Annotated in this window: 46 protein-coding genes (2 of these 46 cut by a window edge); 33 read left to right on the plus strand and 13 right to left on the minus strand. The window is 75.0% G+C overall.

Annotation, left to right across the window (positions count from 1 at the left end):
• The 4 genes from ACZ7JZ_RS21935 to ACZ7JZ_RS21950 form a co-directional block, all read right to left on the minus strand.
• Positions 1–331: the 5' portion of a DinB family protein gene (locus ACZ7JZ_RS21935; RefSeq protein WP_470941673.1), read on the minus strand. 206 nt of this gene lie to the left of the window's left edge; 331 of the gene's 537 nt are visible here — the first part of the coding sequence; its start codon is at positions 329–331; its stop codon lies off the left edge, out of view.
• Between the two features lie 135 nt (positions 332–466).
• On the minus strand, positions 467–1,117 hold the full coding sequence (locus tag ACZ7JZ_RS21940; RefSeq protein WP_470941675.1) for a DUF4360 domain-containing protein: 651 nt from the start codon (positions 1,115–1,117) through the stop codon (positions 467–469).
• A gap of 342 nt (positions 1,118–1,459) precedes the next feature.
• Positions 1,460–2,686 carry a serpin family protein gene (locus ACZ7JZ_RS21945; protein WP_470941677.1) on the minus strand — a complete coding sequence of 409 codons (1,227 nt, stop codon included), beginning with the start codon at positions 2,684–2,686 and terminating at the stop codon, positions 1,460–1,462.
• A gap of 77 nt (positions 2,687–2,763) precedes the next feature.
• Positions 2,764–3,738 (minus strand): ArsR/SmtB family transcription factor, encoded by a 975-nt coding sequence (locus tag ACZ7JZ_RS21950; protein WP_470941679.1) that lies wholly within the window; start codon positions 3,736–3,738, stop codon positions 2,764–2,766.
• A gap of 100 nt (positions 3,739–3,838) precedes the next feature.
• On the opposite strand from ACZ7JZ_RS21950, the gene ACZ7JZ_RS21955 reads away from it, so the two are divergent.
• From ACZ7JZ_RS21955 to ACZ7JZ_RS21965, 3 genes are all read left to right on the plus strand, one after another.
• Positions 3,839–4,696, plus strand: coding sequence for an alpha/beta fold hydrolase (locus ACZ7JZ_RS21955; RefSeq protein ID WP_470941681.1), 858 nt, complete (start codon positions 3,839–3,841; stop codon positions 4,694–4,696).
• Between the two features lie 155 nt (positions 4,697–4,851).
• A complete protein-coding gene (locus ACZ7JZ_RS21960) occupies positions 4,852–5,574 on the plus strand; it encodes an SDR family oxidoreductase (protein WP_470941683.1) in 723 nt (240 codons plus the stop codon).
• Positions 5,575–5,619: 45 nt separating this feature from the next.
• The gene (locus ACZ7JZ_RS21965) at positions 5,620–6,357 is read left to right on the plus strand and encodes a VOC family protein (protein ID WP_470941685.1); all 738 of its coding nucleotides are present in this window, start codon (positions 5,620–5,622) and stop codon (positions 6,355–6,357) included.
• Between the two features lie 48 nt (positions 6,358–6,405).
• Here the strand turns inward: ACZ7JZ_RS21965 and ACZ7JZ_RS21970 are convergent, their stop codons facing one another.
• A complete protein-coding gene (locus tag ACZ7JZ_RS21970; protein ID WP_470941687.1) occupies positions 6,406–7,599 on the minus strand; it encodes a serine hydrolase domain-containing protein in 1,194 nt (397 codons plus the stop codon).
• A 228-nt stretch (positions 7,600–7,827) separates the two neighbouring features.
• Between ACZ7JZ_RS21970 and ACZ7JZ_RS21975 the strand changes: the two genes are divergently transcribed.
• Entirely contained in the window at positions 7,828–8,190 is a 363-nt protein-coding gene (locus ACZ7JZ_RS21975; RefSeq protein WP_470941689.1) for a DUF1304 domain-containing protein, read from the plus strand.
• Positions 8,191–8,251: 61 nt separating this feature from the next.
• On the opposite strand, the gene ACZ7JZ_RS21980 is transcribed toward ACZ7JZ_RS21975, so the two are convergent.
• Together ACZ7JZ_RS21980 and ACZ7JZ_RS21985 are read right to left on the minus strand one after the other, a co-directional pair.
• On the minus strand, positions 8,252–9,631 hold the full coding sequence (locus ACZ7JZ_RS21980) for an outer membrane protein assembly factor BamB family protein (RefSeq protein ID WP_470941691.1): 1,380 nt from the start codon (positions 9,629–9,631) through the stop codon (positions 8,252–8,254).
• 505 nt (positions 9,632–10,136) lie between these two features.
• On the minus strand, positions 10,137–10,838 hold the full coding sequence (locus tag ACZ7JZ_RS21985; protein ID WP_470941693.1) for a DUF2306 domain-containing protein: 702 nt from the start codon (positions 10,836–10,838) through the stop codon (positions 10,137–10,139).
• 388 nt (positions 10,839–11,226) lie between these two features.
• On the opposite strand from ACZ7JZ_RS21985, the gene ACZ7JZ_RS21990 reads away from it, so the two are divergent.
• From ACZ7JZ_RS21990 to ACZ7JZ_RS22105, 24 genes are all read left to right on the plus strand, one after another.
• A complete protein-coding gene (locus ACZ7JZ_RS21990) occupies positions 11,227–12,546 on the plus strand; it encodes a sensor histidine kinase (protein ID WP_470941695.1) in 1,320 nt (439 codons plus the stop codon).
• Positions 12,543–13,250, plus strand: a complete 708-nt coding sequence (locus tag ACZ7JZ_RS21995; RefSeq protein WP_470941697.1) for a response regulator — start codon at positions 12,543–12,545, stop codon at positions 13,248–13,250. Before ACZ7JZ_RS21990 ends, ACZ7JZ_RS21995 begins: the two co-directional genes overlap by 4 nt.
• A gap of 785 nt (positions 13,251–14,035) precedes the next feature.
• The gene (locus ACZ7JZ_RS22000; protein ID WP_470941699.1) at positions 14,036–17,026 is read left to right on the plus strand and encodes a carbohydrate binding domain-containing protein; all 2,991 of its coding nucleotides are present in this window, start codon (positions 14,036–14,038) and stop codon (positions 17,024–17,026) included.
• Between the two features lie 936 nt (positions 17,027–17,962).
• Positions 17,963–19,444 carry a sugar transferase gene (locus ACZ7JZ_RS22005; RefSeq protein ID WP_470941700.1) on the plus strand — a complete coding sequence of 494 codons (1,482 nt, stop codon included), beginning with the start codon at positions 17,963–17,965 and terminating at the stop codon, positions 19,442–19,444.
• 91 nt (positions 19,445–19,535) lie between these two features.
• Positions 19,536–20,861, plus strand: a complete 1,326-nt coding sequence (locus ACZ7JZ_RS22010) for a nucleotide sugar dehydrogenase (RefSeq protein WP_470941702.1) — start codon at positions 19,536–19,538, stop codon at positions 20,859–20,861.
• The gene (locus tag ACZ7JZ_RS22015; RefSeq protein ID WP_470941704.1) at positions 20,851–22,113 is read left to right on the plus strand and encodes a glycosyltransferase family 4 protein; all 1,263 of its coding nucleotides are present in this window, start codon (positions 20,851–20,853) and stop codon (positions 22,111–22,113) included. The genes ACZ7JZ_RS22010 and ACZ7JZ_RS22015 overlap by 11 nt, the downstream gene beginning before the upstream one ends.
• Positions 22,110–23,522 carry a Wzz/FepE/Etk N-terminal domain-containing protein gene (locus tag ACZ7JZ_RS22020; protein ID WP_470941705.1) on the plus strand — a complete coding sequence of 471 codons (1,413 nt, stop codon included), beginning with the start codon at positions 22,110–22,112 and terminating at the stop codon, positions 23,520–23,522. The genes ACZ7JZ_RS22015 and ACZ7JZ_RS22020 overlap by 4 nt, the downstream gene beginning before the upstream one ends.
• Entirely contained in the window at positions 23,519–25,138 is a 1,620-nt protein-coding gene (locus tag ACZ7JZ_RS22025; protein ID WP_470941707.1) for a Wzz/FepE/Etk N-terminal domain-containing protein, read from the plus strand. The genes ACZ7JZ_RS22020 and ACZ7JZ_RS22025 overlap by 4 nt, the downstream gene beginning before the upstream one ends.
• A 3-nt stretch (positions 25,139–25,141) precedes the next feature.
• On the plus strand, positions 25,142–27,076 hold the full coding sequence (gene asnB / locus ACZ7JZ_RS22030) for an asparagine synthase (glutamine-hydrolyzing) (RefSeq protein ID WP_470941709.1): 1,935 nt from the start codon (positions 25,142–25,144) through the stop codon (positions 27,074–27,076).
• Between the two features lie 19 nt (positions 27,077–27,095).
• Positions 27,096–29,282 (plus strand): bi-domain-containing oxidoreductase, encoded by a 2,187-nt coding sequence (locus ACZ7JZ_RS22035; protein ID WP_470941711.1) that lies wholly within the window; start codon positions 27,096–27,098, stop codon positions 29,280–29,282.
• Entirely contained in the window at positions 29,279–31,231 is a 1,953-nt protein-coding gene (locus ACZ7JZ_RS22040; protein WP_470941712.1) for an alginate lyase family protein, read from the plus strand. The genes ACZ7JZ_RS22035 and ACZ7JZ_RS22040 overlap by 4 nt, the downstream gene beginning before the upstream one ends.
• Before the next feature lie 13 nt (positions 31,232–31,244).
• On the plus strand, positions 31,245–32,810 hold the full coding sequence (locus ACZ7JZ_RS22045) for a right-handed parallel beta-helix repeat-containing protein (protein ID WP_470941714.1): 1,566 nt from the start codon (positions 31,245–31,247) through the stop codon (positions 32,808–32,810).
• The gene (locus ACZ7JZ_RS22050) at positions 32,800–34,086 is read left to right on the plus strand and encodes an O-antigen ligase domain-containing protein (RefSeq protein ID WP_470941716.1); all 1,287 of its coding nucleotides are present in this window, start codon (positions 32,800–32,802) and stop codon (positions 34,084–34,086) included. The genes ACZ7JZ_RS22045 and ACZ7JZ_RS22050 overlap by 11 nt, the downstream gene beginning before the upstream one ends.
• A gap of 2 nt (positions 34,087–34,088) precedes the next feature.
• Entirely contained in the window at positions 34,089–35,369 is a 1,281-nt protein-coding gene (locus tag ACZ7JZ_RS22055; protein WP_470941876.1) for a glycosyltransferase, read from the plus strand.
• Entirely contained in the window at positions 35,369–36,607 is a 1,239-nt protein-coding gene (locus tag ACZ7JZ_RS22060) for a methyltransferase domain-containing protein (RefSeq protein ID WP_470941718.1), read from the plus strand. Before ACZ7JZ_RS22055 ends, ACZ7JZ_RS22060 begins: the two co-directional genes overlap by 1 nt.
• A 13-nt stretch (positions 36,608–36,620) precedes the next feature.
• The gene (locus tag ACZ7JZ_RS22065; RefSeq protein ID WP_470941720.1) at positions 36,621–37,424 is read left to right on the plus strand and encodes a glycosyltransferase family protein; all 804 of its coding nucleotides are present in this window, start codon (positions 36,621–36,623) and stop codon (positions 37,422–37,424) included.
• Positions 37,421–38,068: a PIG-L deacetylase family protein gene (locus ACZ7JZ_RS22070; RefSeq protein WP_470941722.1), complete on the plus strand. Its 648-nt coding sequence runs from the start codon at positions 37,421–37,423 to the stop codon at positions 38,066–38,068. Before ACZ7JZ_RS22065 ends, ACZ7JZ_RS22070 begins: the two co-directional genes overlap by 4 nt.
• Positions 38,069–38,070: 2 nt before the next feature.
• Positions 38,071–39,096, plus strand: a complete 1,026-nt coding sequence (locus tag ACZ7JZ_RS22075) for an NAD-dependent epimerase/dehydratase family protein (RefSeq protein WP_470941877.1) — start codon at positions 38,071–38,073, stop codon at positions 39,094–39,096.
• Positions 39,084–40,364, plus strand: coding sequence for a DUF4910 domain-containing protein (locus ACZ7JZ_RS22080; RefSeq protein ID WP_470941724.1), 1,281 nt, complete (start codon positions 39,084–39,086; stop codon positions 40,362–40,364). Before ACZ7JZ_RS22075 ends, ACZ7JZ_RS22080 begins: the two co-directional genes overlap by 13 nt.
• Before the next feature lie 5 nt (positions 40,365–40,369).
• Positions 40,370–41,722, plus strand: a complete 1,353-nt coding sequence (locus tag ACZ7JZ_RS22085) for a hypothetical protein (protein WP_470941726.1) — start codon at positions 40,370–40,372, stop codon at positions 41,720–41,722.
• Positions 41,723–41,742: 20 nt separating this feature from the next.
• The gene (locus ACZ7JZ_RS22090; protein ID WP_470941728.1) at positions 41,743–42,690 is read left to right on the plus strand and encodes a glycosyltransferase family 2 protein; all 948 of its coding nucleotides are present in this window, start codon (positions 41,743–41,745) and stop codon (positions 42,688–42,690) included.
• Positions 42,687–43,940: a polysaccharide pyruvyl transferase family protein gene (locus ACZ7JZ_RS22095; RefSeq protein ID WP_470941730.1), complete on the plus strand. Its 1,254-nt coding sequence runs from the start codon at positions 42,687–42,689 to the stop codon at positions 43,938–43,940. The genes ACZ7JZ_RS22090 and ACZ7JZ_RS22095 overlap by 4 nt, the downstream gene beginning before the upstream one ends.
• Entirely contained in the window at positions 43,937–44,488 is a 552-nt protein-coding gene (locus tag ACZ7JZ_RS22100) for a dTDP-4-dehydrorhamnose 3,5-epimerase family protein (RefSeq protein ID WP_470941732.1), read from the plus strand. The genes ACZ7JZ_RS22095 and ACZ7JZ_RS22100 overlap by 4 nt, the downstream gene beginning before the upstream one ends.
• A gap of 7 nt (positions 44,489–44,495) precedes the next feature.
• The gene (locus ACZ7JZ_RS22105; RefSeq protein WP_470941734.1) at positions 44,496–45,893 is read left to right on the plus strand and encodes a glutamate-1-semialdehyde 2,1-aminomutase; all 1,398 of its coding nucleotides are present in this window, start codon (positions 44,496–44,498) and stop codon (positions 45,891–45,893) included.
• A gap of 37 nt (positions 45,894–45,930) precedes the next feature.
• Here ACZ7JZ_RS22105 and ACZ7JZ_RS22110 read toward each other — a convergent pair whose 3' ends face one another.
• Both ACZ7JZ_RS22110 and ACZ7JZ_RS22115 read right to left on the minus strand, forming a co-directional pair.
• Positions 45,931–46,671 (minus strand): phosphatase PAP2 family protein, encoded by a 741-nt coding sequence (locus ACZ7JZ_RS22110; protein ID WP_470941736.1) that lies wholly within the window; start codon positions 46,669–46,671, stop codon positions 45,931–45,933.
• A gap of 52 nt (positions 46,672–46,723) precedes the next feature.
• Positions 46,724–48,721: a zinc ribbon domain-containing protein gene (locus ACZ7JZ_RS22115; RefSeq protein ID WP_470941738.1), complete on the minus strand. Its 1,998-nt coding sequence runs from the start codon at positions 48,719–48,721 to the stop codon at positions 46,724–46,726.
• Between the two features lie 87 nt (positions 48,722–48,808).
• On the opposite strand from ACZ7JZ_RS22115, the gene ACZ7JZ_RS22120 reads away from it, so the two are divergent.
• Together ACZ7JZ_RS22120 and ACZ7JZ_RS22125 are read left to right on the plus strand one after the other, a co-directional pair.
• Complete coding sequence (locus ACZ7JZ_RS22120) at positions 48,809–49,003, plus strand: helix-turn-helix transcriptional regulator (RefSeq protein ID WP_470941740.1); 195 nt, start codon at positions 48,809–48,811, stop codon at positions 49,001–49,003.
• An 80-nt stretch (positions 49,004–49,083) separates the two neighbouring features.
• A complete protein-coding gene (locus ACZ7JZ_RS22125; RefSeq protein WP_470941743.1) occupies positions 49,084–49,794 on the plus strand; it encodes a transposase in 711 nt (236 codons plus the stop codon).
• 59 nt (positions 49,795–49,853) lie between these two features.
• On the opposite strand, the gene ACZ7JZ_RS22130 is transcribed toward ACZ7JZ_RS22125, so the two are convergent.
• Positions 49,854–50,252, minus strand: a complete 399-nt coding sequence (locus ACZ7JZ_RS22130) for a hypothetical protein (protein WP_470941745.1) — start codon at positions 50,250–50,252, stop codon at positions 49,854–49,856.
• Between the two features lie 60 nt (positions 50,253–50,312).
• Here ACZ7JZ_RS22130 and ACZ7JZ_RS22135 point away from each other — a divergent pair, with 60 nt between their 5' ends.
• The gene (locus ACZ7JZ_RS22135; protein ID WP_470941747.1) at positions 50,313–51,257 is read left to right on the plus strand and encodes an NAD-dependent protein deacetylase; all 945 of its coding nucleotides are present in this window, start codon (positions 50,313–50,315) and stop codon (positions 51,255–51,257) included.
• Between the two features lie 46 nt (positions 51,258–51,303).
• On the opposite strand, the gene ACZ7JZ_RS22140 is transcribed toward ACZ7JZ_RS22135, so the two are convergent.
• Positions 51,304–52,317, minus strand: coding sequence for a PHP domain-containing protein (locus ACZ7JZ_RS22140; RefSeq protein ID WP_470941749.1), 1,014 nt, complete (start codon positions 52,315–52,317; stop codon positions 51,304–51,306).
• A 495-nt stretch (positions 52,318–52,812) separates the two neighbouring features.
• Here ACZ7JZ_RS22140 and ACZ7JZ_RS22145 point away from each other — a divergent pair, with 495 nt between their 5' ends.
• Together ACZ7JZ_RS22145 and ACZ7JZ_RS22150 are read left to right on the plus strand one after the other, a co-directional pair.
• Positions 52,813–55,164: a M9 family metallopeptidase gene (locus ACZ7JZ_RS22145; protein ID WP_470941752.1), complete on the plus strand. Its 2,352-nt coding sequence runs from the start codon at positions 52,813–52,815 to the stop codon at positions 55,162–55,164.
• 194 nt (positions 55,165–55,358) lie between these two features.
• Complete coding sequence (locus tag ACZ7JZ_RS22150; protein WP_470941754.1) at positions 55,359–56,687, plus strand: DUF5933 domain-containing protein; 1,329 nt, start codon at positions 55,359–55,361, stop codon at positions 56,685–56,687.
• On the opposite strand, the gene ACZ7JZ_RS22155 is transcribed toward ACZ7JZ_RS22150, so the two are convergent.
• A complete protein-coding gene (locus ACZ7JZ_RS22155; protein ID WP_470941880.1) occupies positions 56,684–57,310 on the minus strand; it encodes an HAD family hydrolase in 627 nt (208 codons plus the stop codon). The two genes, ACZ7JZ_RS22150 and ACZ7JZ_RS22155, sit on opposite strands and share 4 nt — an antisense overlap.
• Before the next feature lie 26 nt (positions 57,311–57,336).
• Positions 57,337–57,671 carry the 3' portion of an ABC transporter ATP-binding protein gene (locus ACZ7JZ_RS22160; protein ID WP_470941756.1) on the minus strand. The gene runs 793 nt beyond the window's last position, so 335 of the gene's 1,128 nt are visible here — the last part of the coding sequence; the start codon falls outside the window, past its right edge; its stop codon occupies positions 57,337–57,339.

Here is a 57,671-nt window from a genome sequence, read left to right on the forward strand (position 1 = left end):
CCTCGGTTTCGGCGGCCACTTCCTCCCAGAAGGCGAGGATGGAGGGCACCGTCTCCGGGCCCGTCAGGCGGAAGCCGTCCGCCCAGGTCTCCGGGGTGCGCTGGTGCTCGTTCGGCTGCTGCTGCGCGAGGCGCAGCCACAGCAGCTCGGTCTCGGCCACGTGCTTGAGCAGTCCGGACAGCGAGAGCCCGCTGGCGCTGGGCCGGCTGGCGGCCTGCTCCTCGGTGAGGCCGAGGACCGAGCGGCGGAGCGCGCCGCGCTGCGCCTCGGCGAAGGCCAGGAGTGCTCCGCGCTCGTCGCCGCGGGCCTCTGCAGGAACGTGAGTGACCATGGTCTACCGCCTTCGTCGCGGCCGGGGACCTCCCTGCCGACACGTCCCACAGTACGGAGGAAGTAGGTCAGATCCTGTCCTACAACGCGCCGTGGTGTGCCAACAGGGGGGCGGGGGCCGCGCGCGGCGGCGGGGTCAGTTCCGGTGGCACTCCCTCCAGGCCAGCCGGTAGACCGTGCTGATGTTCCCGTCGGTGGAGTCCATGGTCATGTAGCTGGTCGAGCCGGGGGCCGCCGTCCCGCGGTTCACGCGCAGTTCGGTGTTGATGTTGAAGTTGCGCTGGACCCCGCAGGGCGCCCAGACCAGCTGGGCCCAGTCGGTCTCGTCGGTGGCCTGCCAGTTGTCCTCGTACGGGCCGCCGAAGTCGTGCTGGCGGTACGCCGTCTGCGGGGAGCCCTGGAAGTAGTACGAGGCCTTCTCGGTGCCGCTGGCGCCGGGGGCGAGGGAGGCGTAGCCGCGGTAGTCCGCGCTGGCGATGGCGTACGTGAAGCCGTGCGGGACGTGGACGACCAGGCTGAGCTGGCAGTTGCGGCGGGCCGCCGTGGGGGGTGCGCCGCCGCCGCTCTGGGCGGTGTACTGGCTGTAGGTCACGGTGAACGCGGTGTTGTCCTCGGACACGGCGAGGGCCGTGGTGTCCTTCGGACAGCCGGACCCGTTGACCGTCGCGACCTCGATCACGATCCGGTCGGGCGGCGGGTCCACGATGGTGGAGGGGCTGTGCTGCACGGGCAGGGCTGCGGTGAGCAGGGCGCCGATCGCGCCGCTCACGAGGAGTCCACCGGCCATGTTTCTCCCATCCGTTGCTTCCGTACGGGGCGGCACGCGGATGTGTGCGGCGTACCGGGAGTGGGGGGAGCCGGCCGGCGGAGGCCGTGGAGAGGGGATGACGGAATCGTACGGACGGGCGGCCGGGGCGGGCAGGTCCCGGTCCGGCCAAAGCCGGGGCGCACCGCCGGGCCCGCAGCGCCGTGGGCTCCGGAGGGCCCCAGGGGCCCGGAGCCTGCGGCGGCGGCCCGGGGCGGCGGGGCCCGGGGGCGCTTCGGCAGGGTCGGGCCGGGGGCGGTTTCGGGCCGGGAAGGGCGGGGGCGCCGCGGGGCGGGGGGCGGTGCGGACCGGGGCGGCCCCGGCCTAGAAGTCGTCCTCGTCGTCGGAGTCGTACATCCATGCGTCCGGCGGGCTCGGCAGGGGGTCGGCGGCCCAGCCGGCGGCCAGGACGAGCCGGGAGGTGCGGTGGACCGCGAGGAAGCCGAAGGGGCGGTCGAAGACCGCGCGGATGAGGCGGGTCCGGTACATCACCGGGGGCGGCATCGCGGAGCCGACCGCCATGCCGACCGCGGTGGCAGCGGCCGCCTCGAAACCCTCCGCCCCGAAGCGGGCGACGGCCGACTGCCGGGCCGTGGTGACGAAGAGCGGGCGGCTGCTGATGCCGGGGAAGTGGCCCCTGCTGCCGTCGGAGGCGGTGTCCAGTCCGAGGAGCCGGCGGTGGTGGAGCAGGTCGTGGTCGGCGGTGGCGCAGAAGGCCACCGTCTCGACGGCCAGGCGGGGTTCGGGCTCGTACGCGAGGTGCGGGGCGATGTGCAGGCCGGGGCCGGGGCTGCCGTCGGGCAGGGCGCGGCCGTCGGTGGCGGGGATCGTACGGGTCACGGCGGCGACGGCGCCGGTGACGACCTCGGCGGGGCGGGCGTCCGGTGGGCCGAGGGCGAGGTGGACGTCGACGCCGCCGGCTCCGACGACTTCGAGCAGGGTGAGGGGTCCGCAGGGAGCCTCGGCGACGCGGACGCGGTCGAGGAGGGAGGTGCCGCGGATCAGGCCCAGGGCTTCCCGCCCGGCCCACGGCCCTTGGGTGAAGGTGGTGGGCACGGGCTGGAAGGGCTGGATCCACTTCAGCCGCAGGGCGAGGGCGGAGGCGAGGACCAGCTGCGTGCCCTCGTCGACCGGAACCGGCAGGTGGTCCACGAGGCCGCCTGTGTTCCGAACGGCCCAGGCGTCGAGCGCCGCGCGGTCGGCCGCGGGGTCGCCGGTGAGGGACCCGCGGGTGCCTTCGGGCAGCCGGTCGGCCCAGGACGGTTCCAGGGGCAGGTCGCGGCGGGTCCACAGGCCGGTGGCGGTCGCCAGGCCGCGGACCCCCGCCAGGGCGGCGAGGAAGGTGTCGGCTGCGGCCGCGGCGCGGTCCGCCGGGAGGCCGAGGGCGGCGGCGAGCTCCCCGCGGGCGGGTCCGCCGGCGCCGTCCGCGAGGACGGCGAGCAGGGGCCATACGCCGGCCGCCGTCAGCACCGTGCCCTCCGCCCCGGTCACCGCGGCTCCGGCCCAGCGTGATGTGAGCACGTTGACCGCGCGCACCGTCGTCTCCCTCATCCGGGGAGGGTACGCGCCGATCGGGCGAACAGGCATCCGGATTAAGGCGGATCGGCGTCCGTGCGCAGGGGCCGGGGTCAGTCCCCGTCCCGGGTGGTGAGGGCGGTGGCGGCCGGGGTGCGCAGGTGCAGGGCCGTGCGGCCGGTGCGGCGGGTGGTGACCAGGCCCGCACCGCGCAGCGCGCCCAGGTGCTGGGAGACGGCGCCGGGGGTGACGCCGAGGCGGGCGGCGAGGGCGGGGGTGGTGAGGGGTTCGCCCAGTTCGGCGAGGAGGGCGGCGCGGGTGCGGCCCAGTACGGCGGCGAGGCCCGCGCGGGTGGGGCGGGGCCGCTCCCACAGGATGCCGACGCCGGCGGCCGGGTAGCGGATCGAGGCCGCGGCGCGCGGGGAGTGGTCGACGATGACGTCCGGCCAGCCGAAGACGGTGGGCATCAGGACGAGCCCGTGGCCGCCCGCGTCGACGGAGCACACCGTCCCGGTGCGGCGGCGCCCGTGGACCACGAGTTCGCCCTCGCGCCACACGACGTCCGCGTGGTCCTCGTGCAGCTGCGCGAAGAGGCCCTCCACCCCGCTGTCCACCAGGGTCAGGGCCCGGGCGCCCAGGTCCGCTTCCAGGACCGCGCGCATCCGGCCCCAGTGCGGGCGGACGAGCCGGTCGTGGCACCGCGTCAGGGCGCGGGCGAGGCGCTCCGGCAGGACGGCGGGGTCGGGGAGCCGCCGGGCGCGGGCTCCCAGGGCGGCGGCGCACTCCGAGGCCGCGTACGCCGGGTCCGTCGCGCGCAGGACCGCCGCCTCGTCGCCGAAGGCGGGCAGGCGCTCCCCGGGTACGGGGAACAGGAACGAGGGGAGGCAGCCGGCCAGGAGGAGGCGCAGCAGGGGGAGTTCGGGCTCTCCGGCCAGTACGGGCTGCGCCTCGCGCACCCAGGGCCGGTACACCTCGTGGGCGCTGAACCCGAGGGCGGCCCGGACCCCGAAGACCGTTTCGGCCAGCGGGGACACGGCGAGCCGGACCCGCGCCACCTCGGCCGCCGTCAGGCGGATCTGCACCGGCACGACGTCCCCCGCCCCCGCGCGCCGCAGCGCCCGCACTCTGATCGTTCAGCTGTGGCTGAACGGTAGCCGGTGGCCTGCGGGCCCCCGCAGGCTGTCCGGCATGGAGTTCTTCACCTCGTACGACACCACCCTGCTCGCCTTCCGCCGGACCGGCGAAGGCCCGCCGCTGCTGTGCCTGCCCGGCGGACCCGGCCGCGCGTCCGCGTACCTGGGGGACCTCGGCGGGCTCGGCGCCCACCGCACGCTCGTCCTGCCCGACACGCGCGGCACCGGGTCCTCCGCCGTGCCCGCCGACCCGGCCAGCGCGCGGGTCGACCGGCTGGTCGCGGACGTGGAGGCGCTGCGTCGGCACCTGGGGCTGGACCGGATCGACCTGCTGGGCCACTCGGCCGGCGGCAGCCTGGCCCTCCTCTACGCCGCGGCGCACCCCGGGCGGCTGAACAGCCTGACGCTGGTCACCCCGTCCTTCGCGGCCGTCGGACTGCCGTCCGACACGGGGGCGGAGGAGGTCGTCGCCGGGCGGTCCGGCGAGCCCTGGTTCGCGGGGGCCGAGGCGGCGTACCGGCGGGTCAAGGCGGCCCGCAGCTTCGCGGAGGCGGCGCCGCACCGCCCCGCCTTCGAGCCGCTGATGTACGGGCGCTGGGACGCGGCCGCCCGGGCCCACGCCGCCGCGGACCCGGCCCAGCGGTCGCTGGCGGTCAGCGAGCAGTACTACGCCGGATACGCTCCCGACACCGCGGAGCTGCGGCGCCTGCTGGGCGCCCTGGAGTGCCCGGTGCACCTCGTGGCGGGAGAGGTGGACCTGTGGCCGACGGCCGCCTCGGCCGCGGCGGCCGCGGCGCTCTTCCCGGCGGCGCGGCTCACCGTGCTGCCGGGCGCGGGGCACTACCCGTGGCTGGACGACGCGCCGGCCTTCACCGCGGCCGTGGCGGGGTTCCTCGGGGGCGCGGGCGGATAGCGGACGTACGGGCGGCTGGAGGTCCGGGCCCGAGGGGCGGGTCGTGGGAACGCGGCGGGCGGGCGCTCAGCGGCCCGGGACCTGGGCGTGCGGCGCGGGGCGTCGGGTGGTCTGCTGGGAGGCCGTAGTCGACGCCGTACTCCGGAGGTCTTCCCGTGGCCGCACCGCTCATCGTCATCACCGGCGCCAGTTCGGGCATCGGGGCCGCGACGGCCCGGCTGCTGTCCGGGCAGGGGCATCCGCTGCTGCTGCTCGCCCGGCGGCTGGAGCTGCTGGAGGGCCTCGGCCTGCCGGACGCCCTGTGCCGCCGGGCGGACGTGACCGACCGGGGCGCGGTGGAGGAGGCGGTGGGCGAGGCGGTGGAGCGGTTCGGGCCGGCGGACGCGATCGTCAACAACGCGGGCGCGATGCTGCTCGGGCGGATCGCGGACCAGGACCCCGCGGAGTGGGACCGGATGGTGGACCTCAACATCAAGGGGGTGCTGTACGGGACCCGCGCCGTGCTGCCCGGCATGCTGGCCCGCGGCCGCGGCACGGTGGTCAACATCAGCTCGATCGCGGGCCGCAAGACGTTCCCGAACCACACTGCGTACGTGGCGACCAAGTTCGCCGTGCACGCGCTGTCGGAGAACCTGCGCGAGGAGGTCGCCCCGGCCGGGGTCCGCGTGGTGACCATCGCGCCCGGGGCCGTCGAGACCGACCTGCTCTCCCACACCAGCGACGAGAAGATCAAGAGCGACTACGAGGTGTGGAAGAAGTCCGCCGGAGGGGCGCTGGACCCGCAGGTGGTGGCCGAGGCGGTGGCGTACGCCTACCGGCAGCCGCAGAACGTGACGGTCCGGGAGATCGTCCTCGCGAGCACCGGGCAGGAGGCCTGACACCGGCCCGTCCGGGCCCGGGCCCGGGCCCATATGATCTTGGGCATGGCGACCCGCATCGTACAGATCAACATGAAGGCCCGGGACGATTCCGCGCTCGGCCGCTTCTGGGCCGCGGCGCTCGGTTGGGGCGTCGACAGCGAGGGCCCCGGGGTGACGAACCTGGAGCCCGTGGGCTTCTCGTACCCGGACCCCTCGGCCGTCTGCATCGACCTGGTGGCCAGCGCCGAACCGAAGAAGACCAAGAACCGGGTCCACCTGGACCTGGCCAGCACCTCCGCCGCCCACCAGGCGCAGCTGGTCGCGCGCCTGCGGGACCTGGGGGCGGCGCCCGTCGACATCGGCCAGGGCGACGTGCCCTGGACGGTGCTCGCCGATCCGGAGGGCAACGAGTTCTGCGTGCTGGAGCCCCGCCCGGTCTACGGGGACACCGGGCCGGTCGCCGCCGTGGTGGTCGACTGCGCCGACCCGCGGGAGATGGCCCGGTTCTGGGGGGCGGCGACGGACTGGACGGTCCACTCGGTGACGGACGACCAGGCGAGCCTGCGCTCCGCCCGCGGAGTCGGCCCGTACCTGGAGTTCGTCCGCTCCCCCGACGCCAAGAGCGGCTGGAACCGCGTCCACCTCGACGTCGCCCCGTACCGCGGCGGCGACCCGGAGGCCGAGGAGGCGCGCCTGCGCGCCCTGGGCGCCGGTGACCCGGGGATCGACCAGACCGCGATCTCGTGGCGGGTGCTGGCCGATCCGGAGGGCAACGAGTTCTGCCTGCTCAGCCCGCGCTGAGCACGGGCGGCAGCCGCGGGCCCGCCACTCCCCCACCGCCGCGTGCGGTCAGGCCGTACGGCACAGGGCGTGGTCGACGAGGGTGCGCAGGGCCTCCTCCTGGCGGGCCGCGGCCTGCGGGTCCGCGGAGCGGCTGTGGGCCGAGACGGTGACGGTGCGCCGGCCGTCGGCGGTGGCCGCGGCGCGGACGGCGTAGCCGAGGCCGCTGCCGCCGTGGCCGAGGTAGCGGCCCCCGCAGGACAGCGGGGTGGTGAACACGCCGAGGCCGTCCCGGGTGCCGTCCGGGTGGCCGCCGTCCGCGGGGACGGGGACGGTGTCGAGCAGCGAGGCGCGTTCGGCGGGCGCCAGCAGGCGTCCGGCGGCCAGGGCGGCGAAGAAGCGGTTGAGTTCGCGGGCAGTGCCCGTCATCGAGCCGTCGGCCCCGCTGTCGAAGGGGCGGTAGGCGGGGGTGGTGTCGACCAGCGGGCCGTCCGGGGCGAACTGCTGGTGGTTGGACGCGTGCGGGTGCGGGAGGCCGGGCCGGCCGCCGGGCGTGTCGGTGCGGCGCAGGCCGAGCGGGCGCAGGATGCGGTCGCGGACCTCCTGTTCCCAGGTGCGGCCGGTGACCTTCTCGACGACCATTCCGGCGAGCACGTAGTTGGTGTTGGAGTACTGCCAGGCGGTGCCTGCCGGGAAGGCGGGCGGGCGGCGCAGGGCCAGGCGCACCAGTTCGGCGGGCGGGTAGGCGCGCCGGCGGTCGGTGAAGTAGGTCTGGGCGCTGGGTTCGGGGAAGACGTCCGGGATGTAGTCGGGCAGGCCGCTGGTGTGCCGGAGGAGGTCGCGCAGGGTGATGGCGCGGCCGTCGTGGCCGGGTCCGGAGACGGTGCCGGGGAGGAGCTCCTCCACCGTGCGGTCCAGGGAGAGCCGCTTCTCCCCCACCAGTTGCAGGACGACGGTGGCGACGAAGGTCTTGGTGGTGCTGCCCAGGCGGAGGTAGCCGTCGGCGGGCACCGGGCGGCCCGTGGCCGGGTCGGCCGTACCGGAGCGGGCGGTCACCGCGCCCCGCGGGGTGTCGACGCGGACGGCCACCCCCGTGGTGCCCGCGGCACGGAGGGCGTCGGCGTCCTGTTGCAGGGACCAGGCGGGGCGGGTGGGGCGGGCGGGGTCCGGTGCGGCCGCGGCGGGCACGGCGGGCAGCGCGGGGAGGAGGGCGGCCGAGAGCGCCAGGGCCGCCGACGACCAGGACAGACGAGAAATGATCATGGTTCGAGGCTAGGCAGGCCGCGGGGGCGGCAGCCATGCGGTTCCCGCCCCTCCGGAGAGGGGGGCCAGCCGGATGGCCGACCGTCGGGGCGGCCCGTACGGTACGCGCGCACGGGGCGGCGGGACGGCGGGGGGCAGCGGCGGCACCCCTCCGGTGCTGCACGCATGCGCACGCGTGGGCGGCGGCCCGGTAGGCGGGGTCCGGGGGGCGTGTGTAACGCTGTGTGCATGTCGATCCTCGCAACCGCCGTGGTGCTGCTCGTCGCCGCGATCCACGTGTACATCCTGGTACTGGAGATGTTCCTGTGGACCGGGCCGAGGGGCCGGGCCGCCTTCGGCACCGATGCCGCCTTCGCCGCCGAGACGAAGGTGCTCGCCGCCAACCAGGGCCTGTACAACGGATTCCTCGCCGCCGGTCTGGTGTGGGGCGCGGTGGCGTCCGATCCGGTGGGCTTCCAGGTGCAGGTGTTCTTCCTGGTGTGCGTGACCGTAGCCGGGCTGTACGGGGCCGCCACCGCCAGCCGGAGGATCCTCTTCGTGCAGACCGTCCCGGCGCTGGTCGGCCTGGCCCTGGTCCTGGCCGCCGGCTGAGGCCGGACACCGGGCGGGGGCCGGGCACCGGGCGCAGGCCGGTGCCCGGCACCGGCGCCCGTCAGCGGCCGTAGGACATCAGGCGGAGCTCCTCCTTCTTGTCGTCACCGGACAGGTGGCCGGGGGTGATGAGGATGCGGCCGCGGTGGTAGACGGCCTCGCCCGCCAGCGCGTCGCGCTCGCGTGCCCGCCCGGCCTCCGCGTGCCGCATCAGCACCTCCGCCTTCGTGCGGCCGGGAGTGATGCGGACGGTCTGGCCCGGACCCTTCGCCGTCGGGGGCCGGTACGCGACCACGCTGCCGCCCTCCGCCCGCAGCGGCAGGAGCTGGAGCTCGCCGTACGTGGCGCCGAAGGTGAACTTCCCCCTGTCCAGGTCGAACACGCCCACCTTCCCCTCGCTGCCGAGGTAGAGGGTCCTGGCGTCGGCAGCCGCGCCGGGGCAGTTCTGCACTCCCTCGCCCGCGTCCCCGGCGCCGTTGCAGGGGCTCAGCTTGTGCCGGGAGATGTCCGGGGCCGAGCGCAGGGTGCCGTCGGGGCGCAGGGCCACGAAGGTCCAGTCGGAGGTCTTCCCACGGCTCCGGGCGAGGAGGACGACGGGGTCCACGGACAGGACCTTGTACAGGTACCAGTCCTTCCTCTGGAAGGTGTACGTCCATTTCACCCTGCCGGTGGCCGGGTCCAGTTCCTGGACCTCGTCGCGGGCGATGGGGCTGCCGATGGCGCACTGGCTGAGCAGCAGGAGGCGGGAGCCGCCCGCCGACTCGGCGGGGTAGCAGCCGCCCGTCTCCCGCGGCCGGGGGGCGAAGAGCTCCGCTCCGTCGCTGATCCGGTAGGCGGCGGCCGCGAGCGAGCGGCTGACCACCACGGTGTCGCCGCTGACGGCCAGGTGGACGGTCAGGGTGCTGTCGAGGCTGCCCTTCGCGACGAGGGCCCGGTGCCAGCCCGGCCTGCCGGTGCGCAGGTCGATCATCTGGAGCTGGTCGCACTTGGCCTCGTGGGAGGCCGCGTCGCGGTTCTGGTAGGCGATCACCACCCTGCCGTCGGGTGCGGCGTTGACCGGGGTGTCGCACACGGGGTGGGGCAGCGGCAGGGTCCAGGCGCGGGACCCGTCGGCCAGGCGGTACGCGGTGACCTCCTTGTACACCGCCTGGACGGCGAGGTCGCCGACGATCCAGAGGTCGTGGAGGAGGGTGGTGCGGCCGGGGATGTCGGTGGAGTTGGGGACCGCCCAGCCCCCGGTCTCGCCGGATGCGGGGCGCAGGGGGACGGGCGCGGCCGGGCGGGGCGGGGCCGCGTCGGCCGTCGGGGCGGAGCCGGGTCCGCCGCCCGCGCCGGTCGGCTCCGACCCGCCCGGGGTGGCGGCGGGTACGGAGGCGGCGGCCCGGCCGTCCCCGCTGCCGCCTGTGTCTGCGTCGCGCAGGACCGCGTACCCGCCGGACACCAGCAGGGCGAGGGCCAGGACGGCCGCGCCGGCTGCCGCCGCCGGGCGCCGCCACCACGGGCGGCGGGGCGGCTGCGGCGGGGGTGCGGGCGGTCCCGGCGGCGCGGGGCGGGCGGCGTACGGGTTCCAGAGGGCGGGCGGGGCCGGTCGCCGGGGGGCGTCGTACCAGGGCTGCGCGGAGCGCGGTGGGTGGGGCGGGTACGGCTGCTGGTGGCCCGGGGGCGGCGGGGGCGGCTGGCGGGGAGGGCCGGCGGACGGGGGCCGGCTGGAGGGCGGGGCCGCGTACGGATACTGCTGCGGCTGCTGCCCCTGTTGCGGATGGTGTGGCTGTTGCGCATGGTGTGGCGGTTGCGGATGCTGTGGCGGTTGCGGCTCCGGCGGCATGTGCCCGTCCCCCCGTCGTATGCGGTCCGGCGCCCCGGAGGGGGTGCGCGGACAGGTCGACACGAGTGTTCCAGCCCGGCGCGGGGGCGGGGCGGTTTCCGGCCGGAAGGCTGCCGGACCGTCAGTTTCCTTTTGTGGTGCGGCGGGAGTGGGAGCGGGTCCGCTTGATGAGGTATTCGGCTGCGAGGAGGTTGAGCAGCCAGGAGGTCCACGCGCCGGCGGCGTAGGCCGCGTCGAAGGGGGCGCCGGCTGCGTCGGCCACGGGCAGCCACAGGCGGATCGTGACGGCCGAGAGGATCAGGGCGTACGAGCGGACCGCCCAGGCGCGGTGGAGGTCGGGGCGGCGGCGCACGGCCCACAGGAGCGCCCGCGCGGAGGACCACAGGAGCAGGACGCCGAGGACGGCGAAGCCGAGGGGGCCGAGGGGGGCTGCCAGGGCCCGCGGGGCCATGACGAGGCCGCCGGCGCCGGTGGCGAGGACGGCGAGGAGGTAGAGGCGTCCCGTCAGCCGGTGTGCGCGGGGGTGGCGGCGGCGCAGGCCCGGGAGGAACTGCCAGGGGCCCAGGAGGAGGGCCGCGGTGCCGCCGCCGATGTGGAGGACGAGCGGGGTGAGGTGGGCGAGGTAGACGGCGCGCTGTTCGGGGAGGAAGGCCTCCGGGTCGAGGGTGAAGTAGCGGGCGGAGAGCAGGGCGGTGGCGAAGCCGAGGAGGGTGGTCGCGAGCCAGCCGGTGCGCCGCAGGAGGGTGCCGCGGGGCTTCGGCGGAGGGGCGGGGGCGGTCGCGGGCGGGGTTTCCGGGGCGGGTGCGGGCGGGTTCGGGGTCATGGGGGCGAGGCTAGGGAGCGGGCGGGGTGCGGGGCGTCCTCCCGGGAGGGGCTCCGGGACTGCCCCGGGAGGGGCGTCCGGGGCCGGTTCCGGGCGTTCCGTACCCCGGGCGGGGGACCGGTGATACCCCCACGGGGCGATGCGGGGGCGGGCGGCGGGTGGTTACAGTCCGGGGCCCGACTCCGTGCGCGCGGTGCGCACGCGCGGGGGCGGGTACGGTTCGCGCGGTCCGGTCCGGTGCCCGTACCGGTCCGGGTGCCCGTACCCGGTCCGGATGCCGGTACCGGTCTCCTCGTACGGTCGGGGCGTTCGAACCGGTCCGAATCCCCCCGTCCCCGTCCCCGTCCGGAACCGTGCGCGGTGCCCGCCCCTGTCCAGTGGAGTAGCCATGAGTTCGCCGATGCCCGACGGATCCGGGTCCGTCGCCGCCGCGCCGACGGTCCGGCGCGGTGTTCTGCCCGAGGGGCCCCGGATGCGGTGGCGGGGCGGGTACGCGCGGGTGGCGGCGGTGGTCCGCGGCCGGCCCTGGGTGGCCGACGGACTGCCGGCGGCCGGTTTCCTCGCCGTCATGGTGGTCGAACGGCTCGGCGCGGGGGCCGCGGCCGGCGGACTGCGGATCGTGCCCGCGCTCCTGCTCTCGGCGGTCGCCGCGGGCGCGGTCGCGCTGCGGCGCCGGGCCCCGCTGGCCGCCTACGCCGCGGGGACGGCGGCGCTCTCGGCGGAGGCGCTGTTCGTCCTGGCCAGCCCCGTGACCCCGTACGCGAACCTGGTCGGCGTCCACGCGCTGGGGCTGTACGCCGGCCGGCGCCGGGCGCTGGCGGGACCGCCGCTGGTCCTGCCGGGCATGGCCGCCTACTTCGGCGGGCTGGAGCGCACGTACCCCGTGATCCCGCTCGGGGTGCTGTTCCTGTGGCTGCTCGCGTGGGCCGTCGGGTACGGGACGGCCCGGCGCCACGAGGAGCGGGATGCGGCGCGCCGCGTACTGCACGACCGGGTGGCCGCCGACGAACGGGCGTGCATAGCACGCGAGTTGCACGATCTGGTCGGCCACACCGTGAACGTCATGCTCGTCCAGGCCGGCGCGGCCCGGATGCTGCTCGACCGCGATCCGCAGCAGAGCCGGGCCCTGTTGGAGGGTCTGGAGGGCGCCGGACGGGAGGCGCTCGGCGAACTCGACCACGTGCTGGGGCTGTTGCGGCGCGACGGTGCCGGACGGGTGCCCGGAGCGGCGGCCTCAGGGACCGTGACGCAGTCGGGGGACGGAGACGGGGACGGGGACGGGGGCGGCCCCGGACTGGCCGGACTGCCGCGGCTGGCCGAGGGGCTGGCGCGGGCGGGCCTGCGGGTGGACGTCCGGGTCGACGCCGCGGCGCAGCCGCTGCCCCGTACGGTCGACGCGTCGGCGTACCGGATCGTGCAGGAGGCGCTGACCAATGCCCTCAGGCACGGGCGGGCCCGGTCCGCGGTGGTCTCCGTCGCGGTGGTCCCGGTCGCGGCGGCCCGGCGGGGCGGTCCGCCCGGTGCGGGTCCGGCGGGCGCACTGGAGGTCGAGGTGTCCGACGACGGGGTCGGCGCGGCCGGGGGCTACGCGCCGGGCCGCGGCCTGCTCGGCATCGCGGAACGGGCCGCGGTGCTCGGCGGCCGGGTGGAGCACGGAGGGGGTGACGGGGGCGGGTTCCTGCTGCGGGCGGTGCTCCCGCTGCCGTGACCGTACGGGTGCTCGTCGCGGACGACGATGCGCTGCTGCGCGCCGGGGTGGCCCTGGTGCTCGGCACCAGGGACGGCATCGAGGTGGTGGGGCAGGCGGCGGACGGGCTCGAAGCGGTGCGGCTGTGCGGGGAGTTGGGGCCCGACGTGGTGCTGATGGACGTACGGATGCCGGGCGTCGACGGGATCGAGGCCACCCGCCGGATCGCCGCCGCGGGACCGGGTGCGCCGCGCGTGCTCGTCCTGACGACGTTCCACCACGACGCGTACGTCTGGGGGGCGCTGCGCGCGGGGGCGGCGGGCTACCTGCTGAAACGGGCCTCGCCGGAACGGCTGATCGACGCCGTGCGGACGGTGGCGGCCGGGGAGGCGCTCCTGGATCCGGTGGTGACGCGGGACCTGGTCGCGCAGGTGGTCGGCGGAGCGGGCGGCCCGGCGGCCGGCGGCGGTGCGGAGTTCGGGGAGGGGGCGCGCCGGCTGGAAGGGCTGACCGTGCGCGAACGGGAGGTGCTGCGCCTGGCGGCCGAAGGGCTGTGCAATGCGGAGATCGCCGGGCTGCTGGTCCTCGCCGAGTCCACGGTGAAGACGCACATGAAGCGGATCCTGGCGAAGGCGGGCGCCCGCGACCGCGCACAGGCGGTCGCGTTCGCGTACCGGGGCGGTCTGATGGCGAACCCGGGCAGGGGCGCGCCGGGGCCAGCCTGAGGTCGGCCCGGCGCCGGGTCGTCCCTTGCGGAGCTTGGCCGATGAGGCCGCGTCGTCCGGCGCGCCCCGCAAGGCGGAGGGCAGCCCGGGTGCGGGGCGCACCCGGGCTTTGCTGCAGCTCCCCGCGCCTCCGAGGCACTCGAAGGGGAGCTGAGACGGAGCGGGTGCAGTGCCGCGGGGCCCAGCACCGGAGGCCACGGAACCGCCAGGGTCCGGAAGGGACGGCCCCGGGGGGCGTCCTGTCGGCCGGGCCCGGTCCCGCGGTCCGCTGACGTGCAGCCGGCTCCAGACCGGGATCCGGTGCGGACCGGTCCGTCCCCCCTGCGGATCGCTGCTGGGCCGTCCGGCCCGTCCCGCGCCGCGCCCCGAGGCGGAGGCGGGCCGGTGCGATTGCGTACGAACGGGCCTCCCCGCGCCGGGACGGGCCCTGCGGCGTCCTCCCCCGGGCCGTGCCGCGCGGGCGGCCGACTGCGGGATCCGGAACGACCCGGCGGGCGGCAGGCACGGAGCGCCGTCCCCGGGGCCGGATCAGCCCGGTGCCGGTGCGCCTGCCCCCGCCGTCCCCGCGGGCAGGGTCGGGGCTCGCGCGGCGGACGTCACCGCCGCCACGGGCGCGGGTGCGCGCCTTCGAAGCCGTAGTGGTACGGGGCTTTACCTGTGGCCGGGGCGGCGGTAACTTCCCGGCGACGCAAGATTTTTCAGAAATTTTCTGCCTGTGTTTCCAGGGGTGCCGATCCCCAATTCCCCCACCGGCACCCCGGGGCAGGCCCTGCCTGGAGAATCACATGACACGCACCCCCACCCGGCCGCCGGGGCGCCCGGCAGCCGTTCTGGCCGTCGCCGCAGCCGGCCTGCTCGCCCTGGCGGGCGCACCGCCCGGGGCCGGCGCACCCCGTACCGTCCCCGCCGCGGCCTCCGCGACCGCCGCGGACAGCACGGCCACGGTCTTCTACTGGACGAAGACCAGGAACTGGTCGGCGTACAAACTTCACTACGCACCCGACGGCGGCGCCTGGACGGCCGTCCCCGGCGTCGCCATGGAGCCCGCCTGTACGGACTGGGTGAAGAAGACCGTCAGCCTCGGCGCGGCGGCCGGACTGCAGGCCACGTTCACGAACGGCACCGGCACCTGGGACAACAACGGCGGCCGGAACTACGCCCTCGGCACCGGGAGCATCACCGTCAAGGACGGGGTCGTCGCCCACTCCGACCCCTGCGCGGACGCCCCGCCCCCGACGGGCTCGAAGGCCACCGTCTACTACTCCACCGAGGCGCTCGGCTGGTCCACCGCCAACCTCCACTACCAGCCAGCGGGCGGGTCCTGGACCGCCGTCCCCGGCGTCGGGATGCAGCCCGCCTGCGCCGGCTGGTGGAAGCGGGAGGTCGACCTCGGCTCCGCCACCGGTCTCAGGGCCGCGTTCAACAACGGCAACGGCGTCTGGGACAACAACCGCGGCTCCGACTACGCGATCGGCGCCGGCGTCTCCACCGTCCGCAACAACACCGTGACGGCGGGCGCCGCCGACCCGTGCGCGGCCACCGCTCCCGACACGCAGGCCCCGACCGCCCCGCAGGGGGTGGCCGCCGCCGCGGACGGGGTCTCCGTACTGCTCTCGTGGGAGCCCGCCACCGACGACCGCGGGGTCGTGAAGTACCAGGTCACCCGCACGGGCGGCAGCGGCGGCACCCTGGTGACCGACGTGGGCTCGACCGTGTTCTCCGACACGGGGCTCGCCGAACGCACCGCGTACGCCTACACGGTGCGGGCCGTGGACGCGGCGGGCAACACCTCCCCCGCCTCCGCCCCGGCCGGCGCCACCACCGGGGACCGGCCGGCGGAGCCCTCCCCCGGCAGGCCGCTCGGCACCGATCCGCGCAAGGACCCGATCTACTTCGTCCTGACGGCCCGCTTCCACGACGGGGACCCGTCCAACAACCGCGGCGGCAGCCAGCACGTGAAGTCCGGGAACGCGGCGAACGAAGACCCCATGTTCCGGGGGGACTTCAAGGGGCTGATCCAGAAGCTGGACTACATCAAGGGGCTCGGCTTCTCCGCCGTGTGGATCACCCCGGTGGTCCTGAACCGGTCCGACTACGACCACCACGGCTACCACGGCTACGACTTCTACAAGGTCGACGCCCGGCTGGAGTCGACGGGCGCCTCGTACCAGGACCTGATCAACGCGGCCCACGCCAAGGGCATGAAGATCTACCAGGACGTGGTCTACAACCACTCCTCGCGGTGGGGCGCCAAGGGCCTGTTCACCACCAGGGTGTTCGGGGTCCGCGACACCCAGTGGAGCTGGTACTACGACGAGCCGAACAGCTCCTTCGAGTACGACGGCCTGACCGTGGAGCCCAAGTCGGGGAAGTCGTACTACAACGGGGACCTGTGGTCGGCGGACGCGCCCGCCGGGAACGTCTGCCTCGACTGGGGCAGGCCCACCGGCGGCCGGAGCCCCGAGGGCTACACCCTGTACAACTGCCAGTGGCCGAACCCCACCCGGGGCATGTTCCCGAAGGACCTCTTCCACCAGTGCTGGATCGGCAACTGGGAGGGCGAGGACTCCCGCTCCTGCTGGCTGCACGAGGACCTCGCGGACTTCAACACGGAGAACGCGCAGGTGCAGAACTACCTGATCGGCGCCTACAACAAGTACATCGACATGGGCGTCGACGGGTTCCGCGTCGACACGGCCGTGCACATCCCGCGCACCACCTGGAACCGCCGCTTCCTGCCGGCCGTCCAGGAGCGCGTCACGGCCCGCTTCGGGGCGCAGGCCGCCGCGAACTTCTTCGTCTTCGGCGAGGTCGCCGCCTTTGTCAACGACAAGTGGAACCGCGGCTCCGTGAACCACTCCGCGCAGTTCTACACCTGGAAGGAGCGCAGGGAGTACGACCCCGACGACGCGAAGGCCGCCCTGGAGATGTACGACTACGAGCAGCAGCAGGGCACCGGCAGCCAGCCCGTCTCCGCCAACGCCTTCCTCGACGGGAACACCTACCGCACCCCCGACCGCAGCCGGTTCTCCGGGATGAACGTCATCGACATGCGGATGCACATGAACTTCGGCGACGCCTCCAACGCCTTCCACAACGGCAGGGACTCCGACGACAGCTACAACGACGCCACCTACAACGTCGTGTACGTCGACAGCCACGACTACGGGCCGAACAAGTCCTCCGAGCGGTACACCGGCGGCACCGACGCCTGGGCCGAGAACATGTCCCTGATGTGGACCTTCCGCGGCATCCCCACCCTGTACTACGGCTCGGAGACCGAGTTCCAGAAGGGGAGGAAGATCGACTGCGGGCCCACCTGCCCGCTGGCCGCGACGGGACGCGCCTACTTCGGCGCCCACCTCGAGGGCTCCGTCACGGCCTCGGACTTCTCGAAGGTCTCCGCGGCCTCGGGGCCCGTCGCCACCACCCTCCAGCAGCCGCTGGTGCGGCACGTGCAGCGGCTCAACGAGATACGCCGGGCCGTCCCCGCGCTCCAGTCGGGGCAGTACTCCACCCAGGGGATCTCCGGCGACATGGCGTTCAAGCGCCGGTACACCAGCGGCACGACGGACAGCTTCGCCCTCGTCACGGTCTCGGGCGGCGCCACGTACACGGGCATCCCCAACGGCACGTACACGGACGCCGTCACGGGCGACGTGCGGACCGTCGCGAACGGCAGCCTCACCGTCGCGGCCCCCGGCAAGGGCAACCTCCGGGTGTACGTGCTGAACGGGCCCGGCAGGATCGGGGCGCCGGGACCGTACCTCAAGTAGCGCTCCGGGCCTTTGCATCCGGCCCCCGGAACAGGTGTCTGCGGATTCCACGGACACGCCGCCGGGGGCCTTTTGTTTAACAAAGCCCAGCAAACCTCTGGCAGCCGCGGGACCCCGGTCGGACCGCACCGGAGAACCGGGAAGCGCATTTCATCCGCAAAGCTTCCGACATCCGAAGTGGTTGAAGATTAATCCGCGGAATTCTCAAGCTTCTCAAATTGCGTCGTAAACGGGGAGTAAAGGGTGGCTGCGGCCCCTGGAATGCGCACCGGAGGCGGCCTCCTCCGGTGCAGGCCCGCCCCCGGCCGTACCTGCACCCGGCCGGCCGGCCCCACGTGCCCGCGCAGGCCCGCCCGAAACCTCCGCGCAGCGCCGCCCGACGCGGCTCTGGCAGGGATTGTCAGGGGCTCCCACCGGCTCCCGAAGCGACTCCGGAGGGGCCCGGGAAGGGCTCCGGAGGGGCGGACAGACGCTCGACTCACCTGCATCTGCGCAGGTCAACCCCGCAGGTAGCAAGCCGTACGTGGAGGGTTCTCCACAGGTTCGACGTAAATTGCACGCATCCCCCTTCCGGATGCACGGCAATGGTCTAGATTGACCCGTGCTTCGGACGACCGGACACGAACCGACACCTGATGATCTACGCGTCCGGCGCTACGGAAGGACGGCCGACAGGCCTGTCCTCGGCGCCGGATATGGGAGTGATCAATTCCCGGAGCCCGGGGGGGGGCGCGCAGGGAGCATTCGGAATTCGACGGGTTCCCCGGCGCCTCGGAAGTCTGGTAGAACTCTGATAGAACATGGAACTCCGCTTCCGCCTGGACGGGGTTCGCGCGGTGCTGCAAAACCGGTATGTCATTCTCGGGGGGCGGTGCCTTCCGGGGGAAAACAGTGTGCGGAAAACATTTCGCACCACTGGCGGCCTGGGGGGGTCCTGTGCAGCAGAGGGAGTTAGTCAGCCCGTTTCCGGCGGCGCGTGGGCGGCCGGTCAACGGGAAAATCAGAACGCCCGCAATCGAGTGGGAGCAGCGGTACCGCCGCACCGTGGTCGCCAGCGACACGGCGGCCACCGCCGTGGTGGTGGCGGGGATCGGCGTCTTCTTCGGGGCGCGCGACGCGGCCAACTGGCACGAGAACTGGGGGATCCTCGCCTTCGGCACCGAGCTGCTGGTGCTGGGAGCGCTCGCCGTCGGCCGGGCCTGGGCACCCGCCGTCCTGGGCCAGGGCGCCGAGGAGTTCCGCCGGCTCGGCCGCGCCCTGTTCGCCACGGCCGTGGTCCTGGCGCTCGGCGGCATCGCGCTGACCTCGCGGAACATCAAACTCTGGATCTTCGTGGCGATCCCCGCGATCGCCCTGGTCACCATGACCGCGCGCTACGCGCTGCGGCTGCGGCTGCACAAGCAGCGCCAGCAGGGGCGGTGCCTGACTCCGGTGCTCGCCGCCGGCAGCGCCGCCACGGTGCTCGACCTGATCGCCCGGGTCCGCAGGTTCCCGCACCTCGGATGGCGCGTGGAGGCGGTCTGCACCCCGGACGGGGCCGGGCTGGACGGCGACCGGCTGGACGGGGTGGCGGTCGTGGGCCGGCTGGACGACGTCGCGGGCCATGTCCGCCGGGACGGGTACCGCGTGGTCGCGGTCACCCCGGATCCGCACTGGACCCCGGACCAGCTCCGGCGGCTGGCGTGGAACCTGGAGGGCAGCGACGCCGAGATGGTCGTGGCCCCCGGGCTGATGGAGGTGGCCGGGCCGCGGCTGCACGTCGACGCGGTCCTCGGGGTGCCGCTGCTGCGGGTGAGCATGCCGGTCTTCACCGGGATCCCACGGGCGGTCAAGGAGGTCGTGGACCGGCTGGGCGCGGCCCTGCTGATCCTGCTGTTCGCCCCGTTCATGCTGTTCGTGGGGCTGCTGGTGCTGCTGGACAGCCGGGGCGGGGTGCTCTACCGCCAGCGCCGGGTGGGCAAGGACGGGCGCGAGTTCACCATCGTCAAGTTCCGCACCATGGTGGCCGGCGCCGACGGTGCGGCCCGCGAGGACCTGGCGGACCGGAACGAGGGCGCGGGGCTGCTGTTCAAACTGCGCCGCGACCCGCGGGTCACGCGGGTGGGGGCCACGCTGCGCCGGTACTCGATCGACGAGCTGCCGCAGCTGTTCAACGTGCTCACCGGCTCGATGTCCCTGGTCGGCCCGCGGCCTCCCCTGCCGGAGGAGTCCGCCGCGTACGGGCCCGACATCCGGCGGCGGCTGCTGGTGAAACCCGGGCTCACGGGCCTGTGGCAGGTCAGCGGGCGCAGTGATCTGCCGTGGGAGGAGGCGGTGCGGCTGGACCTGCGGTACGTGGAGGACTGGTCGCTCGCCCTGGACACGGTGATCTTGTGGAAGACGTTGCGTGCGGTGCTCCAGGGGCAGGGAGCCTACTGATGCGCGGTGCGTGCGGAAGGTACGGAAGGTGCGGTCCGGTCGGCTCGCGGACGGCAGGCCGGCAGGGCCTGTCCGGGGGGAGGAACGGCTCATGAAGGTGAGCGTCTTAGGACTGGGGTACGTGGGCTGCGTGTCGGCCGCGTGTCTGGCCAGTCTGGGTCACGAGGTCGTCGGGGTGGACGTGAACCCCGTGAAGGTGGACCTGGTCAACGACGGCAAGGCCCCGGTGGTGGAGGAGCGGATCGGCGAGCTCGTCGCCGAGGTGGTGCGGTCCGGGGCGCTGCGCGCCACCGGCGACGTCCGCGAGGCCGTGCTGGGCAGCGACGTGTCGCTGGTGTGCGTGGGGACGCCGTCGGAGCCCAACGGCAGCCTGTGCACGACGTACCTGGAGCGGGTGGCCGAGCAGATCGGCGCCGCGCTGGCCGAGAAGGGCGCGGGCGGCCGGCGGCACACCGTGGTGTTCCGCAGCACGATGCTCCCGGGGACCTGCACGAACCTGCTCGTGCCGCTGCTGGAGAAGTACGCGGGCGGTACGGCCGGGGTGGACTTCGGGGTGGCGGTCAACCCGGAGTTCCTGCGCGAGGGTTCGAGCGTGCGGGACTTCTTCGACCCGCCGAAGACGGTCGTCGGGGAGCACGACCCGGCCGCCGGGGACGTGGTGGCCTCGCTGTACCAGGGCCTGCCCGGCGAGGTGTTCCGGGTGCCGGTGCCCACCGCCGAGGCGATCAAGTACGCGGACAACGCCTTCCACGGGCTCAAGATCGGGTTCGCGAACGAACTGGGCGCCGTGTGCCAGGCGCTCGGCGTGGACTCGCACCAGGTGATGGACGTCTTCATGGCGGACCGGAAGCTGAACATCAGCCCGGCCTACCTGCGGCCCGGATTCGCCTTCGGCGGCTCCTGCCTGCCCAAGGACCTGCGGAGCCTGGTGCACGCGGCGCGGCAGGCCGACGTCGAGGTGCCGATCCTCGCGCACGTGCTGCCGTCCAACGCCGAGCACCTCCAGCGCGCGGTGGAGCTGGTCGAGCGCACGGGGCTGCGCCGGGTGGGCCTGTTCGGGCTGTCCTTCAAGCCCGGTACGGACGACCTGCGCGAGAGCCCGCTCGTCGAGCTGGCGGAGCGGCTCTTCGGCAAGGGCTACGACCTGCGGATCTACGATCCCAACGTCAACCTCTCCCGGCTGCTGGGCGCCAACCGCGAGTACGTGGAGGGCCGGCTGCCGCACCTGGCGAAACTGCTGGCGCAGTCCGTCGGCGAGGTCCTCGACCACGCCGAGGTCTGCCTGGTGGGCACCGGCGACCCGGACGTGCTGGCCGCGCTCCCGCGCGGCGGCGGCCCCGTCGTCATCGACCTCATCCGCATCCCCGACGCCGACGCGCGCCGGGCCGAGCCGGGATACGTGGGCCTTGCCTGGTAAAGCATCCGGCGGCGCCGGGCCCGCCCGGCGCGCGCTGGTCCTCGTGGAGAACCTCTCCGTGCCGTTCGACCGGCGGGTGTGGCAGGAGTGCACCACGCTGCGCGACGCGGGCTGGGAGGTGCACGTGATCTGCCCCCAAGGGGAGAAGCGCGACACCGAGGCCGAGGCGGAGATCGACGGGGTGCGGATCCACCGCTACCCGCTGCGCGCGGCCACCGGGGGCCCGGCGGGCTTCGTGCAGGAGTACGGGACGGCGCTGTGGCACACCTTCCGGCTGGCCCGCAGGGTCGGCCCGGTGCACGTGGTCCACGCCTGCAACCCGCCCGACCTGCTGTTCCTTCCGGCGCTGTGGCTCAAGCAGCGCGGGGCGCGGTTCGTCTTCGACCAGCACGACCTGGTGCCCGAGCTGTACCTGTCGCGGTTCGGCCGCGGCAAGGACCTGCTCTACCGGGCCGTGTGCCTGCTGGAGAAGATCACGTACCGCAGTGCGGACGTGGTGCTCGCGACGAACGAGAGCTACCGGGAGGTCGCGCTGCGCCGCGGCCGGCGGAAGCCCTCGGAGGTCTTCGTGGTGCGCAGCGCGCCCGACACGGCCCGCTTCCAGCCGGTGCCGGCCGAGGAGGAGCTCAAGCGCGGCAAGCCCCATCTGCTGTGCTACCTCGGGGTGATGGGGCCGCAGGACGGGGTGGACTACGCCCTGCGGGCGCTGGCGAAGCTGCGCGACGTGTACGGCCGTACGGACTGGCACGCGGTGTTCGTGGGCGGCGGCGACACCTTCGACGCGATGGTGGAGCTGTCGGAGGAGCTCGGGCTCTCGGACCAGGTGCAGTTCACCGGCCGGATCCCGGACGCCGACCTGGCGCGCTACCTGTCGACGGCGGACGTGTGCCTGTCCCCGGACCCGCACAACCCCCTCAACGACGTGTCGACCATGAACAAGGTCCTGGAGTACATGGTGATGGGCCGGCCCATCGTCTCCTTCGACCTGCGCGAGGCCCGGGTCTCGGCCGGCGAGGCCGCCGTGTACGCCGCCGCGAACGACGAGGGCGAGTTCGCGGGGCTGGTCGCGATGCTGCTGGACGACCCGGAGAAGCGGGCCCGCATGGGCAAGACCGGCCAGGAGCGGATCGGCGGTCCGCTGTCCTGGGAGAAGTCGCAGGCCGCGCTGCTCGCCGCGTACGACGCGGCCTGCCGCGGCCGCCGCCCGCGCGCGGGCGGCCCGGGCGGGGCGGGGAGGAGTCCGCTCCGTTGAGCGACGACACGATACGGCTGGTCACGATCGGCCGGATTCTCCGCCGTCGCCGGCGGCTGCTCACCGTCCTCGCGGTGGTGGGCGCGCTCGTCGGCTACGGCACCTCGCTGCTGTTCCCGCCCCGCTACACGACCTCGGCCTCGGTGCTGCTGCCGGGGGCGTGGGAAGAGCGGGAGCTGCTCACCCAGGCGCAGATCGCGACCAGTTCGGTGGTGGCCGACCGGGCCGCCGCCGCGCTGGGCTGGCCGGGGGTGGGCGGCGACGAGCTGCGGGAGCACGTGAGTGCCGGGGCCTCGGACGGGAACATCGTCACGGTCTCGGGTACGGCGGACACCCCGCAGCGGGCGCAGCAGCTCACCGACGAGGTGGCGCAGCAGTTCGTCGCGTTCGCGGCGCGGATCGCGGGTGCCAGCGCCGATCCGGAGGCGGCGGCGCGGCCCGAAGCGCTGCGGCAGATGGTGGTGCAGACCAGCCGCCGGATCACCGAGCTGTCGAAGGCGGCCGATCCGGGCCGGACGGTGGAGAGCGTCCAGGCGCGGACGGAGCTGGCGAAGCTGCGGACGGCGCTCCAGGAGGCGATCACCAAGCTGGACCAGGCGGGTCCGGCGACGGACAAGGCCAACCTGGTGGTGATGGGGCCGGCGGCCCGGCCGACGGGCGAGGCCCCGCCGACCACGGTGCAGCTGGTGGCCGCCGGGGCGCTGCTGGCGGCCCTGCTGGGGGTGGCCGGGCACCTGACGGCCGCCCGGACCAGCCGCCGGCTGCGCACGGAGCCGGAGATCGCGGCGGCACTGGGCGCGGTGGTGCTGGGCACGGTGGACGTGGCCGTCACGCGGGCCGCGCTGCGGCCGGGCGGCGGGGGCGCGCGGGCCCGGCTGCTGCGGCTGCTGGGGGCGGACCTGCCGTGGAACGTCCCGGCCGTGCAGGCGGGCGGGGACGGGACGCGGATCCGCTGCCGGCGGGTGTGCGAGCGGGTCCGGGAGCGGGTGCCCGGCCCCGGGGGGCTGCTCGTGCTCGTACCGGAGGGGGACGAGCCGGCGCGGCTGGCCGCCGGGCTGCTCGCCGCGGCGGCGGACGGGGCCGGGGAGGGCTCCGGTGCGGCCGCCGCGGACGGGCCCGGACTCCTGCTGCGGGTGGCCGGGGTGTCGGCGGCCCGGCCGCTGGTCGAGGACGGCGGGGCGGCGTCCGGCGCCCTGGTGGTGCTCAGTGCGGGCAGCCGGACGGCGGAGGAGCTCGCGGGGATCGCCGGGGCGTGCGCGGACGCGGGGCACGGGCTCGTCGGGGTCGTCCTCGCGGATGCGGTGCGGGTCCGGGCGGGGCGGGCGGGCGGCCGGGCGGCGGAGGCCGCCGGGCCCGGGCCGGAGCCGGAGCCGGCGGTGGGCAACGAGCTGACGGGACGGTCAGGGTGACGACACGTACGACCCCGGAGCCGCCGGCGGCTGCTCCGCTGCTGGACCTGCACGCCCTGGTGGTGGCGGTGTGGAGGCGGCGGCGGCTGTGGTGCGCGGCGGCGCTGCTGGGGCTGCTCGCCGGTACGGCGGTGGCGGTGCTGATGCCGCCGGCGCCGACCGCGGTGACCAAGGTGCTGGTGGCCCACCAGGGCGACCAGCCGAACGACCCCGGGACGCTGATCCGCACCGACGTGGCGCTGCTGCACACCACGCGGATCGCGGGCCGGGCCCTGGAGTCCCTCGGGTCCCGGCAGGAGCCCGAGGAGTTCATGCAGGAGTACGGGGCGACGGGCCTGACCAACAACCTGCTGGAGATCACGGTGACGGGCCGCAGCGATGCGGAGGCGGTGGCCCGGGCCGGGGCGCTGGCGCGGGCGTTCGTCGCCGACCACGTGCGGCGGCTCCAGGAGGGGGCGACCGCCGAGTCGAAGACGCTCACCGCCCAGCGGGACCGGATGCGCGAGGAGCTGCGGCAGGTCGACCGGTCGATCGCGGAGGGCTCGGCGGAGAGCGGGCCGAAGGCCTCGGCGGCGATGGAGTCCCTCTTCGCCCGCCGGGCGGAACTGACCTCGCGGGTAGCGGAGTTCGACCGGCGGGCCGCGGAGGCCCGGGTGGGCGCGCCGCGGCTCATCGCCGGTACGCAGATCGTGGACGACCCGCGGGCGGTACGGCACTCCCTGCCGCGGGCCGCGGCGACGCACGCCGGGATCGGGCTGGTCCTGGGGCTGGTCCTCGGACTGGCGGTGGCGGCCGTGGGGGCGGTGGTCGCGGACCGGCCGGTACTGCGCCGGGACCTCGCGGGGCACCTGGGGGCCTCGGTGCTGGCAGAGCTGCCGCGCCGGCCGGCGGCGCCGTGGCGGCGCCGGCGGGCCCGGGTGTCGCGGGAGCGGCTGGCCGCGGTGCTGGCGCGGGCGGTACGGGACTCGGACGAGCCGGTGTCGCTGCTGGAGCTGGGCTGTGCGCGCACCGCGGGCACGCTGGCGCTGGACCTGGCCGGGGCGCTGGGCGGCCGGGGCCGGGCGGCGTCCGTGGTGGACGGCCTGCCGGCCGGGCGGTCCGGCCGGCGGCGCGGGAAGCAGGACGGCGGCGGCAGCGGGGCCGGGGCGGCCCCGGACGGCGCGGACGCGGCGGACGCGGGAGCGCAGGGGCACCGGATCGGCGTCGGCTCGGTGGCCCCGGGGACGGCGTGGACCGACCTGCGCCGCCTCGGCACCCGCACGGTGCTCGTGGTGCGGGCCGGGCACGGGAGCGCGGCGTGGCTGCACACCGTGGCCCGGCAGCTCGCGGAGCAGCGCATCGCGGTGCTCGGCGTGGTGGTCGTGGACCCGGACGGCCTGGACCGCACGGACGGCACCCTGTGGGACGGCCCGCACACCGCGCTGCGGGGCGGGACCGGGGCGCAGGACCGGGTCCGGGCCCAGGGCAGCGGGACGGCGGACGGCGCGACCGCAGGCGGCGGGACCCCGGGCGGCGGGTCGGGCACGGGGGCCGGCGGGGGGCCGGGACGGCCGCGGACGGAGCGGCTGCGGGTGCGGGCCGCACGGGCCCAGGACAGCGACCAGGAGGTGCAGTAGGACATGTGTGGCATCGCAGGCACGTACATGTGGCCGGAGGGCAAGGCGGTGGCCGACCGGCTCACCGACACCCTCGCCCACCGCGGACCGGACGGGGCGGGCCGCTACAGCCACCCCGCCGGCGAGGGCGAGGTGCACCTCGGGCACCGGCGGCTGGCCATCATGGACCTGTCGGAGGCCGGGGCCCAGCCCATGGCCTCGGACGGGCTCGTCCTGACGTACAACGGGGAGCTGTACAACGCGCCGGAGCTGCGGGCCGAACTGGCCGCCGCCGGGGTGCGCTTCCGCGGCACCTCCGACACCGAGGTGCTGCTGGAGGCCTGGCGGCGCTGGGGTACGGACTGCCTGCCCCGGCTGCGCGGGATGTTCGCGTTCGGGGTGTTCGACGAGCGGACCGGCGAGCTGGTGCTCGTACGCGACCAGCTCGGCATCAAGCCGCTGTTCCTGGTGCGGCGCGGCGGCGGGCTGGTGTTCGCCTCGGAGCTGAAGGCGCTCGCCGCGGCCGTGGGCGGGGCGCTGGAGGTGGACCGCGCGGCGCTGGTGGCCTCGCTGCTCTACTACTGGGTGCCGGACTCGCGGTGCGCGCTGCGCGGGGCGGAGAAGCTGCCGCCGGGGACCTGGCTGCGGATGCGGCCCGACGGGCAGGTGCAGCGGGGCCGGTTCTGGAGCCTGAAGGAGGTGGCCGCCGAGGGCCGGGAGCGCGCCCTCGCGGGCGAGGTGCCCGACCTGGCCGCGGTCGTGGAGGAGTCGACGCGGCGGCACCTGCTGTCCGACGTGCCGGTGGCGACCTTCCTGTCCGGCGGGCTGGACTCCAGCTACCTCACGGCGCTGGCGGCCCGCGAGCAGCCCGGCATCTCGGCCTACACGATCGGCTTCCGGCCGCAGGACGCGCGGTTCGAGGCCATGCCGGACGACCTGCGGTACGCGCGGCAGGTGGCGGGGCGCTACGGGGTGGACCTGCACGAGATCGAGATCGCCCCGGACGTCCTCGACCTGCTGCCGCGGATGACGTACCACCTGGACGAGCCGATCGGGGACCCCGCGGCGATCAACACCTTCCTGATCTGCTCGGCGGCCCGCGAGGCCGGCGTGAAGGTGATGCTGTCGGGGATGGGCGCCGACGAGCTGTTCGCCGGGTACCGCAAGCACCTGGCGAACCTGCTCGCGCTGCGCTACCAGCGGGTGCCGCGGCCCCTGCGGCGCGGTCTGTCGCGGGCGGTGGACCGGCTGCCGGTGGCCTCGGCCCGCCGCGGGTACCGGTCGGTGCGGTTCGCGAAGCGGTTCCTGTCCTTCGCGGACCTGCCGGAGGAGACGGCGTTCCGGCGCAGCTACACGCTGTACGACCGCCCGGAGCTGGCCGCCCTGGTCGCCCCGGACCTGGCGGGCGCGGTGGACGAGGTGCTGGCCGAGCACGCGGAGGTCTACCGGGACAACGAACTCGACGACTTCGTCAACCGCATGTGCCTGGGCGACGCCCGGATGTTCCTGCCGGGGCTGAACCTGGCGTACACGGACCGCTCCAGCATGGCCGCGTCGACCGAGGTGCGGGTGCCGTACGTGGACGTCGAGGTGGTGAAGGCGGCGTTCGCGGTGCCCGGCGAGCGCAAGATCGTCGGCCGGCAGGGCAAGGCCGTCCTGAAGGAGGCCGCGCTCTCGGTGCTCCCCCGGGAGATCGCCTACCGGCCGAAGGGCCTGTTCAGCGCCCCGCTGCGGGCCTGGATGAGCCGTGACCTGGCCCCGCTGGTGCGCGAGGTGGTCAACGAGGGCGTGCTCGTGGAGTCCGGGCTGCTGCGCCGCGAGGCGCTGGCGCGGATGGTCGCCGAGGACGCCGCCGGGCACCAGGACTGGTCCAAGCACCTGTGGCACGTACTGACCCTCGAGTACTGGTACCGCGACGCGACCTCCGGGTCCGGGCAGCGCACCGGCTCAACGGCGTAGGAGATTCGGAGGAGTTCGGGTGAAGCAGGTCGTGCAGAACTACAAGAGCGGCGAGCTGGCGGTGCTCGACGTGCCGGTGCCGGGGTGCAAGCCGGGCGGGGTGCTGGTGCGCACCGCGTACTCGCTGATCTCCACCGGTACGGAGCTCATGAAGGTGTCCGAGGCCGGCATGTCGATGCTGGGCAAGGCCCGTTCGCGCCCGGACCAGGTGGCGAAGGTGGTGCAGAGCGCGGCCGTCAACGGGGTCCCGGCCACGTACCGCAAGGTGATGGGCAAGCTGGACTCGTACACGCCGCTGGGCTATTCGCTGTGCGGGGTGGTGGAGCAGGTCGGGGCCGGGGTCGACGACGTGGCCGTCGGGGACCTGGTGGCCTGCGCGGGCAACGAGCACGCGCTGCACGCCGAGTTGAACTGGGTGCCGAAGAACCTGTACACGCCGGTGCCGGAGGGGCTGGCGCCGCGGCACGCGGCCTTCGGGACCGTCGGGTCGATCGCCCTCCAGGGGGTCCGCCAGGGCGGGCCGCAGCTCGGGGAGTCGGCGCTGGTGATCGGCCTGGGGCTGATCGGCCAGCTGGTGGTGCAGCTGCTGGCGGCCGCGGGGGTGCGCGTCGTGGGCGCGGACCCGGATCCGGCGCGCTGCGCGCTGGCCGTGGAGCTGGGCGCGGCGGCGGCCGGGGACCCCGGTTCCGCGGCCGTGGAGGGCGCGGTGGCCGGGCTGACGGGCGGGCACGGTGTGGACCAGGTGTACCTGGCGGCGGGCGGGGGCAGCAACCAGCCCGTGGAGCTGGCCGCGAAGCTGGCCCGCGACCGCGGCCGGGTGGTCGACATCGGCAAGTGCAGGCTGGACCTGCCGTGGAACGCGTACTACGAGAAGGAGCTCGACGTCCGCTTCTCGCGCAGCTACGGCCCCGGGCGCTACGACCCGGAGTACGAGCTGGAGGGGCGGGACTACCCGATCGGGTACGTCCGCTGGACCGAGCGCCGGAACCTGGCCTGCTTCCTGGACCTGGCGGCCCGCGGCAGCGTGGACGTGGAGCCGCTGGTCTCCCACATCGCGGACTTCGGGGACGCGGTCAAGACGTACCAGCAGCTCAAGGACGGCGAGTTGAAGGCCGTGGCGGTGCTGTTCCGGTATCCCGAGCACCAGGCCGCGGAGGGGTCCGAGGCGCCGGTGGTGGAGGTGCCGGCGGTGCGGCGCGGGAGCGCGGCGCCCGCCCGGGTCCGGCCGGCCGGGTCGCCGGTGCGGCTCGCGTTCGTCGGGGCGGGCAACTACGCGGGCTCGATGCTGCTGCCGCACCTGGCGCAGCGCGAGGGGGTGGAGCTGTCGGCGGTGGTCACGACGACGGCGCTGTCCGCGGCCAACGCCCAGCGGAAGTTCGGCTTCGCCTCGGCGACCACGGACCTGGACTCCGTACTCGGCGACCCGTCGGTCGACGCGGTGTTCGTGGTGACCCGGCACAGTTCGCACGCGGCGCTGACCCGCAGGGCGCTGCTGGCCGGGAAGGCGGTGTTCGTGGAGAAGCCCCTCGCACTGAGCGGGGAGGAGCTGGCAGACGTACTCGCCGCGGTGGAGGAGTCCGGCAACGACCGGATCCAGGTGGGCTTCAACCGGAGGTTCTCGCCGCTGCTGCGCGAGGCGAAGGAGCGCTTCGGCGCCCGGACCGGTCCGGCGAGCCTGCGCTACCTGGTCAACGCGGGCACGCTCGGGCAGGGCAGCTGGTACCTGCGCAGCGACTCCGAGGGCTCGCGGTTCGCCGGTGAGGGCGGGCACTTCATCGATACGGCGAGCTGGCTGCTGGGGGCCGATCCGGTCTCGGTGTACGCGGTCGCCACGCCCGGGAGCGGGGACCTCCAGGTGCTGCTGCGCTACCCGGACGGCTCCACCGCCTCGGTCAGCTACGTCACCACGGGCGCGCCGGGCTTCCCGAAGGAGACCCTGGACCTGCTGGCGGACGGCCGGGTGCTGCGGCTGGACGATTTCGTGCGCGCCTCGGTGCACGGGCCGAAGAAGTGGGTCAGCGGGCGGCTGCCGCGGGCCCGGGACAAGGGGCAGTCGGCCGAACTGGCCGCGTTCGTCCGGGCGGTGCGCACGGGCGGGCCGATGCCGGTGCCGCTGGAGTCGCTGGCCGCGACGACCGCGGCCACCCTGGCCGTGCAGACCGCGCTGGCCGCCGGTGCGCCGGTGGCGCTGGCGGGGCCGCGATGAGCATGGGCGCGGGCTGGTACCTGCGGCGGCTGTCGCGGATGGGGCCGCAGGAGGTGGCCGGGCGGTTCGCCGACGCGGCGCGCAGGCGGCGGTGGCGCTCGGGGCTGCCGGCCTCGCCGCCGGCGCCCGGGGCCCGCTTCACCGCGGTGCTGCCGGCCGGGGCGGTGGAGGGGATCGCCCCGGACGCGGTGAAGCGGCTGGTGGCCGAGGCGGACCGGCTGATGGCCGGGCAGGGCGGGTACTTCGGGGTGGTCCGCGGGGACCTGGCCGATCCGGACTGGCAGTACGACCCGAAGACCGGGCGGCGGGCGCCCTCCGGGTACGCGTTCGACGTGCCGTACCGGGACGAGGAGGCCTCGGGGGACGTCAAGCAGATCTGGGAGCTGTCGCGGCACCAGTACCTGACCGTGCTGGCGGCCGCGTACGCGGTGACCGGGGAGGAGCGGTACGCCGAGCGGACGGCGGCGCACCTGCGGTCCTGGTGGGCGGCCAACCCGCCGCTGCGCGGGGTGCACTGGGTCAGCGGGATCGAGCTGGGGATCCGGCTGCTGTCCTGGGTGTGGGTGCGGCGGCTGCTGGACGGCTGGCCGGGGGCGGCCGGGCTGTTCGAGGGCAATCCGGTGGCGGTGGACCAGATCTGGCACCACCAGCGCTGGCTGGCCGCGTTCCCCAGCCGGGGGTCCTCGGCGAACAACCACGTGATCGCGGAGGCGGCGGGGCAGTTCGCCGCGGCCTGCGCCTTCGGCTGGTTCCCGCAGTCGCCGCGCTGGCGGGACGCTGCGCTGCGCTCGCTGGAGCGGCACCTGCGGGCCAACACCTTCCCGTCGGGCCTCAACCGGGAGCTGGCGAGCGAGTACCACGGGCTGGTGCTGGAGCTGGGCCTGGCGGCGCTGGCCGAGGCGGACGCGGCCGGAGTGGCGGTACCCGGCCCGGTGCGGCTGGTGCTGCTGCGGATGACGGACGCGCTCGCGGCCGTCGTGGACGCGCGGCTGCGGCCGCCGCGGCAGGGGGACTCGGACGACGGGCACGGGCTGGTGGTGGACGGCGCGGGCACGGACCGCTGGGGTTCGCTGCTGGCCACCGGGGAGGCCGTGTTCGGCCGGCTCGGATGGTGGCCGCAGGTGCCGGGCACGGACGTGCGCACCCCGCTGCTGGCCGCGCTGGTGCGGCCGGTGGTGACGGCCGCGGCCCGGCCGGCGCGGCGGCCCGCGCACTTCCCGGACGCGGGGCTGACGATCCTGCGCGGTCCGGGGGAGATCTGGTGCCGCTGCGACGGGGGGCCGCACGGATTCCTGTCGATCGCCGCGCACGCGCACGCAGACGCGCTGTCCGTGGAGGTGCGGTACGACGGGGTGGACGTGCTGGCCGACCCGGGGACGTACTGCTACCACGGACAGCCCGCGTGGCGGCAGTACTTCCGCTCCACGCTCGGCCACAACACCCTCCAGTGGGAGGGCCGGGACCAGTCCGCGTCCGGGGGCCCCTTCCTGTGGGTCCGGCACGCCCGCAGCCGCGTCCTGGCGGCGGACGCCCCGGGCGGGGGCACGGCCCGCTGGGCGGCGCAGCACGACGGCTACCGGCCGGCCGTGCACCGGCGCCGGGTGGAGCTGGTCCCGCACACCGCCCAGCTGAAGGTGGTGGACGAGGTGCGCGGGGCGGGCGGGACCGTACGGCTCGCCTTCCACCTGGGCCCGGACGTCAGCGCGGAGCTGGCGGGCAGCCGGGCCGTGCTGGCCTGGTCGAAGGACGGGGTGGACCGCTCGGCGGTCCTGGAGCTGCCCCCGGAGCTGTCCTGGCGGGCGCACCGCGGGGAGAGCGATCCGCCGCTGGGCTGGTACTCCCCCGGCTTCGGGCGCAAGGTGCCCGCGACCGTGCTGGTCGGCACGGGTTCCGCGGACGGTACGGCAGGGTCGGGGCGGTTCACGACCGTCCTCGGGTTCGACGGCTAGGGGGGAGGGAGGCGTGGTGGTCAGGTGGCGGCGCGGGGGGCTGCCGGCGGCGGCACTGGTGCTGCTGGCGGCGGCCGGCTGCACCGGTGCGCCCGGTGCCGGGGAGGGGCCGGACGGGCGCCCGCCCGCGTCCGCGGCGCCGTCGGCGCGGGCGTCCGCCGCCCCGGCGGCCGCGGCCCGGGTGTGCGGGCGGCCCCCGGCCGGCCCGGCGCAGCCGCCGGCGGGTGCGGTGGCGGTGGACCCGGCGGTGGTCGGGGACCTGGCCGCCAAGACGCGCAACAGCCCTGCGCACACCACGTTCTGGCTGCGGCCGGGGGTGCACCGGCTGCTGCCGGACCGCTACGCGCAGGTCGTGCCGAAGGAGGGCAACCGCTACGTCGGTGCGCCGGGTGCGGTGCTCGACGGCCGGCGGACCAACCAGTACGCGTTCGGCGGCCGGGCCCGCGGGGTGGTGCTGCGCCACCTGACCGTGCAGGGCTTCGTGGCCCCGCACAACGAGGGCGTGGTCAACCACGACTCGGCCGACGGGTGGCTGGTCGAGCACGCGAGGATCCAGGACAACGCGGGGGCGGGGCTGATGGCGGGGGCGGGCCAGCGGGTGCGCGCCAGCTGCCTGCGCAACAACGGCCAGTACGGGATGAACGCGTACAAGTCCGGGGGCGCCCTGACCGGCCTGGTGCTGGAGGGCAACGAGATCACGGGCAACAACCGCGACGACTGGGAGCGGCGGCGGCCGGGCTGCGGGTGCAGCGGCGGGGTCAAGTTCTGGGCCGTGGACGGGGCCGACGTGCGCGGGAACTGGGTGCACGGCAACCGCGGGGCCGGGCTGTGGGCGGACACCAACAACAACGACTTCCGCATCGAGGGCAACCTGCTGGAGGGCAACGACGGTGCGGCGCTGATCTACGAGACGAGCTACAACGCGGTCGTGCGGGGGAACACGGTCCGGCGCAACAACTGGGTCGAGGGCCGGCGGCACGCCGACCGGGGCGACACCTTCCCCTTCGCGACGGTGTACGTGTCCGAGTCGGGGGGCGAGGCCCGGGTGCCGGCCCGTACGGACAAGGTGGAGATCAGCGGGAACCTGCTCGAGGACAACTGGTCCGGGATCACCCTGTGGGAGAACGCCGACCGGTTCTGCAACAGCCCCGCCAACACCTCCTCCGGGGCCTGCACCCTGCTGGTGCCGGACACCTCCCGCTGTGCGCAGCCGGCGATCGCGTCCGCGCCGCTGTACGCGGACTGCCGGTGGCGGACCCGGCGGGTGGAGGTCCACGGCAACCGCTTCGTGCTGGACAAGTCCGTCGTGGAGTGCACCGCGGGCTGCGACCGGATGGGGCTGCTCGCCAACTACGGGACCTACCCGGACTGGTCGCCGTACCACGGGGAGCGGGTGGCCGAGGCGATCACCCGGGAGCAGGGCAACCGCTGGTACGGCAACGAGTACGTCGGGCCGTGGCGGTTCGTGGTGCACGACCCGAGCCGGGTGCTGGACTTCGGGCAGTGGCGGGGCGCGCCGTACCGGCAGGACGCGGGGAGCACCTTCCGTGCGCAGGGCGGCGGCGGACATGGCGGCTGACACGGCGGCGGGCGCGGCGGCAGGCCCGGCGGAGGACACCGCGGCGCGCCGCCGGGGGCGGGTCGTCGGCGCGGTGTGGGGGCTGCTGATCCTCAACACACTCGGCTCCACCGGGGCGAAGACCATCGTGCCGCTGCCCCGCTCGCTGATCCAGATGGTCACCATGGGGGCGCTGGTCGCCGCGTTCGCGCTGGCGCTGGCGGTCAATCCGCGGGTGCGGATCCGGCCGGGCGCGTACCTGTTCCTGCTGACGCTGCTGCTGGTGCCGAGCGTGCTGTCCAGCGCGGACCTGGGGTCCGGGTTCGGGGCGCTGTTCCGCTGCACCCGGCTGGCGCTGTTCGTGGGCACGCTGTGGCTGCTGAGCCGCTGGTGGGACGGCGGGACGGTGTTCGTACGGCACCACATCCGGGCCTACTGGGCGGTGCTCGCGTCGGTGGCGGCGGGGGCGCTGGTGTCGCCGGGCGCGGCGATGCCCGAGCTGTACGGCGGGCGGCTGGTGGGCGCGCTGTGGCCGCTGACCCCGCCGCAGATCGGGCAGTACGCGGCGGTGATCACGGGGCTGGCGGTGCTGCTCCTGCTGGGCCGGCGGACGGGCGGGCGCAGTGCGGCGGTGGTGGTCGTGCCGGCGCTGGTGCTGCTGGCGCTGACGCACACGCGGACGGCCACGCTGGGGCTGCTGGCCGGGCTGGTGGTGGCGATCGGCTCGCTGGTGCTGACCAGTTCGGCGGCGCGCCGGTTCTTCGCGTGGGCGGTGCTGTGCGCCGCGGTGCTCGCGGTGGGGTTCAGTTCGGCGCTCCAGACGTGGTTCCTGCGCGGGCAGAGCCAGGAGAACTTCTCCAACCTGACCGGCCGGGCCAAGGTCTGGGACGCACTGCTGGCGGCGCCTCGGACGGCCCCGGAGCGGCTGTTCGGAACGGGTCTGGGCGACAAGTCGTTCGGGGGGCTGCCGATCGACAACAGCTGGCTGGCGGTCTACCACGAGCAGGGGCTGGCGGGGGTGGCGGTGGTGGCCTCGGCGGTGCTGGTGCTGGGCGGGGTGGCGCTGCTGCGGCCGCCCTCGCTGACGCGGGCCTGCGCGCTGTTCCTGATCACGTACGTGGCCATCGCCTCGTACACGGAGGCCGGGCTCGGCGACGCCTCCCCGTACCTGCTGCACCTGGCCGTGGCGGCCTCGCTGCTCGCGGCGCCCGCTCCGCCGGCCGGGCCCGCGGCGGCGGGCGGGCCCCCGGAGCGCGGGGCGGCACCCCGCACGGAGCAGACCGGAGACCGGAGGTGACCATGCACGTGCTGGTCGTGCACAACCGCTACGCGTCGGCGCAGCCGAGCGGCGAGAACAAGGTCGTGGACCAGGAGGTGGAGCTGCTGCGCGCGGCGGGCCACCGGGTGGGGGTCTTCGAGCGGCGCAGCGACGACATCGCGGCCATGGGGCTGCCCCGGAAGGCCGCGGTGCCGCTGCTGGTGCCGTGGAACCGGGGGGTGCGCGCGGAGCTGGCCGCGCGGCTGCGGGCGGAGCGGCCGGACGTGGTCCACGTCCACAACGTCTTCCCGCTGCTGTCGCCCGCGGTGCTGGCGGCCTGCGCCGACGCCGGGGTGCCGGCGGTGGCCACGCTCCACAACTACGGGCAGGTGTGCCCGCCGGGCACGCTCCAGCGCGACGGCCGGCCCTGCACGGAGTGCGTGGGCGGCGCGGTCCCGCTGCCCGCCGTCCGGCACGGCTGCTACCGGGGCTCCCGGCTGGCGACGGTACCGCTCGCAGTGAGCGCGGTGGTCAACCGGCGCCGCTGGTGGTCGGGGGTGGAGCGGTTCCTGTGCATCTCGGCGGCGCAGCGCGAGGTGCTGGTGCGCTCGGGGATGCCGGCCGGGAAGCTGGCGGTGAAGCACAACTTCGTGCCGGACCCCGGCCCGGAGCTGCGCCGTTCGGGCGGCGGGGAGCACCTGCTGTACCTCGGCCGGCTGGCGGAGGCCAAGGGGGTGCGGCTGCTGATGGCGGCGTGGGACGCGCTGGCCGCGTCGGGCGGGGTGGGGGTACCGCTGGTGGTGGCCGGTTCGGGGCCGCTGGAGGGCGAGGTGGCCGCCTGGGCCGCGGGCCGCCCGGACGTGCGCTACGCGGGCCTGTACGACGCCGCGCAGAGCCGGGCCGCGGTCGGGCGGGCGGTGGCCGTGGTGGCCCCCTCGACCTGGCTGGAGGCCTTCGGGCTGGTGGCCGTGGAGGCGATGGCGGCCGGGGTGCCGGCCGTCGCCGCGGGCCACGGCGCCTTCACGGAACTCGTCGAGGACGGGGTGACCGGGCTGCTGCACCGCCCGGGCGACGCCGCCTCGCTCGCCTCCTGCATCCGCCGGGTCGCGGAGGATGCGGGGCGCAACCGGGAGATGGGCCGGGCGGCCCGGCTGCGCTACGAGGAGGGGTTCAGCCCGGAGGTCGGGCTGGAGCGCCTGGAGGACGCGTACCGCTCCGCGGTCGCGGGCCGGACCGGCGGCGGGGAGGGCCCGCCGCCGGGGGGACAGGAACACGCTGGCCCGCTGCGGGACACCCGCGCGGGCAGGGATGGGGGCAGTTGATGACACAGTGCCGACTCTGCGGATCGGAGAAGCTCGCGAGCGTCGCCGACCTGGGGGCGACGCCGCCGTGCGAGAGCTTCCTCGCCGCGGACGAACTGGACCGGCCCGAGCCGGCGTACCCGCTGCACCTGCGGGTGTGCACGGAGTGCTGGCTCGCGCAGATCCCGCCGCTGATCACCCCGGAGGAGACGTTCACGCAGTACGCGTACTTCTCCTCGTACTCCACCTCCTGGGTGGAGCACGCGCGGACGTTCGTCGCGGACGCCGTGCAGCGCGCGGGGCTCGGGCCCGACGCGTTCGTGGTGGAGGTGGCGAGCAATGACGGGTACCTGCTGCGGCACGTGGTGGACCGGGGGATCCGCTGCCTGGGCATCGAGCCCTCGGTGAACGTGGGCGCCGCGGCCCGGGAGGCGGGGGTGCCCACGCTCACGGAGTTCCTCTCCCCCGCCACCGGCGCGGCCGTGCGCGCCGAACACGGCCCGGCGGACCTGGTGGTCGCCAACAACGTGTACGCGCACATCCCCGACGTCGTCGGCTTCACGCAGGGACTGCGCGCGCTGGTCTCCGACGGGGGCTGGGTCTCCGTCGAGGTGCAGCACCTGCTGACCCTGATCGAGGAGAACCAGTACGACACGATCTACCACGAGCACTTCCAGTACTACACGGTCGCCGCCGCGGCCCGGGCCCTGGCCAGCGGCGGGCTCACCCTCGTGGACGTGGAGCTGCTGCCCACGCACGGGGGCTCGATCCGGCTGTGGGCCCGGCCCGAGGGGGCGGCCGGGGAACCCTCCCCGCGCGTCGCCGAGGTCCTGGACCGGGAGCGGGCCGCGGGGCTCCAGGACCTTTCCGGGTACACGGAGTTCGCCGCCCGGATCGCCAAGGTGCGCCGGGACCTGCTGCGCTTCCTGGTCGACGCGGCCGACCGGGGCAAGACGGTGGTCGGGTACGGGGCCCCGGGCAAGGGCAACACCCTGCTCAACCACTGCGGCATCCGGCCCGACCTGCTGGCGTACACGGTCGACCGCAACCCGTACAAGCACGGCCGGTTCACCCCCGGCACCCGCATCCCGGTGCTGGCGCCCGAGCGGATCGCCGCCGACCGGCCGGACTACGTCCTCGTCCTGCCGTGGAACCTGCGCGACGAGCTGGTCGAGCAGCTGTCCTACGTGCACGAGTGGGGCGGCCGCCTGGTCTTCCCCATCCCCGAACTGAGCATCGTCGAGCCCGCGTCGTCGTGAAAGAGGTAGCAGCATGAAGGTCGTCCTGTTCTGCGGCGGTTACGGGATGCGGATGCGCAGCGGGTCCGCCGACGACGTGCCCAAGCCGATGGCGATGGTCGGGCCCCGGCCGCTGATCTGGCACGTCATGCGCTACTACGCGCACTTCGGGCACAAGGAGTTCGTGCTGTGCCTGGGCTACGGGGCCCACCACATCAAGGACTTCTTCCTCAACTACGAGGAGACCACGTCCAACGACTTCGTCCTGCGCGGCGGGCGGACGGAGCTCTTATCCACCGACATAGCCGACTGGACGATCACCTTCGCCCAGACCGGCATCGAGTCCCCGATCGGCGAGCGGCTGCGCCGGGTGCGCCACCACCTGGAGGGGGACGAGATGTTCCTCGCCAACTACGCCGACGTGCTCACCGACGCCCCGCTGCCCGAGATGATCGAGCGGTTCTCCCGCCGGGACGCGGGCGCCTCGATGATGGTGGTCCCCCCGCAGCAGTCGTTCCACTGCGTGGACCTCGGGGAGGACGGGCTGGTCGGCGGGATCACCGCGGTGAGCGACATGCCGCTGTGGGAGAACGGCGGCTACTTCGTGCTCCGCCAGGAGGTCTTCGACCACATACCCGAGGGCGGGGACCTGGTCGCCGACGGCTGCGCCGGGCTGGCCAAGCAGGGCCGGCTGCTCGCGCACCGGCACCGCGGGTTCTGGAAGCCCACCGACACCGTCAAGGAGCGCGCCGCCCTCGACTCGGCCTACGCCCAGGGCGACCGGCCGTGGGCCGTGTGGGAGCGGGACGCGCTGCGCACGGCCGGGGCCGGCGCGTGATCCGGCTCGGGAGCGGCCGCCTGGAGCGGATCACCGCCGTCGGCGCGCACTGCGACGACATCGCCATCGGCGCGGGCGGCACCCTGCTGACCCTGTGCCGGGCCCGGCCGGGGGTCCGCATCGACGCACTGGTGCTCTCCGGGGGCGGCGGGGAGCGGGAAGCGGAGGAGCGGGCCGCGCTCGCCGCCTTCTGCCCGGGCGCGGACCTGCACCTGACCGTGCTGAAACTGCCCGACGGCCGGATCCCCGCCCACTGGGAGGAGGCCAAGTCGGCGGTGGAGGAGCTGCGCGGGCGCACCGAGCCCGACCTCGTCATCGGACCGCGCACCGAGGACGCGCACCAGGACCACCGCAGCCTGGCGCAGCTCCTGCCGACCGCGTTCCGCGACCACCTCGTCCTCGGCTACGAGATCGTCAAATGGGACGGCGACCTGGCCCGCCCGACGGCCTACCAGCCGCTGTCGCCGGAGACCGCCGAGGACAAGGTGCGCCTGCTCCAGGAGCACTACCCCTCGCAGCGGCACCGGCCCTGGTACGACCGGGAGGCCTTCCTCGGCCTCGCCCGGATCCGCGGCATCGAATGCCACGCCCGCTACGCCGAGGCGTTCTCCGTCGCCAAACTCACTCTCGACCTGGGGGAATGAACGTGCGCGTACTGCTGACCGGCCATCAGGGCTACCTGGGCTCCGTGATGGCCCCCGTCCTCGCGGCCGCCGGGCACGAGGTCACCGGCCTCGACTCCGGCCTGTTCGCCGACTGCGTCCTGGGCCCGCGGCCCGCCGACCCGCCCGGCCACCGGGTGGACCTGCGCGATGTGACGGCCGCGCACGTGGCCGGGTTCGACGCGGTCGTCCACCTGGCCGCGCTGTCCAACGACCCGCTGGGCTCGCTGGCGCCGGAGCTCACCTACGACATCAACCACCACGCGTCCACGGCGCTGGCCCGGCTGGCCCGCGAGGCCGGGGTGAAGCGCTTCCTGTACGCGTCGACCTGCTCGGTCTACGGGGCCGCGGGCGGTGACGCCCTGGTGTCCGAGGACGCCCCGCTGCGCCCGGTGACCCCGTACGCCGAGTCGAAGGTGCGGGTCGAGGACGACCTGCACGCCCTGGCCGACGGGGACTTCAGCCCGGTGTACATGCGCAACGCGACCGCGTTCGGCTTCTCGCCGCGGCTGCGCGCCGACATCGTGCTGAACAACCTGGTGGGGCACGCCCTCCTGACGGGCGAGGTGCTCGTGCTGTCCGACGGCACGCCCTGGCGGCCGCTGGTGCACGCCGCGGACATCGCGCAGGCCTTCGCGGCGGCGCTGGCGGCCCCGCGCGAGGCGGTCCACGACCGGGCCTTCAACATCGGCAGCGAGGCCAACAACGTGACCGTGGCCGAGATCGCCGAGGAGGTCGCCGCGGCCGTGTCCGGCGCGAAGGTGGTCGTCACCGGGGAGAACGGCGCCGATCCGCGGTCCTACCGGGTGGACTTCTCCCGGTTCCGCGCCGCGGTCCCCGGCTTCGCCTGCGCCTGGTCGGTGGCGCAGGGGGCCGCGGAGCTCGCCGCGGCGTACCGGGAGCACGGGCTGACGCAGGAGGGCTTCGAGGAGCGCTTCACCCGCCTCGCCGTGCTCCGCGCGGCCTCCGGCTCCGGCGCGGTGGACGCCACCCTGCGGTGGCGCGGGTGACGGCCGGCGGGGAGATGCACGAGCTGGTGCGGCGGCTGTACCCGCTGTGCCGGAGCATCACCGGCGACGGGGTGCGCGCCACCCTGGACATCGTCGGCGGGTACGTCCCGCTGGAGGTGCACGAGGTGCCGACGGGCACGCAGGTGCTCGACTGGACGGTGCCGCAGGAGTGGAACGTGCGCGACGCGTACGTCGCCGACTCCGGCGGCCGGCGGGTCGTCGACTTCGCCGCGTCCAGCCTGCACGTGGTCGGCTACAGCGTGCCCGTGTCGGCGCGGATGCCGCTGTCCGAGCTGCGCGCGCACCTGCACACCCTGCCGGAGCAGCCGTCCCTGGTGCCGTACCGCACCAGCTACTACAGCCCGCAGTGGGGCTTCTGCCTGGCCCAGGACGTGCTGGACGGGATGGCGGAGGGCGAGTACGAGGTCCGCATCGACTCCACGCTCGCGGACGGCCACCTCACCTACGCCGAGCACGTGGTGCCGGGGCAGGTCGCGGACGAGGTGATCGTCTCCACCCACGTCTGCCACCCCGCGCTGGCCAACGACAACATGGCCGGGGTCGCGGTGGCGGTGTTCCTGGCCCGGGAGCTGGCGCGGACCCGGCCGTACTACACGTACCGGTTCCTGTTCGCGCCGGGCACCATCGGGGCGATCACCTGGCTGGCGCGCAACGCCGAGCGCATCGACCGGGTCAAGCACGGGCTGGTGCTGGCCTGCGCCGGGGACCGCGGACAGCTGACGTACAAGCGCAGCCGGCGCGGGGACGCGGAGATCGACCGGGTGCTCGAGCACGTCCTGGCGGACTCCGGGCGCCCGCACCGGATCAAGGAGTTCACGCCGTACGGGTACGACGAGCGGCAGTTCTGCTCCCCCGGGTTCGACCTCGGCGTGGGCTCGCTCAGCCGGACCCCGTACGCCGGCTACCCCGAGTACCACACCTCCGGCGACAACCCGGACTTCGTCACCCCGGAGGCGCTGGAGGACACCCTCGCCGTCTGCCGGGAGGCCTTCGGGGTGCTCGACCGCAACCGCCGGTACGTCAACCTCAGCCCGTACGGCGAACCCCAGCTGGGGCGGCGCGGCCTGTACGGGGCCCTCGGCGGCCGCAGCGACGCCGAGGAGGCCCAGATGGCGATGCTGTGGGTGCTCAGCATGTCCGACGGGGAGCACGGGCTGCTGGAGGTCGCGCAGCGGTCCGGGCTGCCCTTCGACGCCGTGGCCGCGGCGGCCGGCGCCCTCCGGGGCGCCGGGCTGATCAAGGCGTGACGCGGATGGCCACCGGGGAGGAGACGACGGCCGCACAGGCGGCGCGGCCCGCCGCCGCCCGGCGGGCCGTCGTCGGCCGGCTGTCCTGGGGGCTGGCCGACCAGGCGGTCTGCAGTCTCACCAACTTCGCGGTGGGGATCTACGTGGCCCGCTCCCTGGGGCTGGCCGCCTTCGGGGCGTTCAGCCTGGCCTGGGTGACGTACGGCGTGGTGCTGGGCGTCTCCCGGGGGCTAGCCACCGACCCGCTCGTGGTGCGGTTCAGCGGGGTGCCCGGGGCCGCCTGGCGGAGGGCGGCGGCCCGCTCCGCCGGGACCGCGCTGGGGGTGGGCGCCGCCGTCGGCGCGGTGTTCCTGGCCGGCGGCGCGGCGCTCGGCGGCGGTCTGGGGGCCGCGTTCGCCTGCCTGGGGGCCGTCCTGCCCGCGCTGCTGCTCCAGGACGCCTGGCGGTACGCGTTCTTCGCCGCGGGCGCCGGACGCAAGGCCTTCGCCAACGACCTCGCGGGCGGGCTCGCGCTCGTCCCCGCCATGTTCGTCGCGGCCCGCGCGGACAGCGTCGCCGGGTTCGTCCTGGCCTGGGGCACCTCGGCCGCGGCCGCCGCGGTGTTCGGGCTCTTCCAGTCCGGCATCCGGCCGCGGCCGGGCGGGGCGCGCGGCTGGCTGCGCGAGCACCGCGACCTCGGCTACCGGTACCTGGCCGAGAACGTGAGCCTCAGCGGGGCCGCGCAGATCAGGGCGTACGGGCTCGGCGCGATCGCCGGGGTCGGCGCGGTGGGCGCGGTGCGGGGCGCGGAACTGCTCCTCGGCCCCTTCCTCGCCCTGCTGATGGGGCTGTCGCTGGTCACCGTCGCGGAGGCCGCGCGGGTGCTGCGGCGGGCCCCGCACCGGCTGGCCCGGTTCTGCCTGGTCCTCGGCGGCGGGCAGGCGGGCGCCGCCCTGCTGTGGGGGGCGGCGCTGCTGCTGGTGCCGGACCGGGCCGGCGGGCTCGTGCTCGGCGGGGTCTGGGACTCCGCCTCCGCACTCGTCGTGCCGGCCACCCTCGGCGTGGCCGGCGCGGGCCTGGGCACGGGCGCGGCGGCCGGGCTGCGCGCCCTGGCCGCGGCCCGGCGCAGCCTGCGCTGCCAGCTCTTCGCCTCGGCGTGCTACGTCGGCGGCGGGCTCGGCGGGGCGGCCGCGGCGGGTGCGGTCGGCTCGGCCTGGGGGGTGGCCGCCGCGACCGTCGGCTCCTCGGCCGTGTGGTGGATCCAGCTGCGCCTGGCCCTGCGCGAGCACGGCCGGGGGGATCGGGGGCCCGCCGCCCCGCAGGCGGCGCCCTCCGGGGGCCCCGCGGGCGAAGTACCGAAGCAAAGCGAAGAGAGGTAGCGAACCGAAGTGAGGACGTTATGACCGCCCAACCCCGGCTGAGCATCGGCCTGCCCGTCTACAACGGCGAGGAGTACCTGGCCGAGTCGTTCGACGCCCTGCTGGGCCAGACCTACGAGGACTTCGAGCTGGTCGTCTCCGACAACGCCTCGACGGACGGGACCGCGGACATCTGCCGCCGGTACGCCGCGAAGGACTCGCGCATCCGCTACATCCGGCTGCCCCGCAACATCGGCGCCGCCCCGAACCACAACTACGTCTTCACCCAGTGCCGCGGCGAGCTCTTCAAATGGGCCTCGCACGACGACCTGTACGCCCGCGAACTGCTGCGCCGGTGCGTGGAGGTGCTCGACGAGCGGCCGGAGGTGATCCTCGCCCACACCGACCAGGCGGTCATCGACGGGGACGGCAAGGTCAAGGTCCCGTACGCGTACACGCTCGACACCGGTTCGCGGCGGGCCCCGGAGCGCTTCCGCAGCCTGCTGTTCGAGCCGGGGGGCGACGACTTCTACGGGGTGGTGCGGGCCGACGTGCTGCGCCGGGTCAAGCCGCACGACAGCTACCACCACGCGGACCGCACGTTCGTCGCGGAGATCACCCTGCACGGGCCCTTCCACCAGGTGCCGGAACTGCTCTACTTCCGCCGCGACCACCCCACCCGCGCGGAGCGGGCGAACCCCTCCGTGCGCGCGCGCTGCGCCAACCTGGACCCGCGCCGGGCGGGCCCGCTGCACCCGGCGCCGCGGCTGTTCGCCGAGTACGTCGCCGGGTTCGCCTCCGCGATCCGGCGGGCCCCGCTGTCCTCGGCCGACCGCAGCGCCTGCTACCGGCACCTGGCCGCCTGGCTGGCGAGCCGGGCCCGGCCGGGGGCCGGCGAGCGGGTGGAGGACCGGCCCCCCGTCGGACCGGGCCTGTACACCGTCTCCGTCGACGCCCTCGTCGCCGGGCGCGAGGGGGGGCTCGGGTGACGGCGGGCGCCGCACGGCCCGTACGCGTGGGGGTGTTCGGACTGCTGGGCTCCGGCAACCTCGGCAACGACGGCTCGCTGGAGGCCGTGCTCGGGTACCTGCGCGAGGCGCACCCGGAGGCCTCCGTGGACGCCCTGTGCGGGGGGCCGGAGGCCGTCTCGGCCCGCTACGGCATCCCGGCCCGGCGGCTGCACTGGTACCGCGGGGAGTACCGGACGGCGTCCCGGGCGGGCGCGGTCGCGGGCAAGGGGCTGGGCAAGTTCGTCGACGCCTTCCGGACCGCCGCGTGGGTGCGCCGGCACGAGGTGGTGATCGTGCCGGGCATGGGGGTGCTGGAGGCCACGCTGCCGCTGCGCCCGTGGGGGTTCCCGTACGCGCTGTTCCTGCTGTGCGCCTCGGGCCGGCTGTTCGGCACCCGGGTCGCGCTGGTCGGCGTCGGCGCGGGTCCCGTCGCGCAGCGGCCGACGCGGGTCCTGGTGCGCTGGTCGGCGCGGCTGGCCTCGTACCGCTCGTACCGCGACGAGCTGTCGCGGGACGCGATGCGGGACATGGGCGTGGACACCTCGCGCGACGCGGTCCACCCGGACCTGGCCTTCGCCCTGCCGGCGCCCGGCCCGCAGCCGGCCGCGGCGGGCGGGGGGCGGCCCGGGGCGGTGTGCGTGGGCGTCATGGACTTCCACGGCTCCAACGACGACCGGGACCGGGCCGCCGAGATCCACCGGCGGTACGTGGACGGCACGGTGCAGTTCGTCCGCGCGCTGGTCGCAGAGGGCCGGCCGGTACGGCTGCTCACCGGCGACGCGTGCGACGCCGCCGTGGTCTCCGCGGTCCTGGCGGCTGTGGACTCCCCGCTGCTCAGCGCGGCCGGGGCGGATTCGCTCGCCGGCCTGGTGGCGGAGGCCGCGGCCGCCGACGCCGTGGTCGCCACCCGGTACCACAACCTGGTCTGCGCCCTGAAGGCCGGCACGCCGACCCTCGCGGTCGCCTACGCGGCGAAGAGCGGGGCCCTGATGGACCGGATGGGCCTGGGCGCGTACTGCCACCCCGCCCGGGAGCTCGACCCCGACCGGCTGCTGGAGCAGTTCCGGGAGCTGGAGCGGGGCGCGGCCGCACTGCGCGCCGTCCTCGCCGAACGCAACCTGCTCGCCGCCCGGCAGCTGCGGGAGCAGTTCACCGCCCTGTCCGGCGCCCTGTTCCCGCCGGCCGCACCCGGCCGCACCCGCGCCCGTACCGTCCAGGAGGCCCAGTGAAGGCGACCGCAGTCCCGGAGATCTCCGGGGCGTACTTCTTCGAGCCGGTGCCGTTCGCCGACGAACGGGGGTTCTTCTGCCGGACCTTCGACGCCGGGGTGTTCCGGTCGGTGGGCCTGGACCCGGACGCCTTCGTGCAGGACAGCGTGTCCCGCTCGGTGCGGGGGGTGCTGCGCGGGATGCACCTGCGGTCGGGGGCGGGCGAGGCGAAGCTCGTGCGCTGCGCCTCCGGGGCGATCTTCGACGTGGTCGTGGACCTGCGGCCCGCCTCGCCGACCTTCCTCAGCCGGGCCGTCTTCGAGCTGTCCGGGGAGACCCAGGCGAGCGTGTACGTCCCGGCGGGCTGCGCGCACGGGTTCCAGGCGCTGACCGCGACCGCGGACACGGCGTACCGGATCGACCGGGAGCACGATCCGGCGGAGGACGTGACGATCGCCTTCGACGACCCGGAGCTCGGCATCCCGTGGCCGCTGCCGGCCGATGCGGTGTCCGCACGGGACCGGGGGGCGCCGGGCCTCGCCGAGGTCCTGAAGCGTCTGGAGGGGTGAGGACCTGATGAGCGCAGAACGCACAGAGCACACGCAGCACGCAGGGCACACGGAGCACGCAGCGCAGGCGGAACACGCGGGGCAGGCGGCGGAGTTCGCGCTGCCGCGGTCCCGGGCGGCGAACGAGCGGCTGCACGCCCTGGTCCCCGGGGGCGCGCACACCTACGCCAAGGGCGACGACCAGTACCCCGAGGGCCTGGCCCCGGTGATCAGCCACGGCCTCGGGGCGCACGTGTGGGACCTCGACGGCAACCGCTACATCGAGTACGGGTCGGGCCTGCGGTCGGTGAGCCTCGGGCACGCGCATCCGCGGGTCCTGGAGGCGGTGCGGCGCGAACTGGGCCGCGGCGGCAGCTTCGTACGGCCGTCCGTCGTGGAGGTGGAGGCGGCGGAGCGGTTCCTGGCGACCGTGCCGACCGCGGAGATGGTGAAGTTCGCGAAGAACGGCTCGGACGTCACCACCGCGGCGGTGCGTCTCGCCCGCGCCGCGACGGGGCGCCCCCGGGTGGCGCTCTGCGGGGACCACCCGTTCTTCTCCGTGGACGACTGGTTCATCGGCACCACGCCGATGAACGCGGGCATCCCCGCGCAGACCACCGAGCTGACCGTCTCCTTCCCGTACGGCGACCTGGCCGCGACGGAGGAGCTGCTGCTGCGGTACCCGGACGAGATCGCCTGCCTGATCCTCGAACCCGCCGGGCACACCGAGCCGCCGCCGGGCTACCTGGCCGGGCTGCGGGCCCTGGCCGACCGGTACGGCTGCGTGCTCGTCTTCGACGAGATGATCACCGGCTTCCGCTGGTCCGAGGCGGGCGCGCAGGGGCTGTACGGGGTGGTCCCGGACCTGTCCGCCTTCGGCAAGGCCCTCGGCAACGGGTTCGCGGTCTCGGCGCTGGCCGGGCGCCGGGAGCTGATGGAGCGGGGCGGGCTGCGCCACTCCGGGGAGCGGGTGTTCCTGCTGTCGACCACGCACGGGGCGGAGACGCACGCGCTGGCCGCGGCCATGGCGGTGCAGCGCACCTACACGGAGGAGGGGGTCACCGAGCGGCTGCACGCGCTCGGGGACCGGCTCGCCGCCGGGGTCCGCGCGGCCGCCGCCGGGATGGGGGTCGGGGAGCACGTGCTCGTCCGGGGCCGGGCCAGCAACCTGGTCTTCGCCACCCTGGACGGGCAGGGGCGGCCCTCGCAGGAGTTCCGCACGCTGTTCCTGCGCAGCCTCCTGGCGGGCGGGGTGCTGGCCCCGTCGTTCGTGGTGAGCAGCGCGCTCGACGAGGCGGACGTCGACCGGACCGTGGAGGTGGTGGCCCAGGCCTGCGCGGTGTACCGCAAGGCGCTCGACGCGGGGGACCCGGGCCCGTGGACGGGCGGCCGGCCGGTGAAGCCGGTGTTCCGGCGGCTGGTGTAGGGGCGGGCCGCAGGAGGGCGGGCCGGTTGGCGCTCCGTCAACCGGCCTTCGCCGTGCGGGCGTCGGCAAGCCGGTCCACCAGCAGGGCGGCCGCCGGGGTCGCGGCCAGGGCCGTGCACCAGCCGCCGAGGGCGTCGGTCGGGTAGTGGGCGTTCAGGGCCACCTGGGCCCAGCCCATGGCGGCGCCGGCGGCGAGGGCCGCGGCGCACACCAGGAGCGTTCCGGCCGCCCAGCCGAGGGCGCCGCGCCCGGCCGCGGCGAGCGCCAGCGCGGCGGCGAGCGCGGTGAGGAAGCCCGTGTGCCCGCTCGGGTAGGAGAGGTAGCCGCCGTTGATGGTGCGGCCCGCGACGGGTTTGAGCAGGGTGGTGGCCGCCACCGTCAGGCCGGGGCCGACGAGCAGGAGGGCGGCCGCGCGGGGGCGCCGCAGCAGCAGGCAGACCGCCATGAGCACGCCGACCAGCACGGCCGCCCCGACGGGCTCCCCCAGGTAGTCGACGCCCAGGGCGAGCCGCTCCCAGGAGGGGGGCCGGGCCCCGTCCACCGCGGCCCCGATCCGCCCGTCCAGCGCCCCGGGCAGGCCGTGGCCGGCGTACAGGAAGCCGAGGGCGGCGGCCGTGAGGGCGGCGAGGCCCGCGAGCAGGGCGAGCGGGGCGCGCAGGGCCCCGGGCAGTAACGGCGGTTCGGACGGGCCCGTCCCGCGGCCGGAGCGGCCGGGCGGCTGCGGCCGGTCCCCGTCCCTGCCCTGCGCGGTGAGCGTGCTGCGGCCAGGCGTTCCCACGGGACCCCTCCCCTTCGGCGTCTGTCCGCCAGCCTAAGACTTGTTCCGCAACTCACCAAAGGGTGAGCTGAGGATCGCAGCCGGGGCGGGGTCCGGGCTTCCCGGCGTGGCCACGAGGTCGTGACTCATCCGGGGTCGCTCGGTCCCGCCGTCCGGCGGTTCGGGGAGCAGAGGCACCACGTTGCCGTGGTACTGCCACGCGTCCCGCACCCCGGGGGGTGTTCGGGCTCGGTGTGGTTGACTCCCACAGCGCTTCTTCTAGCGCTTGTGCATAGAGGTTCTGGGCGTGCCGGGACGCGGTGGTGTCCAGGTACGCGGTCTTGGGGTCGTCCACGTCGGCGAAGCGGACGAACGCGGCGAGAGCGGCAGAGACGAGGTCACGCTTGCCCGTGAGGCCGCAGGCAGTGCACTTGTGCTCGCGGTCGCGGAGGGACTTCTTCACGCGCTCACCGCACATGCAGTGCTGAGACAGGGCCGTTGACCAGGTGGAGGCCCGGACCAGTCGGCCGCCTGCGGCCTCACACTCCACCTTGAGGGCGGAGATCAGCATGCCGGGCGTGGTCTGGGAGAGACGCTTGCCCCACAGCCCGTACCAGGTGCGAATGTCGCAGTCCTCGACCACGAGCACCGGGCCGTGGGCGGCGATGATCTCCCGCGCCACCGTGCGGGCCCGGTGGCGGCGATGCTCGGCGGCCGAGGCGGCGTGTTCGGCCTGGCGGGCGCGCAGCTCCCGGTAGTTCGAGGAGAGCCGGTCACGCCGGTACGCCTGCTTGGGGACTCCGTCCGTGCGCGCGTCGCGTGCACCACCGGGAACCGTCACCGACTTGGGGACGAGTCCGGCGTCGGTGCGGCGGCGGGCGCGGGCGGTCTGCTTCTTCGACAGCCCGTACTGCCCGGTGTTCGCCGCCCGGCGGGAACGCTCCAGGGCCCGCGCCCGGCCGCGCTGCTTCTTCGCGTGCGTGACCAGCAGGGCGCGCTCGGCGTCGGTCAGCGTGATCTCGGTGGACACCGGCTTGCCGGGGCCGAGGTCGGCGGGGAAGGAGACGATCGAGAGGTTGGAGACGTTGCCGTCCACGCCGCCGATCCGGTCCAGGGCGGCGGCCTGGTCGCGCATCTCCCGTACGGCGGGGGAGGTGTGGCCGGGGCCGAGGAGCATCAGGTGCGCCTCGTACGCCCAGCCGCCCGGCACGCTGGCCTTGCGGCGGCGTACGAGGTCGACCTTGTGCCAGCGGCCGGGGTTGGTGAGGAAGTGCTCGGCCCGCGCCCACTGGCCCGGTCCCCCGGGGGTACGAACGGGGAGGACGAGGTCACCGCGCTTGCTATCGGGTCCTCCGGCGAAGACGACGGCGAGGGGGCCAGTGTGGTCCCACCAGTTCGCCTTGCGCATCATCGGCTTCCCGGCGGCGGTCATCTTCCCCGTGGGGACCTTGGCGTGCGGCAGGGCCGGCCGAGGCATGCGGCGAGGCTGGGACAGCGGGTGCTGGCCGCCGTCGGTGTTGGCCATGGCGTGGCCGTGCAGGGTGCCGACGAGGCGGAAGGTCTCCCACTTGTTGTCGGTGGTGTGGGATCGGGCGCGGCCGGGGATGCGGGTGAAGTCGTGCCAGCGGCCGACGCGGGGGCGGCCGTGACGCTGGCCGGTGGCGTCGGCGAACAGGTGCCGCTGTACGCCGTTCCACACCTCGTCGGCCATGTGCATGGCCAGGGCCTTGGAGGCGTGGTGCTTCAAGTGCCCGGCGTCTTCGAGGTGCTTGTACGCGCAGCGTTCCAGGGCCTCACGGCTGAGGCCGAGGCGCTGTCGTACGGCCATCGCGCCGTCGCGGTCGCGCTCGTTCTTGGCGGCCCAGTAGGCATCGACCTTGGCGCGGGCGTCGCGCTGTACGGCCCGCTTGATGGTCCACATTGCGCCGTACAGCTTCTCCAGCCGGGCCAGGTCGGCGGGGTCGGTGACGGCGAGCGGCAGCACCATCACCGACACGATCCCGTCGTCGGGCTTCTTCCACTTCGGGGCCTTGTTCTTCCCCCGGAACTTCCGGTCCTGGGCAGCCTGCATCACTCGTCACCTCCTGTCATTGATTAGCTGACCTACGACACGCTAGGTGATGAGTTGAGCTATGACAACCGAGGTAGAATGCGGTGCATGGCGACCACAATTCCAGGATATGAAGACGCGAAGCAGGCAGCGGCGCGACTCAAGGTGACCGTTCAGCACGTCTACAACCTCAACAGCGGACGCGACGACTTCCCCACCCCGGTCTACGTCGGGCGCACCCCGCTGTGGCCGGTGGACCGGCTGGACGCGTGGCGGGCGGCCCACCCGAAGCGCGGAGATTAACTGACCTTTTCCTAATCGGGAAGTAGATGACCTAATAGGTTGTCATGTCCGTTCGCATTGAAGATCAACATTGCCAGCCTGTGCCCCACGTCCTGCTGCACTGGACCGGCCTGTCCGTCCGGGCGTTCCTCGCCCTGGTCGGACGTGTCGCCGCTCTCCTGCCCGAACCCCGGCGTGGCCGACCGTGGGCCCTCCTGCTGGACAACCGCGTACTCCTCGCGACCGTCGCATGGCGCACCAACCTGACCCACCGCCAGCTCGCCGACCTGTTCGGCGTCGGCCTCGCCACCGTGCACCGCATCATCGACCGCATGACGCCGCTGGTCACCGGACTCCTCGAACCGCCCGGCGGCAGCCGCTCAGACCTGCGGGTCGCGGACGGCACGCTCATCCCCGTCGAGGACCAGTCGCAGACCAAGTGCGCGAAGAACTACCGGCGCTCGGTCAACGTGCAGTTCACCTTCCGTGTGCGCGACCGGCGCGTAGTCGCCGTGGGCGACGCCTGGACCGGCAACCGCAACGCCATCGCCGTCTTCCGCGAAACCATGGCCGAACAGGTCAACGACCACCGGCTGATCATCGGGGACGGCGCCTACCGCAGCGCGCCCGAGGTCATCACCAGCAAGGTCAAGAGCAAGACGTTCGCCAAGCGCCGGGCTCGGGCCGAACACGGAATCGCCCGACTCAAAGACTTCGAGGTACTGCGGCGGCACCGCCGACGCGGTGAGACGATCAACGACACCACCCGCGCCGTCGCGGTGCTCCACAACCTCAAGATCGACTATCCGTAATTACGGAAAAACTCTTAGCAACGGACCGGGTACGGCAAACTCCCTGCCGGAGGCGGGAGTTACGGGCGGGATCCGGGCGGCCCGGCCGCGCGCAGGAGCGCCAGGAGGGTGCGGGCCGGCGGGGCGTCCGGGTCGAAGAACTGGGTGGCCAGGGCCGCCGGGACCGCGGCGCCCTGGAGGCGCACCTCGTGGCAGGTGAAGCAGAAGGCCGCCTCGAAGAGGACCCCGTCGAGGGAGTCGTCGTACGCGCGGACGGCCCACCCGGGGGCGAAGCCGCAGCGGTGCCGCACGCTGCCGGGCAGGTCGCCGATCAGGGCGAGGGCCTCCCCGCACTCGGGGCCGGCCCAGTGGGCGGCCACCGCGCCCGGGTAGGGGTCGCCCCGCCGGGCGGGCAGCGCCGAGACGCGGACGACCTCGATCAGGGCGGTGGCGGCGGGGGCTCCGGCGGGCAGCAGCACGGGGGAAGTCTGCCGGACTGCGGACCGGGGCCGGGCGGCGGGTGTACGTACCCTGGTGGCATGCGCATGCGCCCCACCCTGAGCTGGACGCCCGACGGACAGCCGCAGCCCGGCAGCACGGATCTTGAACCGGTCGAGGCGGCCCTGCGGGCCGGCGGCGTGCTGGTGCTCAGCGGGGCGGGGCTGTCGACCGAGTCGGGGATCCCCGACTACCGGGGCGAGGGCGGGAGCCTGCGCCGGCACACCCCGATGACGTACCAGGACTTCACCGGCGGGGTGCAGGCCCGGCGCCGGTACTGGGCGCGCAGCCACCTGGGCTGGCGGACCTTCGGGCGGGCCCGGCCGAACGCGGGGCACCGGGCGGTGGCGGCCTTCGGGCGGTCCGGGCTGCTCTCGGGGGTGGTCACGCAGAACGTGGACGGGCTGCACCAGGCCGCGGGCAGCGCGGGCGTGGTGGAGCTGCACGGGGGCCTGGACCGGGTGGTCTGCCTGGACTGCGGGGCGCGCAGCGCCCGTGCGGAGCTGGCCGTGCGGCTGGCCGAGGCCAATCCGGGCTTCGCGCCGGTGGCGGCCGGGCTCAACCCGGACGGGGACGCGGACCTCACGGACGAGCAGGTCGGGGGGTTCCGCGTGGTGCCCTGCGCGGTGTGCGGCGGGGTGCTGAAGCCGGACGTGGTGTTCTTCGGGGAGAACGTGCCGCCGGAGCGGGTCGAGCGGTGCCGGGAGCTGGTGGACGGGGCCGCCTCGCTGCTGGTCCTCGGGTCCTCGCTGACGGTGATGTCGGGGCTGCGCTTCGTCCGGCGGGCGGCCGGGGCCGGCACCCCGGTCCTGATCGTCAACCGGGACCCGACCCGCGGCGACCGGCACGCCTCGGCCCGGATCGCGCTCCCCCTCGGGGACGCCCTCACCGGCCTCGCCGCCCGCCTCGGCGTGCCCCTGCCCGACGGGGGGCCCGGGACGGGCCCGCAGCCCGCCTCCGCCGCGCCGGACGGCCCCCGGGCCTGACCGCGCCGAGGGCCCGCCGGCCGGCCGCAGGCGCGCCCGGCCCGGCTCAGCCGCGGGTCCACGCCAGGAGGCGCTCCAGGTCCCAGGTGTTGACCACCCGCTCGGCCGGGACCCCGCACTCCTCGGCGCGGGCGCACCCGAAGATCTGCCAGGAGAGCTGGCCCGGCGCGTGCGCGTCGGTGTCCACCGCGAAGAGCGTGCCCGCCCCGACGGCCTGCCGCAGGAGGCGGCGGGGCGGGTCGAGGCGCTCCGGGCGGCTGTTGACCTCCACCGCCGTCCCGGCCTCGGCGCAGGCCGCGAAGACCTCCGCCGCGTCGAACTCCGATTCGGGGCGCCCCCGTCCGGTGACCAGGCGGCCGGTGCAGTGCCCGAGCACGTCGGCGTGCGGGTTGCGGACGGCGTTGACCATCCGGCGGGTCATGGCCCGCCGGTCCATCCGCAGCTTGGAATGGACGGATACGACGACCACGTCGAGCCGCTCCAGCAGCTCGGGCTCCTGGTCGAGGGAGCCGTCGTCGAGGATGTCGCACTCGATGCCGGTCAGCAGGCGGAAGGGGGCCCACCGGGCGTTGAGCGCGGCGACCTCGTCGAGTTGGGCGCGCAGCCGCTCCGGGGACAGCCCGCGGGCGACGGTCAGCCGGGGGGAGTGGTCGGTGAGCGCGGCCCAGGCGTGTCCGAGCCCGGCCGCGGCCCGGCCCATGTCCTCGATGGTCGCCCCGCCGTCCGACCAGTCCGAGTGGAGGTGGCAGTCCCCCAGGAGCGCGGCGCGCAGGGCCTCCCCGCGCCCGTCCTCCGTCAGCGGCCGCCCGGCCTCCTCCTCCAGCGCGGCCAGGTAGCCGGGGGTCCGGCCGGCCAGTGCCTCGGCGATCACGGCGGCCGTCTTGGGCCCGATGCCCTTGACCGCTTCGAGGGTGCCGTCCTGCGCCCGCCGGGCGGGCTCGCCGGGCTCCATGTCCGTGACGCGGGCGGCGGCCGTACGGAAGGCCTGCACCCGGTACGTCGGCGCCTGGGCGCGCTCCAGCAGGAAGGCGATCCGCCGCAGTGCGGCCACCGGATCCATCGGAGCCTCCCGCCGTGCCGGGTCCCGCCCCTCGCCCCCAGGGTCGCACCGGGCCGCGGCGCGCGCCCGCCGCGGGGGCCGGGGCGGGCACGGGTATCCCTGCGGGGCGGGGACGACAGCCGGGGGACGCCGCGCGGAGGCCGCTGCGGACGGCGTCAGGCGCCCGGGGGCCGGGGGCCGCGAAGGCGCCGCCTCCGGCGAGGACTTGTGCGGAGGGCGTGCCTGCTGCGGCACCCGGCGGGGCCCAACGGCTCTACGGCCGGGGCCCGTTGCGCCCCCGGCCCTCCCCCGCCGCCCGCATCTGCACCCGGAGGCGGGGGATTTGCGCCCGTTCGGCACGCTCCGCGGCGGCGGCTCGGCAACATTTCGGTCGCGGCGGCCGGGAAATGTGGCCGGAAGACTTCCACAGTGATGCGACATGTGAAATTTTACATGTCACACACCAACTGCCTCGTGTCCCCACACGCGGCACAACGGCCCCGGAGGCCCCCACAGATGAGCCCCCGCCCCTCCCGGATACCGATGGCAGGCGCGCGCAGACTCCCTGCGCTCGGCGCAGCCGTCTTCATGGCCCTCGGGCTGTTCGCGCCGCCGAGCCAGGCCGCCTCCGCCCCCGCCGCGGCCCCTGCCGCCCTCGCCGGCAGCGCGTCGAAGGCGGCGCCCCGGTCGATCCCGGTCCCCAAGTCGCCGGACGCGCTGAAGAACGCCTCCCGCTTCCGGATCTCCTCACAGGACGCCGCCGAGGAGACCGGCCCGGCGCCGGCTCCCCGCACGAAGGCCGCCGCGCCGGCCAAGACCTCCAAGACCGGCTCGCAGTCCTCGGCCGCGGCCGCGGTCGCCTGCCCGGACCTCGGCGGGATCGTCAACGCCACCGGCAGCTCCCTGGTCCAGCAGCTCAAGGCGCTCCCCCAGATCAACTGCACGTACCCGCTGTTCGGCCTCACCGGCGACAACGCCCGCAAGGCCTTCCGCGAGGCCCAGATGGTGACCGTCGCCAACGCCCTGCGCGACGCCTCCGCCGGGTACGCGGGCAACAACAGCGCCTCCGTCGGGCAGCTCGTCCTGTTCCTGCGCGCCGGCTACTACGTGCAGGACAACAACGCGGACGCCGTCGGCACGTACGGCCCGGCGCTGGACACCGCCGCCCGCGGCGCGCTGGACGCCTTCCTCGCCGCCCCGCGCAGCAAGGACGTCACGGACGCGAACGGCGAGATCCTCAACGAGGTCGTCACGCTGATCGACAGCACCCGCACGGCCGGCCGCTACGCCGGGACCGTCAAGTGGCTGCTCGGCAGCTACACGGGCACCTGGCCCGGCCAGATGCAGCTCACCATGGAACACGTGGAGTGGGTCGTCCAGAACGGCTTCAAGGCCGAGAACGACGACCGCGGCTGGCGGGCAGCCCTCAAGGCCGACCCCGCCATCCTCGACACCTGGGCCGCCTTCATCACCCGCAACGGCGCGCAGCTCAACCGCCTGGACGTGGTCAGCAACGTCGGCCGCCACCTCGGCAACGCCCTCGACGTCCCCGAGCTCAAGGACCGCGTGCGTCCGCTGCTCAAGGACCTGATCAACCGCTACCCCAACGTCGGCCCGACCGCACCGATCACGATGAACCTGGGCTGGTACACGCGCCAGTACGACCGCGGCAACTGCGCGGCGTACGCCATCTGCGACCTCGGCGAGCGCGTCATGCCCGCCATCCTGCCGATCCAGCACACCTGCAACCCGGGCCTGAAGATCCGCGCCCAGGACATGTCCCCCGGCCAGCTGGCGGGCACCTGTACCAGCCTGGTCAACCAGGACGCGTACTTCCACCGGATCATCGGCGACAGCGGCCCGATCCCCGGCGACGTCAACACCGACCTCGAGGTCGTGGTCTTCGACGACTACACCAACTACGCCCTGTACGCCTGGGCGATGTACAACATCGACGTCGACAACGGCGGCATGTACGAGGAGGGCAACCCGGCCGTCCCCGGCAACCAGGCCCGCTTCATCGCCCACGAGGCCCACTGGCTGCGCCCCTCGTTCGAGATCTGGAACCTCAACCACGAGTACGCGCACTACCTCGACGGCCGCTACAACATGCACGGCGACTTCGAGGCCAGCCTGACCACGCCGACCATCTGGTGGGTCGAGGGCATCGCCGAGAACATCGCATGGGGCTACCGCGACCTGCGCAACGCCGACGCGATCGCCGAGGCGGGCAAGCAGACGTACAAGCTCAGCGAGCTCTTCGACACCGTCTACAACCAGTCGGGCGACCCCGAGGCCAACTCGAACCGGGTCTACCGCTGGGGCTGGCTCGCGGTGCGCTACATGCTCCAGCAGCACCCCGCGGACATGCAGACCGTGCTCTCCAAGTACCGCACCGGTGACTGGCAGGGCGCCCGCACGCACCTGAAGCAGACCATCGGCACCCGCTACGACGCCGGCTTCGCCACCTGGCTGACCGCCTGCGCCTCGAACGACTGCGGCCCGCTGCCGGACGCCCCGGCCGTGCCCACCACCCCGCTGTGCACCTTCCCGGACCCCCGCCAGTTCGACGGGAACTGCCGCCGGGACGGCCTCTCGGCCGCCGCCGGCAACTACAGCTACCACTTCGTGTACCTGCCGGCCGGCACCACGAAGCTGACCATCACCAGCAGCGGCGGCTCCGGCAACGCCGACCTGTACTACGGCGGCGGCAGCTGGGCCACCACCGGCAGCCACCTGGCGAAGTCCGCCGGGGCCGGCAACGGCGAGACCCTGACGGTCAACAACCCGCCGTCCGGCTGGGTCTACTTCAGCCTCGCCGCCACCCAGGACTTCAGCGGCGTGAGCCTGTCCACCAGGACCGGCTGAACCGCCCGCACGGACCGCACGTCCGCCGGGGCCCCGTACGCAGCCGCGTACGGGGCCCCGGCCCGTTCCCCTTGCCGCCCCGGCCCGCCCGCTCCCGGCCCGGGGGCCGCGGATAGCATGTCCGGCCAGGCAAGACCGGCGGCGCGAGGGTGCGGCCGCCGTCCCGACCGTCCTCTCACGCATCGGCCACACAGTTGATATCCAGAGCACCAGGGCTGCTTCAGCGCACGCACGACGAACCGCCGCACTCCCCCGCTCCCCGCAGACCGCGGGCCCTGCTGTGGGGCGCGGCCGCGGCGGTGGGCCTCCTGCTGCTCGTCGCGCTGGAGGCCGCCGCCCGCCACTACGGCGTGCGCGGGCCGATCAGCAACCAGCTGCGGGAGGTGTTCCACACCCCCAAGTCCGCCCCGCTGCTGTACGGCAGCATGGCGCTGGTGCTGACGGTGCTGGACCGGCGGCAGCGGCTGCTCTCCGCCGGCGCCGCGGTCGGCATCGACCTGGTCTTCAACCTGGCCCGGTGGGCGGCCGGCGCGCCCGTGCTGCCCGGCACCGGGGCCCTGTGGGTGGTGCTGGGCTGGGGCGCCGTCGCGCTGCTGCGGCGCAGCGGCGCCGAGCGGGTGCTGCTGCTCAAGGGCGTGGGTCTGGGCCTGCTGCTGGTGACCGGCCGCAAGGCGGGCGACACCTGGCTGCTCATCACCTCCCGCAGCCGCCCGCAGGTCCTCGACCAGTACGTGGCCACCGCCGACCGCGCGCTGGGCGATCCGGCCTGGCTCGCAGGGCGGCTGCTGCGGGCCGCGGGCCCCGCGGGCGAGCACCTGCTCGACGCGGTCTACGGGCAGCTCGGGCTCGCCGCGGTGCTCGTGATGCTGTACCAGCTGCGCGGGGTGGCCGCCGGCCGCGCCTTCCCCCGCCACCACCTGGTGCGCACCTTCCTGGTGATCGGCCTGCTCGGGCCCGGGATCTACATGCTGTTCCCGGTGGTCGGCCCGGTGTACGCGTACGGGCCCGACGGCGGGGGCTGGGAGCTGGCCCGGCTGTGGCCCGATGTCGCGCCGCTGCCCGCCGATCCGCCGGTGCCGTTCCCCTTCGATGCGACCACCCCGCGCAACTGCATGCCGAGCCTGCACACCGCCTGGGCCCTGGCGATCTTCATCCACTCGCGGGACGCGGCCCGCCCGCTGCGCTGGTTCGGCACGTTCTGGCTGGTCACGACCCTGTGCGCCACGCTGGGCTTCGGCTACCACTACGGGGCCGACATCATCGCGGGCGTGGTGTTCACGCTCACGATCGAGGCGGCGCTGCGCTGCTGCGCATACGGCTGGGACCGGGCGGGCGCCGTCTTCGCGGGCGCGGGCACGGCGGTCTTCGCGGCTTTCCTGCTCTCCTACCGCTACCTGCCGGAGCAGCTGGCCGCGCACCCGTGGGTCTCCGGGCCGCTGCTCCTGCTGGCGACGGCCGCGGTGGTCCTCGGGTACGTGCGCACCACCCGGCGCGCGGAGGCCCGCCCCCTGAGCCGCCTCTAGGCAGGCTCCAGGCAGGAGCGCAGGAAGGGCAGGTCCACCTCCGCCAGGCTGGCGGCGAACACCCGCCGGGGCGAGGCCGGCACCGGGAGCAGGGAGGGCACGACGAGCACCGTGCAGCCCGCTGCCTCGGCGGAGGCGGCCCCGTCCGGGGAGTCCTCGACGGCCAGGCAGGCCGCGGGCGGTACGCCGAGCCGTTCGGCCGCCGCCCGGTAGGGGTCCGGGTGGGGCTTGGTGCGGGGGGTGTCGTCGGCGGACAGGGTGAAGGCGAACGGCACCCGGCCGAGGGCCCCGCCGGCGACCGTGTCGACCACGCTCCGCGGGGAGGCGCTGACCAGCGCGTGCGGCAGGCCGGCACAGTCCAGGGCGGCCAGGAGCCGGGCGGCGCCGGGGCGCAGCGGGGCGCCCGCGCGGACCCGTTCCAGGAAGGCCGCGCCGAGCTCCGCGGCCACGGCGGCCGGGTCCCCGGAGCCGGCGGTGCGGACCAGGTGGGCGGCCGTGTCCCCGACGGCGCGGCCGACGACCTCGGGCGCGTCGGCCGCGGTGAGGCGGTGGCCGAGGGCGGCGGCCGCCTCCTCGGTGACCTGCCACCACAGCACCTCGGTGTCGACGAGGGTGCCGTCCATGTCGAACAGGACGGCGGCGAGGGGGCTCACCGGGCGCCGGTCCCGGCGGGCTCGGCTCCCGCCGCGGCGGGTTCCGCCGGGAGGACGAGGACGGGCTGCGGGCTGATGGCGATCGCGGCGCGGGCGCCGGGGGCCAGGGCTGCGGCCTCCCGGGAGGGCAGGTCGGCCTTGATGTCCGAGCCGTCGGCCAGGCGCAGGTGGAGGCGGGTGACGGCGCCGAGGAAGGAGGCCGCGACCACGGTGGCGGGGCCCTCGGGGTCGGCGGTGGCGGTGACGTTCTCGGGCCGCACGAGCACGTCGGCGTCCGGTCCGGGCGGCAGCGGGCCGTCGACGGGCAGGCGGCAGCCGGCGGCCTCGACCA

Source organism: Streptomyces sp. NPDC038213 (assembly GCF_055600495.1).

What these genes read in the sequence shown, in the direction of transcription:
- ACZ7JZ_RS21940 (WP_470941675.1), bottom strand. Translation starts at nt 1,117, where the DNA reads ATGGCCGGTGGACTCCTCGTGAGCGGCGCGATCGGCGCCCTGCTCACC.
- ACZ7JZ_RS21945 (WP_470941677.1), bottom strand. Translation starts at nt 2,686, where the DNA reads ATGAGGGAGACGACGGTGCGCGCGGTCAACGTGCTCACATCACGCTGG.
- ACZ7JZ_RS21955 (WP_470941681.1), top strand. Translation starts at nt 3,839, where the DNA reads ATGGAGTTCTTCACCTCGTACGACACCACCCTGCTCGCCTTCCGCCGG.
- ACZ7JZ_RS21965 (WP_470941685.1), top strand. Translation starts at nt 5,620, where the DNA reads ATGGCGACCCGCATCGTACAGATCAACATGAAGGCCCGGGACGATTCC.
- ACZ7JZ_RS21970 (WP_470941687.1), bottom strand. Translation starts at nt 7,599, where the DNA reads ATGATCATTTCTCGTCTGTCCTGGTCGTCGGCGGCCCTGGCGCTCTCG.
- ACZ7JZ_RS21975 (WP_470941689.1), top strand. Translation starts at nt 7,828, where the DNA reads ATGTCGATCCTCGCAACCGCCGTGGTGCTGCTCGTCGCCGCGATCCAC.
- ACZ7JZ_RS21985 (WP_470941693.1), bottom strand. Translation starts at nt 10,838, where the DNA reads ATGACCCCGAACCCGCCCGCACCCGCCCCGGAAACCCCGCCCGCGACC.
- ACZ7JZ_RS21990 (WP_470941695.1), top strand. Translation starts at nt 11,227, where the DNA reads ATGAGTTCGCCGATGCCCGACGGATCCGGGTCCGTCGCCGCCGCGCCG.
- ACZ7JZ_RS22000 (WP_470941699.1), top strand. Translation starts at nt 14,036, where the DNA reads ATGACACGCACCCCCACCCGGCCGCCGGGGCGCCCGGCAGCCGTTCTG.
- ACZ7JZ_RS22010 (WP_470941702.1), top strand. Translation starts at nt 19,536, where the DNA reads ATGAAGGTGAGCGTCTTAGGACTGGGGTACGTGGGCTGCGTGTCGGCC.
- asnB (WP_470941709.1), top strand. Translation starts at nt 25,142, where the DNA reads ATGTGTGGCATCGCAGGCACGTACATGTGGCCGGAGGGCAAGGCGGTG.
- ACZ7JZ_RS22040 (WP_470941712.1), top strand. Translation starts at nt 29,279, where the DNA reads ATGAGCATGGGCGCGGGCTGGTACCTGCGGCGGCTGTCGCGGATGGGG.
- ACZ7JZ_RS22050 (WP_470941716.1), top strand. Translation starts at nt 32,800, where the DNA reads ATGGCGGCTGACACGGCGGCGGGCGCGGCGGCAGGCCCGGCGGAGGAC.
- ACZ7JZ_RS22055 (WP_470941876.1), top strand. Translation starts at nt 34,089, where the DNA reads ATGCACGTGCTGGTCGTGCACAACCGCTACGCGTCGGCGCAGCCGAGC.
- ACZ7JZ_RS22060 (WP_470941718.1), top strand. Translation starts at nt 35,369, where the DNA reads ATGACACAGTGCCGACTCTGCGGATCGGAGAAGCTCGCGAGCGTCGCC.
- ACZ7JZ_RS22065 (WP_470941720.1), top strand. Translation starts at nt 36,621, where the DNA reads ATGAAGGTCGTCCTGTTCTGCGGCGGTTACGGGATGCGGATGCGCAGC.
- ACZ7JZ_RS22085 (WP_470941726.1), top strand. Translation starts at nt 40,370, where the DNA reads ATGGCCACCGGGGAGGAGACGACGGCCGCACAGGCGGCGCGGCCCGCC.
- ACZ7JZ_RS22090 (WP_470941728.1), top strand. Translation starts at nt 41,743, where the DNA reads ATGACCGCCCAACCCCGGCTGAGCATCGGCCTGCCCGTCTACAACGGC.
- ACZ7JZ_RS22105 (WP_470941734.1), top strand. Translation starts at nt 44,496, where the DNA reads ATGAGCGCAGAACGCACAGAGCACACGCAGCACGCAGGGCACACGGAG.
- ACZ7JZ_RS22115 (WP_470941738.1), bottom strand. Translation starts at nt 48,721, where the DNA reads ATGCAGGCTGCCCAGGACCGGAAGTTCCGGGGGAAGAACAAGGCCCCG.
- ACZ7JZ_RS22120 (WP_470941740.1), top strand. Translation starts at nt 48,809, where the DNA reads ATGGCGACCACAATTCCAGGATATGAAGACGCGAAGCAGGCAGCGGCG.
- ACZ7JZ_RS22135 (WP_470941747.1), top strand. Translation starts at nt 50,313, where the DNA reads ATGCGCATGCGCCCCACCCTGAGCTGGACGCCCGACGGACAGCCGCAG.
- ACZ7JZ_RS22140 (WP_470941749.1), bottom strand. Translation starts at nt 52,317, where the DNA reads ATGGATCCGGTGGCCGCACTGCGGCGGATCGCCTTCCTGCTGGAGCGC.
- ACZ7JZ_RS22145 (WP_470941752.1), top strand. Translation starts at nt 52,813, where the DNA reads ATGAGCCCCCGCCCCTCCCGGATACCGATGGCAGGCGCGCGCAGACTC.
- ACZ7JZ_RS22155 (WP_470941880.1), bottom strand. Translation starts at nt 57,310, where the DNA reads ATGGACGGCACCCTCGTCGACACCGAGGTGCTGTGGTGGCAGGTCACC.